This is a genomic window from Desulfuromonas acetoxidans DSM 684 (assembly GCF_000167355.1).
Taxonomy (GTDB): Bacteria; Desulfobacterota; Desulfuromonadia; order Desulfuromonadales; family Desulfuromonadaceae; genus Desulfuromonas; species Desulfuromonas acetoxidans.
In genome coordinates, this window is the sequence record NZ_AAEW02000004.1 from 115,344 (window position 1) to 173,014 (window position 57,671).

Here is a 57,671-nt window from a genome sequence, read left to right on the forward strand (position 1 = left end):
CACCGGTGCCGAATGTCGGCGTCGGCAGACGTTCCGGAAAAAACAGTTGGTCAATGCCGCTGCCAATCCCATAGATAAAAAAGCCCAGACCGAAGATGCCATAGACAATCGACGGAATCCCGGCGAGATTGTTCACGGCAATCCGCACCATGCGCACCATCAATCCTTCGCCGGCGTATTCGCTCAGATAGATGGCGGCAATCACGCCTAAAGGGAACGAAAACAGACTCATGACAAAAATCAACAGCACCGTGCCGTAGATGGCCGGAAACAATCCACCCTCGGTGTTGGACTCGCGCGGCTCACCAACAAACAATTCAATGAGCTTGTCAAAATAGATCCCCGCCCGCTGCAGCGTCGTTAAATCATTGGGCTGAAAGTTGCGGACAATTTCCGCCAGGGCGATGTGCACCGGGCGACCGTTAATATCGGTAAAGTTGGCGTAATAATCCCGCAACTTCTGTTTCTGCTTGCCCTGTTCGGTCATCCAATGGCCAAAGGATCCTTTAAGTTCAGAAACCTGCGCGGCGATGTCCACCCGTTTAGGGTCTTGTTTTTCTACCCCCTCATAGGCATAGAGCAGGTCGCGATTATTAAGCTTCTGGATCTCATAATTGATATCATTGATATGGCCATCAATCTCATCAAGCGTGTCCTGTAACGGCACGATCGCTTCTCGACCGGCTTCCAACTGTTGCCACAAGGCCATTGAGGTATCGACACCGGGAGCGACAACCTCCGTGAGAATACCGTAAAAATTCCCGTACTCCTGTCGCTCAATGGTTGCGACGTGCTTGGGCTGATGGCGTTTGACAACGCCATCTTCGCGAATCCAGCGAAAATCCATGCCGTACAGGTCGCGGTTGCCCACTTTGAGCTGAATGCGTCGCGAATCCTCTCCGGGAAGCGGCTCCTCTTTGAGAACCTCACCAAGAACCGACTGCCCGTTGGACAGATCGAATGCGGTTAACCGCGCCGGCCAAAACGTCCCCAGCCCATTGGCAATCACCACCAGCACCAGGATAAACGCCATCAGCAACGTTGATGTCAGAGCGGCGGCCGTCAGCCAAACCTGGGGCTCACCGCGTGTAATAAACTGCTTCATGTGTGTCCTCAATTTTCTCCGTCAACCACGACGATAGCAACCTTAGAAACGTCCGTACTTACGCCGCAACCGGTGGCGAACCACCTCGGCAACCGTGTTGAGAATAAAGGTCAAAATAAACAACAATACGGCGGACAGGAACAACACCCGATACAGCGTGTCACCATGGGGCGCTTCGGGAATTTCAACCGCGATATTGGCCGATAAAGGTCGCATGCCGTTGAAGATACTCAAGTCCATAATCGGCGTATTGCCGGTCGCCATCAACACGATCATCGTTTCACCAACCGCACGCCCCAGACCGATCATCACCGCGGCAAAGATGCCGGGGCTGGCCGAAGGCAAAACCACGCGCCATACCGTCTGCCAGCGACTGGCACCCAGCGCTAACGAAGCCGCTTTAAGACTTTGCGGAACATTGGACAGAGCATCTTCCGTAATGGTGAAAATGATGGGGATCACGGCAAAACCAAGGGCAAACGAGATCACGATACTGTTGCGCGAGTCGTAACGCATGCCGACTTCGCTGAACAGCCACAGCTTGAAGTTGCCGTCAAACAGCAGTTGCTCGAACCAAGGGCCGAGCTGAAGAGCAATGGCAACGGCCAACACCAGTAACGGCGCCATCACGATAAATTCATGGCCGCTCTCGACATATTTGGCCCACGGCCGGTCGCGCATCGGCTGCCACAGGATCAGCAACAGCAAAAAGACCAGCGGCACGATCAGCAGACTCAGCACAAAGCCGGGAAAGTGGGTTTCCAGTAGTGGAGCAAACCACAGCGCGGCAAGAAAACCGATGATGACCGAGGGTACCGCAGCCATGATCTCCACCGACGGCTTAATCAACTCGCGCAAACGTTTGCTGCCGAACTGACTCGTGTACACGGCACCAAGCAGTGCCAGAGGCACAGCAAAGATCATCGCGTAGAACGTGCCCTTCAAGGTGCCATAGATCAATGGCGTCAGGCTCATTTTAGCTTCAAAGTCGTCACTGGCGGACGACGATTGCCACACCCATTCCGGCTTGGAATAACTCTCATACCACACCCTGCTGAACAGAGAACTGAAGCTGATCTCCGGGTGGGGATTGTCAATCGACCACAATGCCACCTGGCCGTTGGGCTGTAGGGCAACCAGACCATCGCCCCGCTGCGAAATATCACACATCAGCACCGGATCATTGTCGACCAGCGTCAGCAGATGACGTTCGCTGGTTGAATAATCGAGATGCACCACGCCACCGCGGCCAAGACTGACCAGTGTGCGATTACGCAGCGACGGCACCAATGCGGCAACCGGCGTATCATGACGTGACAGGGTATGGATCAACTGCAGGCGCTTATGACCATCGCCCTCTTCGGTTGGTGTCGGAAACCACACCGTCACCAGCCCGCCATCGTCACCAACCGCCAAAGAAATTTGCCCCAGCATCAAAGCCAGCGAGGTGATCGCGCGGCGATCGCGGAACGCCTGCAATTTATCCAGCAGAAGCGGTTCACCGGGAGTGCTGAGATCCCAGCGCAACAACGCGCCATGCGAGGTTCCGGCATAGAGCATACTGCCGTCGGCATTCAGAGTAACAGCACTGATCGGATCAGGATGCACACCCTCCAGAACGCTGACTTCACGACTGGACTGGACATTACCGAACAGATCCTCCTCTTCAACCTGCTGAATGATTTCCAGATCGGAACTGCCAAACTGGCGCACCAACGTGGCACCATGGTCCGACTGACGAGCAACCAGACGCTGAGCTATCTGCTGTCCCGCTTCAAACCGCCCCAGTTGGTGCAAAGCTATGTGCATGACCCGTTTGCCATGTGCATCATAGTCAATGCTGAACGCCACCTGATCCATGGACAGATGGCCATCATTCCAACTGAGCGCATAGGTACGCGTATCAATCCGTTCAACAGCCGTCACCCGCAATCCATCTTCAACGGACTCCGCTTGCAGACGTTTTAATATCAATCCGTTCTCAACATTGACGAAAGTGAACTGTCCCAGCTCATCCACCACATAGACAATTTCACGATATTCATCAACGCCGAGAGCAAAAATCTCTTTGTCCACTAACTCATCGGGCAATGCAAACCGTTTGCTCAACTCGGCCTGGGGCGCATAAAACAGCGGCAACGCCTCTTTACCGATCAGCAATAAAATCAGGATGACGCTGGCAATCACCAGCACACCCCCGGCACGAATCCCCAGAGCCGCAAGCGAGTCGTTTCGCTTGATCTTTCGCAGAACTTTTTTATCCATAGAACTCATTCACCCGACGTACGAGGCGTCTCACCCTGAAATTTCATCAGACAGATGCACCGCCCGACAAGATGCCGGGCGGTGCCATGATCCAGCGATCAACTGTCATCCGGCATGGCCGGCAGTCAATCGTTAGTTTTTAACCTTGACCAATTCCTTGGCAGCAACCGGAGCCGGCAGCGGCAGGTAGCCGTCTTTAACAACGATCTGCTGACCTTCTTTGGACAAAACGAAGGTGATGAACTCGGAGATCAGCTTGGGCAGAGGCTCATTGGGCTTCTTAACCACGTTGAGGTAAAGCATACGACCGAGCGGGTAGGTACCGTTGAGAACATTCTCGTAAGTCGGCTCGTAAGCGGTGTCACCGTCTTTTTTTGCCAGAGCGATCGCCTTAACACCGGAGGTCTTGTAGCCAATGCCGGAGTAACCGATACCACCGAGGTCTTCAGTGACGGACAGAACAACAGAAGCGGAACCCGGCTGCTCTTTAACGGTGTCTTTATAGTCGCCTTTGAACAGGGCGTGCTTCTTGAAGTAGCCGTAGGTACCGGACGCAGAGTTACGACCGTAGATGCTGATAGGCAGGTTGGCGAACTTACCGCCCTGGCCCAAATCACCCCAGACGATGGCGTCACGAGGAGCACCGCCCTTGCGGTTTTTGGAGAAGATGGCATCGATCTGTTGCAGAGACAGTGCGTTAACCGGGTTGTCCTTGTTGACGAAAACACCCAGAGAGTCAAGAGCAACACCAATGGTGGTCGGCTTGAAGCCATAGCGCTTTTCAAACTTCTCAATTTCGCTGCTCTTCATTTTGCGCGACATGGGACCGATCTGCGCGGCACCCTCGATCAGTGCCGGAGGAGCGGTACTGGAACCCTTGCCTTCGATCTGAATGTTGACATTGGGATACTTGGCGCGAAACGCCTCAGCCCAGAATGTCATCAGGTTGTTGAGCGTATCGGAACCGACACTGCTCAGGTTGCCGCCGACACCTTGTACCGTGACGTAGTCCGACAGGTTCACATCGACCTTGGGTGCAGAGGCTTGACTTGGAGCCGCTGTCATCAGCATTGCTGCGACAACGGTGGCTGTTGCGGCGACCCGCTTAACAACACTTCGTACTGCCATTGTTTTCATCCTGTTTCTCCTTGAAGTTGCGTCATCTTTAATCTCAAACCAACTGAGATTTTCAGTGGTTTGCACCGATTTCAATCGCGGTTTAAAACTTCGCTAAAGGTGACGCTACAATGTTAGGACAGGGTTAGGCTTATGTAAGAAGGGTGCTAAGTTCTGTTGAGGGCGGGGTTAGAAAAAACAGGGGGAAATCAACAGCTTTTCCGGAAATGAGCGATTATGAGGCGGCACTAGAGTCCTTTGCAGCACATCCCGGCTGTTCGGGATCAAAACAGCTGCCCCATTCGTACATCTGATCAAGAATCGGCACCACGCTGCAACCGAGTTCGGTCAGCGAATATTCCACCCGCGGCGGCACCTCGGGATACACCTGGCGAAACACCAGCCCGTCGCGCTCAAGATCGCGCAGCTGCTGGGTCAACATCTTCTGGGTAATGCGCGGCAAAAGCCGCTGCAACTGGCTGAAACGGAGAGTTTTATGCTTGAGATGCCAGAGGATTAAACTTTTCCACTTGCCACCGATGACATCGAGAGTTACCTCCACCGGGCAGCGGTATACATTTTTTTCTTCGGTCCTATCTTCACTAACCATCTATAATCTCGCAATAGTATCTTTTAGGTGACTACCAAACTTCAGAGTAGGTACTTGCCAACAGTATCTTTCCTTTCTACACTTCTTGCACAAAAAAGAAAACCCCAGAATTTTTGGCACAGGCCGCCGCCCAAAAGAGCGCCGCCCCTGCCCCCTATTTAAGGAGAAAATGATGACAACCTTTCGCGCTTTACAGGTAACCATGCCACAACCCAAACAATTTGTCCGCCAGGTGGTGGAGCGTTCGATCGATGATCTGCCCGCTGGTGAACTCCTGGTTCAGGTCGCGTATTCGTCACTGAATTTTAAGGATGCCCTGTCGGCCACGGGCAACCCTGGCGTGACCCGCAATTTTCCTCATACGCCGGGCATTGATGCCGCCGGAACTGTCGTTGAATGCAGTGATGGTCGCTTTGCCGCCGGCGATGAAGTGATTGTCACCAGCTATGATCTGGGCATGGAAACCGACGGTGGCTTTGCCGAAATGATTCGCGTTCCCAGTAGCTGGGCGGTGAAATTACCGTCGGGCATGAGCCTGAAACAGAGCATGATGTTCGGCACAGCCGGACTGACGGCCGGGCTGAGCGTGCAAGAACTTGTTGAAGCCGGTGTCACCCCGGATCAGGGGGAGATTCTCGTCACCGGCGCGACCGGTGGTGTCGGCAGCCTCGCCGTGGCCATCCTCGCCAAAGCCGGATTCCAGGTCACTGCCGCCACCGGCAAAGAGTCGGAACACGCCTACCTCAAAGAGTTGGGCGCCACATCTGTTATCAGCCGCGATGAGGTCACCGAAAACAGTACCCGGCCCATGCTCAAACCGCGTTGGGCCGGAGTGGTCGATTGTGTCGGCGGAGAGATGCTGGCCGCTGCCATCAAGGCCACCCGTTACGATGGCGTCGTCACCTGCTGCGGCCTGGTTGGCTCCCCCGACCTGCCGATCAACGTGTTCCCCTTTATTCTGCGCGGTGTACGCCTCATCGGCATCGATTCCGCCGAATGCCCCATGCCGCGTCGCCAGACCGTGTGGAACAAGCTGGCTAGCGAGTGGAGTCTGCCTCAACTTGAGACCATGAATGATGAGATCGGCTTGGAGGGATTGGAAGAGGCGATTTCAGCCATGTTGGCCGGATCATTGAAGCGCCGTCAGATTATCAAACCCTGATCAGCACCAACCAAACGTGTTACCGGGGCGGCTAAAAACCGTTAGCCGCCCCAACGCGTTACGCCATATCATGGCAACTTTCTCATTGAACTGATCCTAATAAAATATTGCCGTCTGATTCGTTGAGAGTGTATCATCCCTTGCAACCCCAACGACGGACGCCCATGAGCATACCAACCATCCCGACATCGGCGAATCCAGCAGGTCTGCCCGTCAGCCTGCAGGGTCGACTCGAACGCACCCACCTGATCACCCGCGTTCGCTGGCAACTGATCAGCGCCATCGTCGTGTTCTGCCTAGTGGCCGAAATCATGCTGGTCTGGTCGCAATCGACGTTCGACCTGTCAATCCTTCAATACGCCCTGCTGCTCGGCACCCTCTCGACCCTCAATCTTTACAATCTGATCTACCACTACTACTACCTTAAAATCGCTCGCTTTGCCTTTATCGACCACCTGCACATCCTGCTGGATATTTTTGTTGTCACCGTATTGATCCACTTCACCGGCGGCGGCAACAGTTGGTTGTGGCCTCTATACCTGGTGACAACGATTGAGGCGGCCTTTTTGCTCGAAAACCGCCGTGACGTTCTCGGCATCGGTGCGCTGAACGGCCTGTTTTACGCCTGGGCACTGATCGCCGGCCATTACAACCTGCTGCCGTACATCTACCAGCCGCTTGATGGAACCCCGGCACTGTCAGAAACTTTTCTGTTGCTGCTCTGGTTGTGGGTCACCCTGCTCAATACAGCCATCGCCTTTATCTGCACTTTTCTCACCCATGCCCTGCGTCGCAAAACTGCCGAAGCATCAACACTGGCACGCCGTCTGGGGAACTTTCTCAACCATGCCAACGACCTGATTATTCAATTTCGACCCGATGGCACCATTGATTACGCCAACCAAGCGTCACGCTCCATTCTTAACATCGATCCGGACAGCAACGAAATCAACATCAGCAGCCTGATCGACCCGACGGATCGCCCCCGCTGGCAACGCCAGGTTCTCTTGCTGGAAAACGGTACGTCCTTTCCAGCCACAGAGCTGCTTATGCGCACGAATAGCGACCAGCAAGCGATCATTCTCGACAGTAACGTTACTCTGCTAGAAGAAAACGATGGCCAGTGGACCTTGTGGGGTATCTTTCGCGACATCACCGCCCGCCGCCAGGCCGAAGCGCGCCTTGACCAGTTGACCAACTTTGACCAGCTCACCGGACTGGCCCACCGTTCGAATTTTATGGAGCGCGCTGAACAAGTGACCCTGATGGCCAAGCGAGAACGGAAAAACACCGCCTTTCTGATCATCAATATTGACCGCTTCAAACTGATCAACGATGCCCTGGGCAGCGCCATTGGCGACGAGGTGCTCAAAGCCGTCAGTCAACGCCTGCTCAACCAGGTCCGTGAAGTCGACGTGGTCGGCCGACTCAATGGCGATGAGTTCGTCATCATGCTGGTTAACGTCGAAAGTGCCGACATCGTTCACAACCTGGCGGTTAAAATCACCCAGGCACTCACGCCGATGATCGCCATCAACAGCCACGAGCTATTTTTGACCACCAGCACCGGTATCGCACTCTATCCTCAGGATGGCGACACCCCGGAAGAACTGTTGAAACAAGCCGAAATCGCACTGCTGTCGGTCAAGTCCACCGGCCGTAACGGCATCCAGTTTTTTACCGACCAGATCGACCTGAATCAAAACAGTCGTCTGCGTCTGCTCAACGGGCTTCACCTGGCGCTTCAGCAGCAACAATTTGTGCTGCATTATCAGCCCAAGGTTAATATCCACACCGGCCAGATCACGTCGGTGGAAGCCCTGATCCGCTGGAACCACCCGGAGATGGGCTGGGTTATGCCGACAGAATTTATCCCGCTGGCTGAAGAATCGGGGCTGATCGGTATCATCGGCCGCTGGGTCCTTGAGGAGGCCTGCCGCCAATGCCTGATCTGGCAACAGCAGGGTCTACCGCCTATTCGCATGGCTGTCAACTTCTCCGGCCATCAGCTCCAGCAGGAAAGTCTGCTGAAAAGCATCACTGACGTGCTTAAAAAAACCGGACTTGCCGCCCAATGGCTGGAAGTTGAGATTACCGAGACGGTGATCATGCAGAACCCCGAAGTCACCATCAACATCCTTCAGGCCATCCAGAAACTCGGCGTGCATATCGCCATTGACGATTTCGGCACCGGCTATTCATCTCTGGCCTACCTGAAACGGTTTCCGGTCAACACCCTGAAAATCGACCGGGCCTTTGTACGCGATATCGAACAGAGCGACACCGATGCCGCGATTGTCGGAGCGATCCTTAAAATGGGAGCCACCCTGAAACTCAACATTGTTGCCGAAGGGGTTGAAACCCATGGTCAGCGCAAGTTTCTAGAACAGCATAACTGTCATGAAATTCAGGGATTTCTCTATAGCCCGGCGGTGCCGCCGGAACGAATTGTGGAAATGGTACGCCAAGGTGAAAACGGGACAGGATAACAATTCGGGACTGCTAAACGGGATGGCTTGGCTGCTGAATAACACACGACTGCAGGGCGGGCATCGTCCCGCCCGTTTGATCGGTGCCACACCAGAGATAGAGCGCGACTGAAGATTGTTATCAACGTTTTACGCCAAAGATGATGCGTTGCACGATTCGTCGACCTAAAGGGCGACGAGCCGAACCTGTGACGCATAACGGAAACAGACGCATTGTCGGTTGATCTGAGGGCCAGGAGGTTTTCAGCCGGTTTTTGCATCCTTTTGAGCGGCCAGTCAAAAGTATGTCGCCTGCCGGGACGAAACCCGGCGACCTTGACTTTGATCTTCAATGGTTCGTCACTCGGAACTGACCGCTCTGGCAAACTTCATCCGTTCGCAATGGTGGTACCCACATGACGTGGGCTTCCGCGCCCACACCTCGGGCCACATTTTGCGTCGACAAAAGTGGCGCAAAATCGACTCCCAAGGGGTTGTCATCAATCAGCCTTCACGGAGTTGTTGCAGATCTTTTTCACGTCAGCGGCGTTATCGGTCGTCGCCATAGAACGACTATAGCTCCTCCCTCTGCCTTGCTGACGCAAAAAATCTCACGCAACACCTCTCGTTCCTCTGATCAATAACAACCCCATTGCGCCCTTACGGGTTCCCTCTCTGCGTTCACTAACACCGCGATGTCGGCAAAACTCGCCCAGTCGGCATCAGTCCTCAAACAGGTTGCCGACAACCATCGCGCTGACCGTTCTCTTCGTTCGGCGCTGCTGAACGGGAGGGCTTGGGTGCTAAATGACACTCTGCCGCAAGGGTGGGCACCGTCCCACCCGCTTGAGCGGGGCAACACCAGAGATAGAGCGCGACTTAAGATTGTTATCACGGTTTTACGCCAAAGCTGACGAAGAGCACGATTCGCCGACCTAAAGGGCGGCGAGCCGAAGCTGTGAAACATCACGGAAACAAACTCAGTGTCGGTGGATTCAGGTTCAGGAGAAGTTCAGCTGGTTTTTGCGTACTTTTGAGCGGCTAGTCAAAAGTATGTCGGCCGCCGGGACGAAACCCGGCGACCTTGACTTTGATCTTCAGTGGTTCGCAATTCAGAACGAATCGCGCGGATGTTCATTGCATTCGGTGCTGCTGAACGGAAGAGCGTGGCTGCTATCCCCGAAGGACAGCGTTCAACAAATCAACGCAGGCGAATCTCCCGCTCATCAAGCTCAATCAGCTGCTCTTTGTACAACATGCCAACCGCCCGCTTGAACGCCTTCTTACTCAATCCCAACATCTGCTCAATTTCTTCGGGAGCGCTCTTGTCGGTCAGCGGCAAACGACCTTCTGCCTGCAAGGCCTGGAACACCACCTGACGCGCCTCATCCATACCGGCTTTACCTACCTTGCGCAGGGTAATGTCGATCAAATTATCATCACGCACCCGCATGACATAGGCCTTGCCCAGTTCTCCACGTTTGAGATCAGGAGGCAGCTCATCCTTGTAGATCAAACCGGCGTAGCGGTTATTGACAATGACTTTGGCGCCCAGCTCGGTCAACTGCCAGATCAGCACGTCCACCTCTTCACCTGGGTTGAAAGGAATCTCGTCCACTTCAAGAAAGCGCTCGATGCGGGTACTGCCGATCAGCCGCCCACTGTTATCGATGCCGACATGGACAATATAATCGCGGCCAGCCTTCAACCGCTCCGGTTGCTCGGCAAACGGCACCAGCAACTCCTTGTCGAGGCCCCAATCAACGAATGCTCCGAACTTATTGGCCTGGCTGACACGCATCAGAGCAAACTGATTGGCCTCGGCCAAAGGCTTCTTAAAGGTTGCCACCAATTGATCCTGACGGCCGTTATAAACAAACACCGTCATCTCATCGCCCACCTGGGTGGCGATGGGGCACTCTTTTTTCGGCAGCAACACGGGCTGCTCTTCCAGGAGCAATGTTGCTCCACGATCATCACGCGACATCACCACCAGTGTATGCCAACAACCTATTTGAATCATGACAGCCTTTCCGAAGACTACGCAATATAAGAACAGACGTATTCCACAGAACCGTCCATCACTTCGATTTCAAAATATGACTTGGCCGGCACATCAAACCACGTTCCGGCTTCAAAACCGATCCAGCCATCCTGATCGGCAACTTTCACTTTGCACTGACCGGCAATAATTTCCATTTTTTCCGCAGCATTGGTTTCAAAACGGTAGAGGCCTGGAAACACCACACCAAGGGTCTTTTTTTCGCCATTGACCAACGTCAGACTGTGGCTGACCACTTGACCGTCAAAGTAGAGATTTGCTTTACAAGCCACTGTGGCTGCTGAAAATTCTTGCGGGGATTGGTACGTCATCTCATTCTCCAAACAATCAGATTATTTTTCCATGGGTAAGCGCGCCTGACGCCAGGCGGCCATGTGTCCCTTGACAAAGGCAACGGGTCGCACGCCGATCAGCAAAAATAAGCCTCGCGCCAACACCGCCCGCGGACCGTGCTCGCAATAGATTACGATACCATCCAACTCCTTTGGCAGCTTTGAGCGACTGAACGGCACCGACCAGAGCGGAATATGGATGGCTCCGGGAACATGCCCGGACTGGTATTCAAACGAACTGCGCACATCCACAACCACGGGACGGTTCTTTTTCTTCAATTGCTGATTGAGCGATTTCGGCGCCACATTCTCGCCACAGGCGGCTATCGCCAACAGTAAAATTGCCGCCCCACCAAACAGGGGCCGGCGCCAGTTCATCGACAATTCCATACTCTCTCCTTGTCTGTAAAACATGCCGCGCAGCATAGCACGGCACACGACAAAACAATAGAGGGCAACAGCATTGCAAAATGGCCGTTCGTGCGGCAAGCTGGGGATAGGGTTATTTTATAAACAGGAGGGAAAAATGGAACTGTTTGAACAACTGGCCGCAGCTATTCGGCATGAAAACGAACAGGGCGAACTGCCCGACTATCTGGTTGCCCCCTTGCAACAGGTGGCTAACCAGGCGGAACGCTATCAAGAGCAAACGGACCTCGTGCGCCGCCTTATTGAGCAATTAAACGACCTTGATCCTTACAGCGACTGCGGTTGTTTTGGAGAAGGCTATACCGTCTCCGACCTGATCACAACGCTGGACAAACTCGGCATTACGGTTGAAGGGGGTTCGCCGTCCAGTTGTTCAGTGTCTTAACACGAATTTCTCACTGACGCTGATCACAACCAGTAAGGCGTCTCGCTCTCTTCCACGGACTGCTCAGTCTGCCAGACATCCTGGATAACACTGACCATGGAACGGATGCGATCCTGGCCGGAATTTTTACTCAGCCACGCCAACCCCAACGGCAGGGTCAACCAACCCGGTTCCCAGATTTTCACCCGACCGCGCTGCACCAGCGGCATGGCCTCATCTTCACGCATCATGGCCACGCCCTGACCATCGGCCACCAGTTCGCGCACGATCTGCTCATCCACCGTGGTCACCACCTGGCGCGGCAATAGCTGTCGCTCAATACGCTCCATCAGCATGGTGTAAAATGGACAATCGTTACCGACCCAGATCCACGGCAATGCTGCCACCTGCGTCCAATCCAGACTGTCGACATCCTCGGTCAGACGCGTCGGAATCACCACGCACACCCGCACTTCGGCCAGCACTTGATGAACAATATCGCGCTCCCGCATGCGGCCGTAATGAAAACCGACATCGATCTGTCCTTCGCGCAACATGCGCGCCGTGTTTACGGTTTGACTGGTCTGGAACACCGGCCGCACCTCGCCGTGCAACTGGCTAAGTCGCCGGGAAATCGAGGCAATGCGTAAAAAGGATGGACTGGCATTCAATCCCAGCGTCACCACTTCACCGCCGCCCTGATGCAAAGCATGGGCCTGTTCGCGTAACTGACGCACCGAACTAAGCACCTGGTTGGCCTCATCGAGCAACTGCTCCCCCTGCAAGGTCAGGCGCATACCACGCGCCCCCCGCTTGAACAGGACAACGCCGAGATCTTCCTCCAGACCTTTGAGCTGGCTGGACAATGCCGACTGGCTGAGGTTGAGGGTTTCTGCTGCGCGGGTCAGATTCTTGGTCTGGGCAATCACGGCAAACGACTGTAACTGATAAAGTTCCATCCTGCTATCCACCTCAAGCGTTCGATTTTATCGAACGCTTCCTGCTAAACAATCAATTTGTTGAAATAGAAATAAATCTGTAGAAATAACCAGTTACGGAAAAACCACACATTTCTAAACATATGGAAAGTTCGATTAACCTAATCACAAAGGAGTATTTGCCATGCTAGGACTCGAAGGGACACTTGTTCCCTTGGGCATGATCCTCACCCTGCTCAGCACGGTACTGTGCATTATTTACGGCCTGCTCAACTGGAACAAAGGCTATATAACCGACGAAGAGCTCTCCCAGGAACAACAGTGGAACGAGGAAGAAAAACACGTCGAGGAACAACTTTAACTCACTGCAATAACAGGAACATCCTACATGAGCATCCCATTACTGACCACCGTTGTCGTCGTTTATCTGACCATTATTGCCATTTTATCGCTTCAGGCGTGGAAGAAAACCAATAACACCGCCGACTATCTGGTCGCCGGTCGTCAGATCCACCCCTTTGTCATGGCGTTATCCTACGGTGCAACCTTCGTCAGCACCTCGGCCATCATCGGCTTTGGCGGCGCAGCAGCCGTTTTCGGCATGAGCCTGCAGTGGCTGACCTTTCTTACCGTGTTTGTCGGCGTCTTTATCGCCTTTGTTTTTTTCGGTCGTCGCACCCGGGTGATGGGGTTGAATCTCAACGCCCACACCTTCCCGGAATTTCTTGGCCGCCGTTTTGAGTCAACCCGCCTGCAGGGTGCGACCGGCCTGTTGATTTTCATGGCCATGCCGCTTTACGCCAGCGTGGTTCTCATGGGCGGCGCCAAGTTCATCGCCCAGATTCTGGCCATCAATTACAACGTGGCTCTGTTCTTCCTGACCATCTTCGTCGCCGTCTATGTCATCATGGGCGGGCTCAAGGCGGTCATGTACTCCGATGCTTTTCAGGGCAGCATGATGTTTATCGGCATGGTGTCACTGCTTGTCGCCACCTATCACAAACTCGGTGGCTTCATCACCGCCCACCAGCGCCTGACCAACATGCAGGAGATCGCCATCAAGATCTTCGGCGCCAAGGGCCACACCGGCTGGACCAGCTTTCCCGAATTCGGCAGCGAATACTGGTTGATTGTCGTCACCACCATTGTTCTCGGCGTCGGCATCGGCGTCCTTGCCCAGCCTCAGTTGATCGTGCGGTTCATGACGGTGAAAAGCAATCGTGAACTCAACCGCGCCGTGCTGATTGGCGGCATCTTTGTCCTCATTGTCGTTGGCGTCTCTTTTGCCATCGGCGCACTGGCCAACGTGTTTTTCTTCTACGAAAACCCGGACACCGCCGGGCAGATTGCCCTGATCGCCGCGGGCAAGAATGTTGCCGAGATCATCCCGTTGTACATCAGTGCATCCATGCCGCAATGGTTCACCGCTGTGTTCATGATCACCCTGCTCTCTGCAGCCATGAGCACCCTGAGTTCCCAGTTTCACGCCATGGGCACAGCCCTTGGCCGAGATATTTACGAAAAAGCTCTGGGTCGCAGCGGTAATAGTGTCATCCTGACCAAGGTGGGCATTTTATTCGCCATCCTTATCAGCTACTTTCTCGCCTGGGCTCTGCCGACATTTTTTGAGGGGGGAACGGCCATCATTGCGCGGGGAACAGCGATCTTCTTCGGCATCTGCGCGGCGGCGTTTCTGCCGATGTATTTCGGGGCGCTTTATTTCCGCAACATGAGCCGCCTGAGCGCCTGGGCATGTTTTTTCACCGGCACAACCATCAGCCTGTTCTGGCTGTTTTTTGTCCACGCTAAAGAGTCCAAACCCCTGATGGTGTGCAACGCCCTGTTCGGCGTTGACTCTCTGGGAGCCGGGACCTTGTGGGCCGTTGTTGACCCACTGGTGATTGCCTTACCCGCTTCTGCCCTGGTGACAATCCTGTTCAACCTCAAACGAAACAAGAGCTATTCAAAACAGCATATTGAGCGCTGTTTCCACAACATGAAATAAGCAAAGCCCCATCCGGGGCTTCGCATCGATCTGACGACGGTCCAACCACAGAGGGCTCATCTCTCTGTGGTTGGTGCACTCTTCCCACTATTGAACAGATTATTTGCGTCCCACCAGCAGGATACCAACCAGCACGCCCATGGCATCGGACGGATGACTGCTGTCACGGGTGATCTTTTCAATCGGCCAGCCAATTTTGTCGCACAACGCAAACACATTGACGCCCAGAGCCGACAACGACAACCGCGACCATTGGGGAAAGCGGCACACGCCACCCGGCTCCAACGCCTGACAACTGTCACTGTTGGCGCAAAACAACCGCTTGCATGAGCCTGCGGCGAGTCCGGCCGCTTTAAAACCACGCATGCGCGCCCACTTTTCCAGTTGTGCTGCCACGACGTGGATCTGTCGCGCCACTTCATGGTATTCCTGACTTTGTAAATCCACCACCGGCAGGTCGCGCTTGAACACCACGGCCCACTCATAACCGGCCAGCAATTTCGGCACATCATCAATGGCACCACGATGCGGTGGACACAGGGCGGATTCGCCATAGGCACCGCATTCCAGACAATAATCCGTCAGTGTCGGATCAATGGGTAATTCCATCACACCAACACAACGGGCATCATCCATTCCCAACGCACGGGCCTTATCGGTGAATTGTCGTAGCTGACTCTCTTCCATGACGGTCTCCTGTTTTCTTCTTACCCGGTCCGATATCCTGCAACGGGTCAATCTTACTCCAAACATCCTGTATTCGCGATCAAAAACCACCCCATCCTTCTCATGGAGCCGGCAATAATTCACGGAACACCTGCAGGGCCGTACTCGGTTTTTCATGGCGCCGCCAGACAAAACGGGTCGTCATTCTACGAACCGGCTCCGGCAGCTCATGCAGGGCACAGTTCTGCATCAGGTGGGGACGCTCAACCACGGACCGGGGCAGAATGCTGATCCCCATCCCGGCCGCCACGCAGGCAAGAATCCCTTCGATGGAGCCCAGTTCAACGCTGTGGTACCCCAAACGGCCGTTCTGCCGCAACCAGTTTTCCAGCCGCGCCCGGTAAGAACATCCGGGACGAAACACCAGGATCTTCAGACTCTCCATAGTGAGGGGATCAATATCCAACGGCGCCACCAGCACCAGCTCCTCTTCAAAGACTTCGCACGATTCGATGGCCTGCGGGTCAACTTCACCGGCGATAAATGCGCCGTCCACCTGATAATCAAGCAGCTTTTTCAACGATTCCGCCGAAGGCGCCGAGACCAGATTGAGGGCAACCTGAGGATAACGGCGATGATAATCGGCCAGCAAGCTCGGTAGACGCACTGCTGCCGTCGTTTCCATGGAGCTGATGGCCAATGGCCCTTGCGGCACGGCGTTCTCGCTCAGGGCATCGTGTGCTTCGCCGGTCAATTGAATGATCCGCTGCGCATAATCGCACAATATCAGCCCCGAAGCGGTGAGACACACCCCTTTGCTTTTGCGATGAAACAGAGGACGACCGAATCGCTCTTCGAGTTGTTTAATCCGTGTCGTCACATTGGACTGCACGTAGTTCAACTCTTCGGCAGCACGGGAGATACTCCCCTGTCGAGCCACGGCCAAAAAGATTTTCAGTTCGTTGATCTCCATGTGATATCACTTTTTATAATGGTTTTTATCTTTATCTTTCATTTGATATGATATTTTTAACGCCGTAGAATGTCAAATATGCAGACACAGCACAACAACCAGACGGCTTTAACGGTGTTGATCGGCGGCATGCTCGGCATGGTGGTGGCCATGGGTATTGCCCGCTTTGCCTACACCCCGATTCTGCCCTTGATGCAACGTGACCTCGGCATCAGCAACAGTCTGGCCGGCGGTCTGGCAGCCATCAATTACGCGGGCTATCTCGTTGGCGCAGTGCTGTGCATGCTGGCACCAAAGCTATTGCACAATCGGGTCCTTACGGCCACAGCTCTTTTCATCAGCATTGCCACCACCCTGACCATGGGCCTGACCACGTCGGAAATCGCCTGGAGTGCCATGCGGTTTGCCAGCGGACTAACCAGCGCCATCCTGTTTATCGTTATTACTGCGGAAGTTGCCGAAACCCTGATCCGTTGTGGGCACAGCCAATGGCTCGGTGCGCTTTACAGCGGTATCGGCGCAGGCATAGCCCTGAGCGGACTGCTGGTGCCGTGGCTTGACCGGATTAACGGCTGGTCCGGCACCTGGCTCGGCATGGGCGGACTTGCCCTGGGCATGGCCCTGCTGGGTCTGGCAGTGGGTCGCAGACATATTGAGGTCCGTCCATCGACACAACCCGTCGCAGCCCCCCAAAAACATAAACACTCGCTGTGGCGATTAGCCGTTGCCTATTTTCTTGAAGGGTTTGGCTACATTGTTACGGCCACCTTTATCGTCGCCATTATCACCGACACACCGGGCCTGGCTGGATTTGCTCCGTATAGCTGGGTTGCCGTGGGAGTGGCTGCGATCCCATCGACCCTGATCTGGCCGCTCCTGGCGCGGCGCATCGGCTACCAAAAAGCCCTGCTGTCAGCCTACGCTTTGCAAGCCGTGGGCATTGTGTTCAGCATCAACGCCACTACGATTGGCGAGGTGTTATTCGCAGCGGTCAGCTTCGGTGCCACCTTTCTCGGCATCGTCGCCTTGACTCTGGCCGAAGGCAATCGCCGCAGGCCGACGGATACACGGCGCGCCGCCGCCATTCTGACCACGGCGTTCAGCCTCGGCCAGATGTTCGGTCCAGCCGTTGCCGGAGTGATTGCCGACACCCATGCCGGCTTTTTTCTGCCGCTGGGTATTGCTGCAGGCTGTATTGTCTGTGGTGGCGTCATCATTATTTTTGACCACTTCTCGCCAGCACCTATTCTTAATTGAGTCAAGGAGAACACACATGCCTTACGTCCATTTTCGTATCACCAACGAAGGAGCCACCAAAGAACAGAAAGCCGCGCTGATCAAAGGAGCCACCCAACTACTGGTTGATGTGCTCGGCAAAAATCCGGCCACCACGGTTGTCACCATTGAAGAAGTGGATACCGACAACTGGGGTATCGGCGGCGAAACGGTCACAGTGCTGCGCCAGGGGAAATAGCCTCCGTTGCAACACGGCGAGCGCGATAAGACCAAGATAAAGAGCGCTTTTAGCCACGGACAAAACAAACACAGGCCGACAAAGCACAAATCAAAAGGTGCTCTGGCTTTCTCCGTGTCTCAGTATCTCCGTGGTTAACTTCAGGCTGTTGAATGTCAAGAGATCACGGACACGCAACAAATCGTTCGAAATAGTTGCCGCTGGCGGGTGGCTTCCTTATACTGTCCTCATTTGCCACCCCGACCGGAGGATCGCCCATGGAGCAACTCCATACCTGGCTGCAACAGGAGTATTTTGATATTTCTCTGCAACGCTACGCTCTGGCTATGGGCATTGTGTTGCTGTGCCTGATTTTCAAGCGTTTGTTCAGTCGCCTTTTAACCCGCGTCATTTCACCACTGGTGGATCGCACCGAGAACACCTTTGATGATCTGCTGCTGCAGAGTTTGCGACGTCCTCTGGAATTTCTCGTTTTCATCGCCGGGCTGTTTATCGCCCTGCAGGTGTTGCAACTGCCCAGCGAACCAACCGATTTAAAGCAGTTCGGCCACGCTTTGATCAAGACGCTATTCACGTTCAATATCGGCTGGATTCTGTTCAATGCCGTCGACATTCTCGAATGCACCATTGCCAAGTGGGCGCATCATACCGGCTCACCGCTCGACGACCACCTGCTGCCATTTATCCGCAAATCGGCGCGGCTGTTTATTTTCGTGCTGGCAGGCGTGTTGATTATCCAGAACCTCGGTTATTCCATCTCCGGGTTGCTTGCGTCACTCGGCCTCGGTGGTCTCGCCGTCGCTCTGGCGGCCAAAGACACCCTGTCGAACATTTTCGGCTCAATCATGATTTTGCTCGACCGCCCGTTCCGGGTTGGCGACTGGATTCAGACCGATAACCTTGAAGGCGTGGTGGAAGAGATCGGCTTCCGTTCCACCAAAATCCGCACCTTTGCCAAGACCCTGATCACGGTACCCAACAACATCATCGCCAACACCTCGCTCAACAACTACAGCCGCATGCCCAAGCGCCGGATCAAGATGAGTGTCGGCGTCACCTACGACAGCACACCGCAACAGATGCGCGACGCCGTGGCCGCTATCCGCACCATGCTGAAAAACCACCCGGCCATCCAGCAGGACTTCATGCTGGTCAACTTTACCGATTTTGGTGCGTCGTCTCTGGATATCCTGATCTACTGCTTCACCACGACCACGGTGTGGGGCGATTACCTTGAAGCCCGCGAAGATGTGTGTCTGAAAATTATGGAGATCCTTGACGGTCTCCACATGGAGATCGCCTTTCCCAGCCGCAGCATTTACATCCACGACAACAGCGACAGCCTGATCGATCCCGATCGGTTGGCGTCCACCGAGGAGAGCGCCTGACATGAAACACGAACAGCTCAAAGGGCAACTGATCAAGACGCTGGTTGATTTCTTCGACACCGATTACCGCCGCATCACCCACGCCATTGAAGTGCTTAAACAGGCCGAACTGCTGGTCGGCCACTATGACCATGTCGACGAAGAACTGCTGCTGGCCAGTGCCGTGCTCCACGATGTCGGCATCAAACCCTCCGAGGCTCAACTCGGCTACAACGACGGCAAAACCCAAGAGCAATACGGTCCGGCCGTGGCCACGGAGCTGCTAGAGAAAATCGGCTTTGATCCAGACAAAACGAAAAAAGTCGCCGAGATCGTCGGCAACCACCATTCCAAATCACGCTACGACTATGTTGAGCTGGAAATCCTCAAGCTCGCCGACCAGATCGTCAACAAGATCGACAACATCAACTAGACCGTTAGGATTACGACACCGTGTGGACCGCCCTTATTGAACACGCTCAGCAAAAGCACCGCTTCCTCGACCAGCTCTGTACCCTGTGCAGCGGTGAATTCGTCGGCAAAGGTGGCACCATCCACTGCAAACGCGGCTGTTCGGGTTGCTGCTCGCTTAATGTGCGCTGTACCCTCACCGAAGCCGTGGCCCTGGCTCCACACCTGAATGACAACCAGATTGAAGCGATCCACCTTCACGCCGAAAAGCTCAAACAGATTGACCGCGACAACAATGATCTGAAAAATTTCCTCAAAGCCAGCCGCGAGCAAGTCGGCCCCTGCCCACTGCTCGATGCGGACGGTGCCTGCTCCGTCTATGCATACCGCCCCCTGGCCTGCCGCGCGCTACTCTCCACCATGGATCCCCACTATTGCACACTGGATTTCTCCACACTCAGCAGCGAAGAAAAACAAGCCTTCATGGCCCAGCTTGATCAGGAGTCCGTCAACTTCCCCACCCACTATCTCGCCATGCCGCAACAGATCGCCCAGGCGGCGGAGATGGAATGTCTGGAAAAGATGAAAGAGGTGTTTGGTGTGGCCGTGACTGGGAATCTGCCTTATTTGTTGGAGTTGGAAGTGACGTTAAAGGTGAGTGAAAAGCTGGCTGAAAACCGACGAATTCAAGAATTGACCGGCAACACTAAGAGCGAATCTTTTCTGATTGAGGCTATCACTTGCTAAAGTCAGAGCATCAACCCTTCTAACCTTTTCCATCCTGACACCTCATACTAATCATTTCTTTTCTGCCAACCGCCCTTTTCATTCAAAAAATTAAAACAAATCGCCACACAATCATTAAAGACCGTTGCCGAAATTAATACAGACTGCTACATTTGGATACGTTTTTTAACCTGTTTAAACAATCATTGGATGGGGGGAGGGGCCCGATGAAAAAAATTCTTTTTATTCTCGTGTGTTTTACATTTCTAATTCTCAATGGTGGATGCAGTAGCGACAATGACCACCATGCATCAACCAACCATGTTCCGGTAGCCGATGCTGGCCCAGATCAAAATGTCACTCTCGGCACCGTCGTTCAACTCGATGGCAGCAACAGCACCGATCAAGATGGTGACACCCTCACCTATTCCTGGATATTCTCATCCCTGCCTGCCGGCAGCAGTGCAACCCTTTCAGACGATACCGCAGCTCGACCTACGTTTACTGCGGATGTTGAAGGGAACTACGAACTGAACCTGATTGTTAGTGACGACGTTTCGGACAGCCTTGATGAGACGGTTTTGATTACTGCATCCGCAGCGAACTCCGCACCTGTAGCTGATGCGGGAACCGATCAGAATGTCCTGGTTGATGACACGGTCAATCTGGACGGAAGCGGCAGCAGTGATACTGATGGTGATCCGTTGACCTACACTTGGCGTTTCATCAGCGTTCCAGGCGGCAGCACGGCAACACTTTCCGACACATCTGCACAATCGCCTTCGTTTACTGCAGATACTGAGGGCAGTTACCAGGTTGGCTTAGTGGTCAATGATGGCAGCGTCGACAGTGCCGAATCAAGCACAACAATCACCGCAACTCTTGGCAATGCGACACCTGTGGCCGATGCCGGGGAAGATCAAAATGTCTCCGTCGGCGATACTGTCAACCTTGATGGCAGTAGCAGCAGTGATGCAGACGGTGATCCATTAACTTATTCCTGGTCGATCACCAGTGCCCCGGCAACCAGCACTGCAACATTGTCAGATGTGACGTCAGCAACACCGACATTCACTGTCGATGTGTACGGCGATTATGTTTTCAGCTTAACCGTCAATGACGGTGAAGATGACAGCGCAATAGACACGATCACGATCTCCACACAATTTGCTCAACCGGCAAACCATGTTGCGGTAAACTTCACTATTGACGATTCAGCAAGTGCCACTTATGACAACACCAGTGGACTAGCCTGGAAAGGATCATTCAGCTACAACGCTGACACCCGTATCCTGACATATAACGGAGCCTGGCCCGGTCCTTACGTACTTGTTTATGATGATGGCCCTTGGACCACCGGCGGTCATGAACCTTCCACGGCCACAGCGAACGACCATATCTGGGGTGTCACGGTATGGATTTCCAACAGTACAGGCGTCACCCTTGAATACGGCGCGATTTCTGGATCGGTAGACGGTTCTGACGGCGTCTGGATCTGGACTGGCTCGAATGGCAACATTACGATTCCGGCGGGAACGACAACACCAATAAACGCACCTGGGCTGGTTCTTCCATAACTGACCAATCCAAATGACCCGGAACTGCACCAGCAGTTCCGGGTCATAAAAATGAATTATTCTGTCTTTTGTCTTTTATATCTCCCTTATCCCTGCCACCATTCTTCCAGCGATTTAAAACGCCACATCTTTTTTACATAGAAATAGGAAGTAACAGAAAACGGATCTGACAACCATTCGCACCATTCCCTTTGTCACAACATCATGTACCCTATATATGAGTCAGTACTGAATAACGTTATTGTCGGCATAGTCAATTTTGTTGTCCCTCCCGAGAAACAAATCCCTTTGTTAAAACGACGCCTTGCCGAATCAGCTTGGCGACCGAAGCGTTCCTTCCAGAAAAAGGAGTTCATCAATGTCGTTACCAACAACGATTTATGGCCTTCTTATCGACCTCGACGGCGTCCTTTATGTTGGTGAAACACCGGTGCCCGGCGCTCAGCAGGTGTTGAAGCGATTGGATGATGAGAACATTCCTCGGCGCTACCTGACCAATACGACAACGCGCACTGCCGCGTCCGTTGTTCAAAAACTAAGGCGCTTGGGATTTAGCGTCCATGAAGAGGAAGTTTTCAGCCCGATTTCGGCCACAGTGCAGTTCCTCAACGGATTGGGCCGTCCAACAATCAACCCAGTGGTTCGTGACAGTGTCCTACCGGCATTTGCCGACTTTCCCAGAAACAATGAGCGGCCGGATTACGTGATTATCGGCGACATTGGCGCTGCGTGGAGTTACCCTCTCATCAACACCATCTTTTCACAGCTCCATGCCGGAGCCGAGCTGATCGCCATGCACAAAAACAAGTTTTTCCAGGGTGAAGAAGGGCTTCAGGTCGACATCGGTGCGTTTGTAGCCGGGTTGGAATACGTTAGTGGTAAACAGGCAAAGGTGATTGGTAAACCAAGTCGCGACTTTTTTGAACTGGCCCTGCAATCTCTGCAGTTATCCGCATCGAATGTTGCCATGATTGGTGACGACATCGAAACCGATATCGGCGGAGGAAAAGCCATCGGACTGCATGGCATTTTGGTAAAAACCGGCAAATATCGTCAAGGTTGCGAGGAAGGGGCCGCCTTTTCCCCCGACGCCGTCATGGACTCGTTTAGCGACCTGTTCGAGTGCGTTGCACCACGAGATAAGATCTAACCGCCCACTGAAAGCATACAGAGATGAGAATGATCATCACTGGCAACAGCGGTAGCGGAAGAATGGCTGGTCGCAAACTTTATGGAACGTTTTACCAGCAAAAAAATCCATCTCAAATCAGGAGCAGATCCCGTCAAAATGGTTGAGAAATTCCTTCATGGTTAGATCAAAGCCATGGCCACCGTTTTAACGTGCGCTTAACTGGGCCTGGCACGATCCTTATACGATCTGTCCCCAGCTCCCTTCATCACTGCAACCCTTTCAACAGCTATCCACGGCTGGCGAGAGTTCCCTTGCCACACATCTTTTTGAAAATGAAATTCTCAACCGGCGCGTGACACCCATCACAGACAGCCTTGCTGACCTCACTTAGTGTTTGCCTGAATAAATATCAGCGCGCTTAAGCACTGGGAGGCTATTGAAAAAGTCCCATCCGCGGCCTTTTCAATGACGCACGCCAAAAATGCGATTTCCGTCTTGCTTACAAAATTAAGCACTTGAAAATCCTTTCTTGATTTTGGCCGACCATCTTGGCTCCGCAGGGTGTTTTTCAATACCCTGCTAAACCTTGTTTTTTTGCGTGAATTCTTTGGGTTGCCGCATTCGGCGTGCAGTCCTTTTGTATTTCTGCACTGAGGGGAAAAAGAAATGGAAAAGAAAATTGCCCTGCTATTGGTGGCCTGTCTGGCCTGGCCATTGTCGACTCTGGCGGCACCGGCTTCGGATGACGCCCTGACAGGGGACATTGTCGTGACCGCGACCCTGTCCGAAAAGACAGTTGAGGACGCTCCCGGCACGATTGAGGTGGTGAGTGCCGAGGAGATTGCTGAGCTGGGCGCGGTGACCGTGAGCGAAGCGCTGCAGTGGAGCACCGGGCTGGTGGTTTCAAATGAAACCGGTCGCGCTCAGGTGCCGGGAATTCGCGGCACCGGCAGCAAACATACGCTGGTGTTGATCGATGGTCGCCGCTGGAGTGCCGGGTACAAAGATTTTATCGATATCAACCAACTGCCGGTGACACTCATTGAACGGATTGAGATCGTCCGCGGGCCGGGATCGGCTCTGTACGGCAGCGACGCTCTGGGCGGCGTGATCAATATCATCACCCGCAATCCTACGGAGTCTGCGTTGCTCGAAGTGGACGCCCGCTACGGAAACGACACCTACGGGCAATCCGATCGCTATCGTGGCGCAGCGGTTGTCGGCGGCGGGATTGGCAAAATCCGCACGATTTTTTCGGCGCAGGTTGAAAACAAAAACCCTTTTGAAATCGATGGCGAACTGCCCGAGGACGGCGACGATATCCAACTGGCGTCAGGTGCCGGACGCGTCGCCTATGACCTGGCTCCCGGTCATGAACTGATCGCTGGGTTTGAGTGCATCCACATGGACCAGGAAGGGGATCGTTTTTACCGTAAAGCCGCGCGCGTGAGGGAAAGCGAAGAGGAACGCCTGAATACCTTCCTTACCTACCAGGGGGATTTCGACAATGGAAGTCGTTTGCGGGTGGAGGCCTACCGCTCCGACCATGACAACGACATTGTCATGAAAAACCCGGATGCGCCAGTCAGCGACGAAGAAGATGCGGAACATTGCCTGCAGCAGGTTGAAGCCCACTATTCTCTGGCGGTAGCGTCCCATTATCTGACCATGGGAGCGGAATATCGCCAAGAAGAGCGCGAGGATGCGTCCGGCAGTGATGAAGATTTACACAACACCAGTGTGTTTTTGCAGGATGAACTGCAGATCGCCCGACCGCTGTATCTGGTAGTGGGAGCACGCTTTGACGAACACTCCGAGTTTGGCTCTCAAATCAGCCCGCGCCTGTCTCTGGTCTACCACCTCAATCCGAGTTGGCAGATCAAGGCATCGTACAGTCAAGGTTTTCGCGCGCCCTCGCTGTCGGAGTTATTTGTCACGTCCTATCGCCAACAGGGCAAGCAGGTCTATCAACCCAATGCTGATCTCGATGCGGAAAGCTCCGAGAGCTATGAGCTGGGCCTGCAGGGAAGCTATGGACGCTTCAGGGGCGGCGTCACTGCGTTTTACAACGAAATTGACGATCTGATCGAAGCGGTGTTCAGTCATTCAACCGGCAGCGGCCCAAGCAAAGTCGCCTATTACACCCACCAGAATATCACCGAAGCGCGCATGCAGGGAATCGAAGTCGAAGGCCATCTTCAACTGCCTTACGCGCTGAGCCTCAGTGCTCATGTGACCTATCTCGATACGGAGAACAAAGAGACCAAGGACGATCTCGAAGGACAGCCCGACTACCAGGGTATGGCGAAGCTGGCCTGGCATCCGCAAGACAGCGGTTTCACCGCCAACATTCGTATGCGCTATATCGGCGATAAGGAATTTGCCGATGATGACAGCGATGCTGTGACTCTGTGGTACCTCTACGCCGGACAGAAGCTTACGGAGCAATTGGAGCTGTATGTGGGCGTTGATAATCTCTTTAATCGCTTGAGCGATTCAGACAGCCTCAACCTGATTGATCCGGCTTTTTATTACGGTGGATTACGCTGGACGTTTTAGGATCTGACCTGAACTCGGGACCGTCCCCGGACACCGTGGAGACGGTCCCGAGTCTGTCACCATTCCTGCTTTACCACACATCTACGCCGCTCCTCCATCAACGGGCGGCTTCTGCCGTCGGCCTCGGGAGAAAGACACCGCATCGGTGGGACAGGATTCCAGGCAGTTGCCACAGGAAAAGCAATCGGGAATGACCCGTTTATCCTGATCAAGAATAGCCTTCATAACCGTGCTCGGGCAGGCTTTTTCACAAGACCGGCAGTCGATGCACTTGTCATAGTCTACCTTGATCTTGAACACACTGAGCTTTTCAAACAGCCAGCCGGTCAGGCCAAACGGACAGAACAGATGACACCACGGCCGGTAGACAAACAGGCTGCCCAGCAGAATCCCGCCAACAAAACCCCATCCCCACAACGACAATTTCAGCGGTTTGAAGATCTTGAACGGATCAATCTCATGGCTGATATCGTAGGCCCAAACAAAAGCCACCCAGGTCAGGGCAACCAGGAACAGAATGCGAACGGTGTTGCTGACGACAAAGGGGATCTTAAATTGCGGCAGCCGCCCTGGCCCCGAATCGTTGCCGTTGCGATTGAGACGAAAGATAAAATCCTGCAAGGTGCCGAGCTGGCAGCCCCACGAGCAGATGAACTTGTTGGCCAGCACCACGGTTAAGGTAAAAACACCAAACGCCACCAGCCGTGGCTTGAACACCACGCCTTTGGTGCCATAAAGAACAATGGCATCTTTGACGGTCCCCATGGGGCTGGGATCGGCTCCGAGCACCACACCAAAAAGAATAAAACTGCAGGCGTAAAGGATGACGCGGGTTTTGCGGGTGATCTTCTTTCGCCGCAACAAGACAAAGCTCATCAGCAAAAAAATAAACCACAGGGCAAATTTCAGTGGGATTTTAAACCAGTTTTTGCTCGCGTGCTCTTCGCTCAGTGCCCGCTTTTGATTGACCTGTGTGATGATCTGGTCCAACGACAACCCGAAGTCACGAATAGGTTGTTCAAGCTGCTCTTTGGAGGCCAGGGAGAAAATGTCCTTCAATAATGGCCGTGGTAAATGATTGATCTCGGCAAATTGGCCAACGGTCATTTGGGCCGTGATCGTCAGGGGAACATCTTGGCTCATCCCTTCCTCTTTTTCCCCCCAGAGCTGTACGGACAGAATTGAGAAGACCGCGACAAGCGCGAGCGTTACGACACCGGCAATCAAGGTTTTCATAAATTCGCCCAACTCCAAGAGGGTTTTCTGAAACAAAGGACTCAAGAGGCATGGCAAGTCCGTTCAAAGAGGAACTCATCTTACCTCGTTCAGTGGAGAAGTTCCAGCTTACACCATGGAGTTTGAAGTCGTTGGTCTTCGACGTTCATCATACCGTTTGGGGCTTTGCCCTCAAAATCCGGTAACTGGGATATTTCGCTTCAAAAATTAGCAATTTGCTCAACAACGTCCTTCAGGTCAGATGCCGCCGAGATTGAAATACAACGCGGCCTCTCTGCAGCGTCTAACGGTTCAGCCGCATCAATCTGAACATTCAGCACATCTTCACCGGCTTCGGAAACGGCTGTGCCCTGCTTGGTGCGTTGGCGGATACGACGGCGCAGCTCAGCCTCGGGCACTCTGAAATCAAGCACTGTCCACAAAGCCCGGTGACGCTTTGCCAGTTGACAAAATCGTTCGCGATCCTGCTGTTTGAGAAAGGTGGCATCGACAATGGTTGTCAGCCCCGCGCTCAGCAGCGTGTCAGCCAACTCAAACAAGTGGGTGTAGGTCTTGCGGCTGGCGTCTGCAGAATAGATACCGCCACGAATCGGCGAGCGGCTCTGTTCATCCATGGCCAGACCAAACAACCGTTTGCGCTCATGATCTGAATGCAGGCAAAGCGCGCCAAGTTGCGGAGCCAGCTCATTGACAAAGGTGCTTTTACCCGAGCCTGACAGGCCGTGGGTGATGATCAGTTGTGCTTGCCGTGGTTGGGTATAGCCTTCGGCAAGGTTGAGATAACTACGCACCAGCGCCATGTCAGCCGCACGTTCCACGTCGGTCAACCCCGACTGGGCCAGACGCAGGCACGCCACTTTGGCGCGCACCAACGCTCGGTAGACTTTATAAAAAGTAAGCACGACTCCCCCGGCATAATCACCGGTATTTTCCAGATAGCGATTCAAACAGCGCCAACCGAGATCCTGACGTCCGCGGTCATCCAGGTCCATGACAAGGAAAGCAACCTCGTTCATCACATCGATCCAGCGCAGATCAGCATTAAATTCTATGCAGTCAAAAAACACCGGTGCATCGTGGTACCAGGCCATGTTGGCAAGATGGGCATCACCGTGGCACTCGCGGATAAACCCTTGCGCCTTGCGCTGCGTCAACATACTTTGCAGTCGCTCATAAGCCGTGCGACTCCACACCTCCAAGCGAGTGACCTGTTCTTCCAGCTCGCCATCAGGAAGATGGCTGCGGATTTGATAGAAATTCTGCGCTACCGGCGCATACACCACCGCAGCAGTGCCGAAGTGACTGGAGGGATCCGCAACCAAGGCCCGGTCATGAAACGCGGCCATAGCTTCTGCAAAACAATCCATTTTTTCGGCGCTGAGCTGCCCGGCACGCAGCATCTCGTCGAGCTGCTGCGGTTGATCGAAACGACGCATTTTTACAGCGTACTCACGTGTTGGCCGCCCATTAAGGCAAAGGCCGTTGTCATCTCCGCCAATGGCCACCACATCGAGGTAAATCTCTGGCGCCAGCCGCCGGTTAAGGCGCACCTCTTCCTCGCAGCAGAACTTGCGTTTTGCCAACGTTGAAAAATCAAGAAAACCGAAATCTAGCGGTTTCTTGACTTTATAGGCAAAATCGCCGGCCAGAAACACCCATGAAATATGGGTTTCGATCAACGTCACATCGGAAACCGGATGATCGTAAAATGCTCCATTGAGCATGGCGTCGATCAAACAGCGATAAAAATCATCTTCCGGCGTGTGCATGACGGTCTCCTTTGAAGTAAAAAATTCATTTGCGCAACGGTCTCTTCAGTGTACTGCATCACCCAGCAAACGAAACCTTTCCAGCGCTGCCGACAACACACTATTGACAAAACAGTGTTTGTTTCACATGCTAGACCAATATTTGTCATGCTATCAAAACAAGGAGAGTCCTAATGGAACAGCATCCAACATTGTTACACAAAGACAACGCACTGCTGCTGGTTATTGATGTTCAAGAACGGCTGGTGACAGCGATGAGTCATCGCGATTCTGTCGAACAGGCCATTACCCGACTGCAAACCGGGATGAAAATCCTTGATGTTCCGGTCCTGGCGACAGAACAGTACCCCAGAGGCCTGGGGCCAACGGTTGAAGCCATCCGCAGCACAACACAAGAAATGACCTGTGTTGAAAAGACAACCTTCAGCTGTTGCGGCGAAGGTTGTTTTAAGCCGGAGCTGGCCAAACAAGGACGTCGGCAGATTATTGTCACTGGCATGGAGACCCATGTCTGCGTGTTACAAACGGTTCTTGATCTGATGGCATCAGGCTATCAGGTGCATGTACCGATCACAGCGACCTGCTCACGCTCTGACGTCAACCGCGACAACGCGTTGAGCCGGATGCAACAAGCCGGTGCGATTCTGACCAATGTGGAATCGGTGCTGTTTGAACTGGTGCGCGATGCCAGCGCTCCGGAATTCAAGGCGATCTCCAAACTCGTCGTCTGAGAACACATGATGTCGGCAGGGTCATTTATCGACCCTGTCGGCCCACTTCTTCATGTTGCCCTAGTCGACCAGGGCAACGCTTTCTCTCTGGTCGTAAGCCAATACTTTTTCCAATAATCGATAGCGCTCGCTTTCATCTAACGTGTTGTTGCGCAGATAGCCTTGCAACGCCTGGATAAAACGGACCGGCCAACGCTTCTGAATAATCTCCTGAACAAAGTCGGGAATCCAACCACCCAGATCACCGGAGAAGGTAAACTCCACCCGAGTCCGGTTGGTCGCTAAGGGGATCACGGCAAAGGTCAACTCATGAATATTGGCCTGCACATGGCGATCATCACGAAAATGGCGGTCCGGTGCATCAACAGCGGAAAAGACAATAGTCTCTCCTTGACGGGCAATCGTACCGAGAAGAAGAAACTCCCGGTCCTTGAACGGCCACGGCGTTGTGTAATATTCGCTGTACTGAAAGCAGTTGGCCGCCAACGTGGCATGCACGGTTGTTCCCTTGAGCTTTGGCGCCCATAACGGTTTTTGTTCGGCTTCGAGCAACGCCAGAACAATCTGCTCACTGGCGATATTGAGTTCAGCAACAGCTTTAAATGGCAGCAACCCTTCCGCCGCATCCTGCTGATGATACAGGGCCACCCCGGCATCGGTACTTTCGTAAATCCACAACGGCTGCGGTTCGCCTGCGGCCAGGCAGACAGTCGGCATCAACACCAGCAGCACAAATGCTCCGAACAGAAATTTTGACGACTCCTTGACCATCTCTCCCCCTCCACACCTTCAACGGTTGCCTCGGCGAACACCACCGTACACGCAAACAGCGCGAAGATTCAACTGCATGTTGCCGCCTTACAGCTTGACTTTTACCGACAAACTACTTAGCTTACTTAATATCTGCAACATAAACATATAGTGGAGACCTGTGTATGCTGGATATTGTTGACCTGCCCGATGCCGAAACCCTCGCCACCCTGGCCAAACGTTACCCGCAACTTGAACCGCCGCTACTCCAGGCATGGTTGGATCTGATGCGCACCTCTACGGATTGCCAACACAACCTTGATCGTTTTCTTGCAGAATACAACCTGTCACAACGTAAATTTTTTGTCTTGATTCTGCTGTTACGCAATCCTGACGGCCTGTTGATCTCGCAACTCGCCAAAGGCACCGGAGTCAGCTGCGCGACCATGACGGGGGTTATCGATGGGCTGGTTAAATCCCGCTTTGTTACTCGTGAACCCCATGCTCAAGACCGACGCGCCCTTGTGGTGATCATAACTGCGGCAGGTCTTGAACTTCTGGACAACGTCCTGCCACAGCACTATCAGCGGGTCAACCGGATCATGTCTTGTCTTGATGCCACGGAACGGGAACAACTTCAATCCCTGCTGGAAAAAATAAGCCGCCGCCTAACAGGCGACTCAGTTTGATGACAAAGTCCATCCAGGGACTTTGTCATGGCCGTTTCGCAAAAACGCGGTTTTGCTTCACTTACAAAAACAAGGAGTTAAACCTCTCCTTGTTTTTGGCTCGCCCGTCCTTGGGCTCGGGGAGCCTGTTTGTCAACAGCCTGCGCCGCCTAACAGGCGGCTAGAAAGCCCATGGACGAGTGACCAAAATCAAAGACTGTTTTTCAGATCATTGATTTTGTCCGTAAGACGGAAATCGCATTTTCGGTTCACGCTGTTGAAAAATCCCCGAACGAAACGTTTTTCAACATCCTGCTAAAAAAAGGACGCTATGATGAAAGCCATTGTTTTTGAGCACCCCGGTCACGCCGAAGAGGTTCTAGAATTGCGTGACATGGATTCGCCGACTCCAGAAGCGCACCAGCTTCTGATTCGGGTCAGCAAGAGACCGATCCATCCCGCGGACCTTATGTTTATTGCCGGACGCTACCGGGTCACCCCGCAGTTTCCTCAGGTCGCCGGATTTGACGGCGTCGGCACGATTGCCGCAATCGGTTCCGATGTAACAGGATTCAACATCGCAGATCGGGTGGCGTTTCGCAGTCCGGGCTCATGGGCAGAGTATGCTGTTGCCCCAGCCACCAAGGTCTACCCGGTTCCCGACACCATTACGGATGAAATCGCTTGCCAGTTTCCACTGAACCCACTGACCGCCTGGGGATTGCTCGATTCCTGCGCCCTGCGTCCCGGCGACCGACTTCTGATAACCGCCGGCAACTCCGGGGTAGCTCGGCTGTTGACGGCAATTGCCTTGAGTCAGGGATTCGAACCTTTTTTACTTATCCGGGAAAATAACGGCAGCCATGTGGTCAAAAACTCCGACCAACGCATCCTTGCCACAGGAGCATCGGTACAACAGGCATTGCAGGTGCTTTCAAGCGATCTGAAGTTTCAAGGCATTGTTGACGCTGTCGGTGGCCCTTCAACCCTGGCCCTGATCGAAGTGATCGCCCCCGGTGGTCATTTGATCACTTATGGCCTTCTCGACGATGCCCCTATCACGTTAAAAAGTTCCATCGTATTGTTTAAAAATTTACGCTGGTACGGCTTTGGTGTTGATGACTGGCTCAATCGCATGTCTTCGGAACAACTCGATCAAGCCAAACAGGCACTCTGGTCATTGCTGGGCAACACTCCTGAATTGCTCCCTGTGATCGGCAGCTTTCGTCTCGACCAGTGGCCTACCGCCATAGAAGCCTGGGAACAAAATACACAGCCGGGTAAAATTCTACTGTGCAGTTAAAAAAACGACACTCAACCGGCTCTTTCGACCATTACGCCGCAGCATACAATGTTCGTTTTTACTCGAAGCGTGAGGCGTAATTTTTTTTGCACTGGAACACGGCTTGGCGATTAAGTCGTTGTCGATTCAATGAGGCATTTGCTTTTTTAGACAAAATATTCTAAACATTAGAGAGCACGTGCTCACGGCATCACCAGGCTGCCAATCAAGGAGAAACCTATGCGCGCACTGCTCCAAATTTACTTGAACCTCAGCATCCGCATTAAAGTGACACTATTGGCGACCTGCTACAGTCTGGGGCTGATCGGCATCGGCACCATCGGTTACTATCTGCCGGATGCCAAGCTCCTCATCATCTGTACCGCGGTTTATACCGCGGCAGGTGCGTTCTTTTCCTACCTGATCATGACAAGCATTGTTGGTCCGTTAAAAAAAGTATCTGCGGCAGCCGAAGCAATTGCCCACGGAGATTTAAGTCAGACAACCACCTCCCAAAATCGCGACGAGGCCGGGGCGCTGATGAACACCATTCATGCCATGGCCGGTGAAATCCAAACCATTATCGGTGACGTGCAGCTGGCTGCCAGCCATGTGGCCAGCGGCAGTCACCAGATGGCGGTCAGTTCGGAACAACTGGCCTCGGGTGCATCTGAGCAGGCCGATCTGGCCAGCAACATCACGCTGTCGATGAATGAGATCACCAGCCATATCCAACAAACCGCCCAGCGCGCCGAGGTAACCAAAAACAATGCCATGCAAGCCAGCGTCGACGTGGCAACAGCCAACGCAGCAGTTGACCAGACTTCACTGGCCATGCGCAGCATCGTCGATCATATTTCAATGATTGACGAGATCTCTCGCCAGACCAATCTGCTGGCACTCAATGCCGCCATTGAAGCGGCACGGGCTGCTGAACACGGCAGAGGCTTTGCTATTGTTGCCGGTGAAGTGCGCAAGCTGGCGGACCGAAGTCAACAGATGGCCGCAGAGATCACAGCCATCGCCAAGAGCAGTCTCAAAGTCAGCCAGGAGGCGCAACATCTCTTAAGTAAAATCACCCCGGAGATCCAGGAAACCTCTGAACAAATTGTTGAAATCTCCAACGCCTGCACACAGCAACAGCACCAGGCCGCCAACGTCAATCAAGCGAGCAGTAAGCTCAACTCACTGACACAGGTTAACGCCGCGGCAGCAACACAAATCGGATCAACGGCTGAAGAATTTACTGCAACCTCGGCCGATTTAGAGCGCAGTGCCGCCTTCTTTTGTGCAACAAGTGTCAAAACAGCAGCTTTGACGGCCGACAGTACCCCCCCAGACGCCCCTGGCGTTCCTCAGCCACATTTGAGTTAACCGTTTTGTCCCCTGTGCATTTCCCACACTCTTAATCCCTTCATCAGTGTACTGCAAGCGAAGAACCTGAACGGAATCATGCCCCTTTGGGCCGGCAACACGACGCTGGCGACTTGACGAACCCCCAAAGCCCTTTAAAGTTTGATTATTAGCAGGATGTTGAAAAAGTCCCATCCGGGGATTTTTCAACGACGCAAGCCGAAAATGCGATTTCCGTCTTGCTCACAAAATCAAGGGCTTGAAAACCTGTCCTTGATTTTGATCGCCCGTCCATGGGCTCCACAGTCTGTTTTTCAACAGCCTGTTAGGTCTCGCTCTGAGAGTCAAAGCTCGAGGATCTGCGCTTTTTTCAATGTCTTACAACAGGAGGGTGTCATGAAACGTTTGTTTTTCCTATTAACGCTGGCAACAGCCTTACTGCTTTATGCTGGGGCTGCCTTTGCTGCAGAACAGGTTACTGCACAGGATGCCGCTCAAACACAGATGCAGCAGCAACAGAAGATTTACGGCAGTCAACTGATGACTCAGCAGGAGCGCATGGAGTTCCGTGCCAGAATGAGAAATGCCAAAACCGCTGAGCAGCGTCAGAAAATTCGTCAAGAGCATCACGCCACGATGCAGGAGCGCGCAAAACAACGCGGCGTCAGTCTGCCCGAGGAACCTCCTGCACAGGGAATGATGCGCGGTTCGGCCATGGGCAGAGGAGCGGGTATGGGCATGGGGATGGGCAAGGGACAAGGCTCAGGAAAATAGTTCTTTGCCGTCGCCTTTTTGCCTTTGGTTTTGGTTCTCGTTGCAGGCCGGTTGTGGAGCGCTTCCTCAACCGGCCTCATCAAACAACACCCATCCCTCTTTCGCATTTTCTTCGCTCAATGAGACAGCTGTTATTTTTACTGGTCCTGGTATAAAAATCAATGTAATGTGGTTAGAAAGAACATGGAAGCTACTGTTCTTATGAGGTTATTTTCACCCTAACAAACAATCATTACGTCAGCAGAGTGTATCGTGTGAGGTTATCTCGTGTCCTATCGTCCATCTAAAAAATCCACTTTTTTGTCAACGGCATCGGGCATTGCTCTGACGTATGCACTGATTTCATTGTTGTGGATCTACCTCTCAGACAGTTTGTTGCTGGCGCTGGGCATTGACCTGCTGTCATTATCCAAACTACAGACATGGAAAGGCAGCGTCTTTGTGTTTTGCACGGCAATGGTGTTATTTTTTCTGTTACGTAATGCCATCAAGCGTGCACTCTACGGCGAAGCCCTGTTTCGCAAAGTTGTTGAGACCATCCCCACAGGAATCTGGGTTGTTGATCGTGAAGGAAATGTGGTGGATTGTAACTTCGCTGCCCATGGTCTGCTGCAGGAATTCGGCATTCAGGCCTATAACGACATTCAGGGGTATGCTGAGATTCAGGGATGGTGGAGCGACAACGGCCAACCTGTACACCCTGACGAATGGGGGATCTCACGTTCCCTGAGCAGGGGCGAGACCTGCCTGCGGGAAAAAATTGACATTGCCTGCACTGATGGCGTGCGACGCACGGTTCTCTATACTTCCCTGCCGCTTAAGTCGGAAAACGGCGCGATTACCGGGGCCATGGCTCTGGTACAGGACATCACTGAAAAAAGAAAAACCGATGAAGTGTTGCGTCGTTTCCGCTTTTCTATTGAGCAAGCCTCTGAAGCGATTTTCTGGATCAACGATGAGGGCCGTTTTCTGTTTGTCAACGATCAGGCCTGCCACTCTCTGGGCTACTCGGCCTCGGAGCTGGAGTCACTGCACCTGTGGGATATCGATCCTGACTTTCCTGCTGAGCGCTGGGCTGAGCAATGGGAAAGAATGAAGTCAGACCCGAAACAGGTATTCGAAACCCGCCACCAGCGCAAAGACGGGCGCATTTTCCCTGTCGAAGTATCGGCAAGCCAATGCCTGTTCAACAATGAGGAAAACCATGTCGCCTTTGTTCGCGATATCACTATTCGCAAAAAGTATGAAAAAGAGCTTGAACACCAATCCAACCATGATGCCCTGACCGGCCTGGCAAATCGTGTCCTGCTGGATGACCGCATTCAGCAGGCGATTGTTCATGCTGAGCGTGCTCAACGCAATACAGCCGTCTTCCTGCTTGATCTCGATCGTTTCAAAGTCATTAATGACAGCCTTGGCCACAGCCAGGGCGACGCTGTTCTGTTGGCGGTCGCAGAGCGTTTGTCGGCCTGCATCAGCCCCGGAGACACCTTGTCGCGACTGGGAGGAGATGAGTTCGCTATTGTCATGACGCATGTTAATCACCCCGCAGACGCGCGCATCATGGCCCAGAAAATTTTAAATGCTTTTGAGCAACCGTTTCCACTCGGCAATCGTGAGCTGAGGATCACCACCAGTATTGGCGCCAGCCTTTATCCACGCGATGGTGAACAATCGGAAGACCTCCTGCGTCACGCGGACGCCGCCATGTATCAGGCCAAAAAACAGGGGGGCAACGGATTTCAGTTTTGCTCCGAAGAGATGGACACCCGCGCCCATAAAGCATTGGAACTGGAGGGTGACCTGCGTCAGGCACTGCAATTGGGCTCATTTGTTCTCCACTACCAGCCTAAAGTCAAAATTGCATCCGGAAAAATAGACGGCTGCGAAGCCCTGGTACGTTGGAACCACCCGGATAAGGGGATGATCTCACCCGACGATTTTATCCCTTTGGCGGAAGAGACGGGTCTGATCATCGCCTTGGGCGAATGGGTCCTTCGTGAAGCCTGCCGTCAATTTAAAGCCTGGCAAGCGCAAGGATTGCCACCAATCAAAATTGCCGTTAACCTGTCTGCGCGGCAATTTCTTCAAAGTGACTTTGTGGAGAGCATCCAGACGATTCTCCATGAATTCGATATCGACCCGCACTGGCTTGATCTGGAACTGACAGAAAGCATGGTCATGGAGGACCCGGACAGGATTGCCAAACTCCTGGCCGAGCTCAAACAAATCGGCTTTGCCCTGAGCCTCGACGATTTCGGCACCGGCTATTCGAGCCTCAACTATCTGCGCCGTTTTCCGATTGATTGCCTTAAAATTGATCGCTCTTTTATCCTCGATGTGGCGTCGGATGCCACGGCCGCCTCAGTGGCCAACAGCGTTATCGGCATTGCTCACAGCCTCGGGATTCATGCCATTGCCGAAGGCGTTGAGACCCGCGAGCAGTACGCGTTTCTGGCCATGTGCGAGTGCGATTCGATCCAGGGCTATCTGTTCAGCAAACCTTTGCCGGCCAACGACCTTGCCGCCCTCCTCGCCAATCCGACCCCGTTCAAACCGACCACATAATCTTTCGTGCAGGCAAAGTGGCGACCGAGGCACGCGTCCCCGACCGCCACTTAAAAAATATTGTGTGTGCGATAGGCGGATCAGAGACCATTCTGCCAGACGGCCAGACGTTTGCGCTGAACCACGGCAAAGCGCGTGATAATCCGTTCTGAACTGTAATTGCGGCTGATCCCGAGAAGATCATAAATACCGCCATAGCGCACATCCCCACCGGCCAGAGCACGACGACGCCCAGCCTCCATCACCATGTAACCATCAAAGTGGGTCCAGATTTTTTGCTGGCCCCAACCTCTGTCCTGACCGATACGCAGATGCAGATCCGCCGGAATGCACACCAGCTTGAACTGGCGCGGGTCAAGACCCAGTTCCTGTTCGACAAACGTGTTGCCATGGGCAAGCAGAGCCGCTTCAATGGTTTGGCGATCAAGCAAGCTGCGCTGATTCAATCCCAAAAACTTCAGCAAACCACCATCCGGAAACACGCCACCAGCTTCCGGCTCGGGAAAATCTTCGACAAGGAGATCTTCCGCCACCATGTGCGGCAGAAAACGCACCCCCGAGGAGTTGATAAAGGGATGAACGGCAAACATCTGAATCCGCGCCTTGAGCGCTTCCGGAGTGTTGTCGTCAAAAGGAATATCAGGAACCTGCAACACATGGGGTTCACGATCTTCAACATCGGTAAACGTTGGATGCCAGGCAAAGCGGGACAACGGCGCATACTCCTGACTGTTTTCAGCAACCTGATAATGGCTCAAACCAAATTGAGCCGCACGTTCGATCACTGCAGGTGAAAACTGATAGAGAAAATCATCGGGATGCTGGTGTTTATCGGCAAGAAGTTGCTCGGAGGTAGGTTGACCATCATCGTTTTTGCCCTCAAGGATTTTTTCCGCCAGTTGTTCAAGGCGGGCCATATTGCCGGACTCCAGAGCTTCCTCGGCTTCCTCTTCCAGCACCACTTCCGGAACAAACTGCTCCTCATCATCGATGCTCGCGTCACTGATCGACAGCGTGTTAAATACCTCAAGACGTTGCTGGTAAAACCCACGCCAGTCGTTGTCTTTTTCGCTGAGTTTCTGCAGCGAAACAACAGTTTTCCGGTGCAACTCTTTCAACCGGCCCATGGTTAAACCGACCAGTGTGTGCATTCCGGGAGAAAACGGATCAATGGCCACGTCAACCGGTTCATAGATCTTTTCTGCAAACACCACCGATTCAGCGCGCCGCTGCAACTCGCTGCGCATCTTTTTATCCTGCTCAGTCAGCTCTTTGACCGTCTGCCAGTCTTTCTGCAAAATGGCATTACGGATCTGGTTGGGCAAAGCGCCTTTTTGAATCTTCATCTTTTTGTACGCATGATAAGCATCTTGCGACAGTTCCTGTTGCAGATAGAATGACGCACGTTGCCGGTAAAGATCGTGATAATAGGTGTCAGCGCTTGCCAGATCAATCAGTCGAGTCAGAATGTCATGTCTGTCTTGTATCGTCATAAAGCGTTCCCCCTTAAAGAATCACGTCGTCAGGTGCCACCCGACGACATTCAGAATCCTGTTTTGAATTGTCTGAGTCGACACGCTTCGGCTCAGACAGCAACAGAGCATTACTTCTCCTTCAGCATACCCCTTACAATCAAATCATCAAAGCGAATGAGGTCTATTCCACCCTACTGCCCCCCTTTATCATGCCACCACAACATTAGAGTACTCTCTAACACAGCCAATTTTTCCGACAAAACAGAAAACTCATAAATGCTTGCTGTATGGGCAAAAAAACCTTATATGGAACTAGTTGAGCATTCTCTCTCACATGGTACGATTAGAAAAGGCCAAAAAAAGGAGAGCCTCCATGATTGCAAAATACCTGTGCGTTGTTTTTATTTTTATCCTGTCCATGGTGTCTCCCGTTTGCGCTAAGACTGAGCAAGTCTCCGTGCAACTGCAATGGCTCAACCAGTTCCAATTCGCCGGAATTTATGTTGCCAAAGATTTGGGCTTCTACCGCGATGCGGGTCTCGATGTCACGATCAAATCCTACACGCCCGGACTTGATATTGTTGAAGAGGTTGTGCAGCACCGCGCTGAATTTGCCACGGGAAAATCATCGTTGATCCTGGACCGGCTACAGGGGCATCCAATCATTATTCTCGGCGCTATCTTTCAGGAGTCGCCGGAAATTCTCATTGCCACTCAACCCGACATAAAGACCCCGGCTGACCTCGCCGGAAAAAACATCATGATCACTCACGACCAGGCCAATGCCACCAGCCTGCTGTCCATGCTGATATCGCAAGGGGTAAATCTTGGAAAATTGCACCTTCAACCCCATTCGTCCCGACTGGAAGATCTGATTCGCGGCAAAACTGATGCCATGGCCTGCTATCTTTCCAACGAGCCCTATCAGCTTGATCAGGCGAGAATCCCCTATCGGGTGTTCAATCCGACGGATTACGGTTTCTCCTCTTATGGCGACCTACTCTTTACCAGCGAAGAACAGATCACCCTCCATCCACAACAAACCCGAGCGTTCTATTTGGCAACGATCAAAGGCTGGCAGTGGGCTTTTGACCACATTGAAGAAGCCGCCCAGCTCATCTATGCTCGCTACAACACGCAGGACAAAACCCTCGACAGCCTCATTTTTGAAGGCATGGTTCTCAAGCAACTGGCCATGGGGCCGGATCAAAAGATTGGCCCGATTGATCGTGACAAGATCAACCGTATCCTGGAGCTGTACCGCCTCACAGGGCAGGCAAATGGGGACACCAACGGTTTAGAGCAGGCCATTGACCCTCTCGGCTTCAACAAATCTGAACTGAAAATCGGCATCCTTGCCCACCGCGGTAACCGTAAAGCCCTGGAGCGTTGGACCCCGCTTCTCACCTATTTAAACGATTCGCTGGAGGATCTGCACGCCTCCCTTGTACCGATCGCATTCGAGGACATTGCCCACAGTGTCCGCAGTCAGGCGATTGACTTTCTCATCGTAAACCCGGTGCTGTATGTCGAACTTGAAAACAAATACGGCTTATCGCGCATCGCCTCCCTACTCAATCGCCAGTCCAACGAAGGTTCTTCAACGGACCAATACGGCAGCGTTATCTTTACCCGGGCCCGAACCCCTTTAAATCTGGCGCCAGACATGTTCGACAGCAAAACACTGGCTGCCGTTGCTCCCAACTCTCTGGGCGGCTGGTTGATGGCTGTGGAAACGTTTCAGGAAAACAATGTCTCTGTTGAAGGGATTGACCTGGAATTTTTATCTCGGCACGATGCGGTTGTCTCGGCTGTGATCAACGGCTCTGCTGACGTTGGTATCGTCCGTACCGGAATCCTCGAAAGAATGGCACACGAAGGTCTGATCGACCTGGATGCACTGTTTATCATCCACGAAAAAAGCTATATCGGCTTTCCATTTCGCGTCAGTACAAAACTGTACCCGGAATGGTCGATCGCCAAATTGCGCCATGTTCCCATTGAAACCGCTAATCAATTGGCATCGGCACTGCTGGGTCTGTCACACGCATCGCATAAAACCAAGGAAGCGATCCACGAAGCGTGGACCGTTCCCAGCGATTACTCCTCGGTGCATTCACTGTTAAAGAAGCTCCGACTCCCCCCCTACGATGAGACAAATCTCGACGTCAGGCAGTTCATTGAGCACTATGCTCTGTGGTTTTACGCCATTGTGGCCTGTTTGTCGGTTCTGGTGCTCCATGGCATCTACAGCAACCGTCACAACAAACATCTTGAGCGCGAAGTGCGCCGTCGCACACGGGCGTTACGCAAGGCCAACAGCAATCTGTCCCGACTGGCCCGCACTGATCCCTTAACTGGATTGCATAACCGCCGCTATTTTATGGAGTTTGCCCAGCAATACATCTCACTGGCCCACAGAAACGAAACAGAGATGCAGTTTCTGTCTTTGGACCTTGATCATTTCAAACAGGTTAATGATCGCTACGGCCATCAGGTCGGTGATGACATCCTCAAGTTGTTTGCAACCACGCTGGTACCGCTGTTACGTTCCACAGATTTGCTGGCCCGAACCGGCGGTGAAGAATTTATCATCTGCCTGCAAAACACGACACAAGAGGGCGCAAACGTGTTTGCCAGAAAAATCATTGAGACCATCCGTGATCTTCGCTACCGGACAGCCGAAGACGAAACCGTGACATTTACCGTCAGTATTGGTATCGCATCGTTGTTCAGGGGCGAAAACCTTGAGGATGTGCTGTGCCGGTCCGACCATGCGCTGTATCGCGCCAAAAAAAACGGTCGCGATCGTTTTACCCTTGCAGACCCACCTGAAGTACTTCCCGACTGAGCCGGTGCCCCACGGTAGAAAGTCACAACCGGCTCTACCCCGTTTGGTAAATTATTCTTGACATTCCTGCAGCAACCAAATATAACCGCATAGGTCATATTTGGTTTGTAAACAGAATTTCGGTTGCACTCTGGCGGGTTTTTTCTTTAGTATGGGGAGTTTATAATAGCCCGAACACGATTTTTCTTCGGCTAAAAAGGCCGGGAGTAAGATCTGTTGATTTACATTTGATGACTTACCAAGGAGATACGCGCCATGCCCATGTCCGACGCTTTCAAACAGCGCCTGTTCAAAGCTTTGCCCGAAATTGCCGAACACTACGGCACCCCGTTCCATATTTATGATGAAGCGGGTATCCGCGAAACAGGTGAACACCTCAAGCAGGTGTTTTCCGGCATCGACGGTTTTCGTGAATATTTTGCCGTCAAAGCTCTGCCCAACAAGCAGATTCTCAAGCTGATGAAGGAGATGAACTTCGGCTACGACTGCAGCTCGATTCCCGAACTGATCATGAGCCGCGAGTTGGGTGCCGACACCGAAGACATCATGTTCACCTCCAACAACACCAGCCCGGAGGAGTTTGCCTTTGCTGAGCAGGACGGTGGCTGTATCCTCAACCTGGACGACATCTCCCTCATTGACAAGGTACCCAACTTCCCCGAACTGATCTGCTTCCGCTACAATCCAGGGCCGCGCCGCACCGGCAATATCATCATCGGCAACCCGGTGGAAGCCAAATACGGCATCACCCATGAGCAGGTGGTCGACGCTTACCGCAAAGCCAAAGAGCGCGGCGCCACCCGCTTCGGTCTGCATACCATGGTCGCCTCCAACGAACTGGACTATACCTACATGGTGGAAACAGCACGCATGGTGCTGTCGCTGGCCGAGCTGGTTAAAGCGGAACTGGACATCGAGTTTGAATTCGTCAATATTGGCGGCGGTTTCGGCATCCCTTACAATCCGGACCAGGCACCACTTGACATTGACACCATGGCCAAAGAAGTCACCGAACTGTTCGATGCGTTCAAGACCAAGAACGGCTTTGTGCCGCGCATGTACATGGAAAGCGGTCGTTTCATGACCGGTCCCCACGGCTGCCTGGTCACCCGCGCCATCAACCATAAGGACACCTATCGCAACTACATCGGTGTCGATTCCTGCATGTCGGCGCTGATGCGTCCGGCCCTGTATGAGGCCTACCACCACATTGATGTGGTCGGCAAAGACAATGCCCCCAAAGAGATGACCTACGATGTGGTTGGCTCTCTGTGTGAAAACAACGATAAATTTGCCGTGCAGCGCGAGCTGCCCAAGATTGATGAGGGCGATCTGCTGGTGATTCACGACTCGGGCGCTCATGGTCATGCCATGGGCTTCCAGTACAACGGCCGTCTGCGGCCCCAGGAACTGCTGCTACGCTGCGATGGCAGTGTTGAGCTGATCCGTCGCGCAGAAACCGTGGATGATTATTTTGCCACCCAGAACTACACACCGGACAGCTTCACCCCCGGTGCTTAATTGTTCGCAAGCGGATGCCGGTACACGGCATCCGCTTCTTCTTTCCTGGCAGGAGACCCATCCCATGACAACCTATGAAGTCCATTATCAGAAAGGTGAGGAGTTCGGCGAAGCCCTGGTGGACGCCGAATACCCGCAACAGGCGCAGCAGAAATTTCTTGAGCAGCAACAGGATCCGGACATGATCGTGCTGTGCGTGATACGACACGATATCGAATAGACGACGGGCCCTCCCGTCGGAGGAGATCTTATGGTAATCAACCCGGTTTACCGCACCATCAACAAAACCTTTGACAAGGTGGAACATGCCTTTGAAGGTGCCAGCGGCCAACGCCGTATCGGCACTCTGATGGTGCTGGTGTTTGTTTTCGGCATCACTGGCATTCAACTCAACCGCTTCGGCCTGCTGCCCCCTCAGATTGCCGCCATCACTCCGACCAACCATCTTGAGGCCATTGAGCTGGTCTTCACCCTGCTTCTGGTGTTTGAGGTGTTGAGCCTACTGTTCAGTCTGGTCTATTCCGTATCCATTTCGGTGGGCAAGCAGGTGGAGATCCTCTCCCTGGTGCTGTTACGGGATATTTTCAAGGAGATCTCCAACCTTCACGAACCGATCATCTGGGAAGAGGTGTCCGGCCTGGTGCTCGACATCTCTGCCCTGGCGTTTGGCGCCCTGATCATTTTTGTCATCCTCAACTACTATTACCGCCAAATTCACCAGGAACCGCTGTCTCCCGACGACAAGGAGACCGCGTCATTTATCATCGTCAAAAAGCTGATCGCTCTGCTGATGATGGTGGGCTTTCTGATCATTGTTGGCTACAACTGGTGGTTCAGCCTGTTTTACGGCGAAGAGAATCAAACCTTTGAATCGTTCTACACACTGCTGGTGTTCAGCGATATTCTGATCATGCTGTTCTCCATGCGCTACGGTTCCAGCTACCGAGTGGCGTTTCGCAACAGCGGTTTTGCCGTGTCCACCTTGCTGATCCGTGTTGCCTTGATCACGCCACCGTTGTACAGTGCCATGCTCGGCGTGGGGTGTGCCCTGCTGGTGCTGGGCATCCGCGTTGCCTACAACTACTACATGCCGTCAAGCTACCAGAAAAAACGGGAGGAGAATCGCCGCAAAAAAGCGAGCAACGAACCGATGGTGTGCTTTACCAAGTAACAAAGGAGTTATTTGATGACCCAGCCCGACAGCAACGGCCAATTTGGCGCCTACGGTGGTCAGTACCTGCCGCCGGAACTCAAGCAGGTGATGGATGACATTGCCGCTGCGTATGAAGAGATTCGCAACGATCCGGCTTTTCAACAGGAACTGGCGGACCTGCAGCGCCATTATGTCGGTCGCCCCAGTCCATTGTATTTCTGCCGCCGCCTCACCGAACAACTCGGCGGTGCAGAGATCTACCTGAAACGGGAAGACCTCAACCACACCGGGGCCCACAAAATCAACCATTGTCTCGGTGAAGCGTTGCTGGCCAAGAAGATGGGCAAGACCAAGATTCTCGCTGAGACCGGTGCCGGGCAACACGGCGTGGCCTTGTCCGCGGCCTGTGCTCTGGTCGGTATTGACTGTGAAATCCACATGGGCAGCATTGACATTGCCAAGCAGGCCCCCAACGTCACCCGCATGAAGGTGATGGGCGCACGCCTCGTCTCCGTTGAGCGCGGCACAAAAACATTGAAGGATGCCGTGGACAGCGCTTTTGAAGAATACCTGCGCGATCCGCAGAACTTTTTCTATGCCATCGGCTCAGTGGTCGGACCCCATCCGTTCCCGCAGATGGTACGAGACTTCCAGCAAGTGGTGGGCGAAGAAGCACGCGAACAGTTTCTGACGCAATATGAGTGCCTGCCCGACACCCTGATCGCCTGTGTCGGTGGCGGTAGCAACGCCATGGGCCTCTTCACTGCTTTTCTTGATGATACATCTGTCGAGATTATCGGCGTCGAACCGTCAGGACATGGCCTCGACACCCCGAACCATGCCGCCAGCCTGACCAAAGGCCAGCCGGGTGTCCTCCACGGCATGCGCTGCTATCTGCTTCAGGACGACGAGGGGGAACCGTTGCCGGTTTACTCCATCGCCTCGGGTCTCGACTATCCGGGGGTCGGTCCGCAACACAGCCACCTCAAGGATATCGGCCGGGTCCAGTACGAAACGGCCAGTGATGACGACTGTCTCAATGCCTTTGTCACCCTGTCGCGCTGTGAGGGCATTATTCCGGCGCTGGAGAGTGCCCACGCTCTGGCTTATGCCATGCGCATTGCTCCGCAGCGCCCCGGCAAAAAGCTGCTGATCAACCTGAGCGGTCGTGGCGACAAGGATATCGACTTCGTCGCGGAACGGTTGCAGCTTTAACATGATCTCCATCGCCGGCTGGTGGCGTCATCTGCGCCTGCGCCTGACAGGAAAAGAGCTGATCCTCACTGGCAAGTGCCGTCAATGCGGGGCGTGTTGCCGTCGTCTGCAACTCGAACAATCGCGCCGCTGGCTCCGCTCACACCGAGCATTCAAACGGTTAGTCAAGGATCATCCCGAGTTTAACCGCTTTGAGATCTGCGGTCGCGACCGTCAAGGGCTGCTGGTATTCAACTGCACCAAACTCGGCGCGGACAACCGCTGTCACGATTATGACCAGCGACCGCAACTGTGCCGTGATTTCCCCCATAAAGGGATCTTCTTCTGTGGAGGTGCACTGCCACCGGGATGTGGCTACAAGATAACAGAAGGCGTTCCCTTTGAGACGCATCTGCGCAAAGCGCGTAACAAAAGCGGCTCCCATTCCTGACGGATGGGAGCCGCTTTTCATTCAATTTGAGCCTAAGGAGCACCACCAATCGATGCGTCGGCAACCAAGGCCGGATGAAACAAGGCCGAACAAACCTACCTTTAAAATTTAAGGTTATTTCAAACAAAAGTCTTGAACACGCGCAGTGAACACGATCATATAATGTACGCCATTCGCTAATATCCGCTGATTTCCTTGTCGTTTGGACTGATGTGCAGGGACATTGTGGCCACCGATCCTCGATCAGATCGTTTGCTCATGGCCGCTGTTGTTTGCACGGCAGGCGCACCACGCAATGTTGCTCTGGTGTTTTCCTTCAGTTTAAATCGGGCCACCATCTGACGTAACTGCTCAGCTTGACTGGACAACTCTTCACTGGCCGCTGCCCCCTGTTCGGCACTGGCGGTATTCTGCTGGGTCACCTGGTCGATCTGTCCCAACCCCTGATTTACTTGAGCAATGCCTTGGGCCTGCTCAGTACTGGCGACACTGATCTCGCCAATCAGATCGGACACCTTGATGACGCCTTGCACAATGGCATCCAGCTTAGCTGAAGTCACATCGGCAATCTCAACACCGTTGGTTGCTTTCTTCACCGAGCTTTCGATCAGTTCAGAGGTTTCATTTGCCGCTTTGGCACTGCGTGCCGCCAGGTTGCGCACCTCTTCGGCGACCACGGCAAATCCTTTACCATGCTGTCCGGCACGGGCCGCCTCGACGGCGGCATTCAACGCCAGCAGATTGGTCTGAAAGGCAATTTCGTCAATAACCTTAATGATCCGCGAGATACTTTGCCCCGAATCATTAATATCCGCCATGGCCGCAACCATCTGTGCCATCTGTTCACTACCCTGCTGTGCGGCTTGATGCGCGTCGATCGACAGCGTGTTGGCTTGCCCGGCATTTTCGGCATTGTGCTTTGTTTGTGATGCCATTTCGTTCATGGATGCCGAAATCTCTTCGACTGAACTGGCCGACTCCGTTGCCCCCTGTGACAACGCCTGACTCGAATCCGACACCTCACCAGCACCGGTGGCGATCTGCTCACATGCCTGCTGAATCTGTTCAAGGAGACGTTGTAGGTCTTCGGCTACTTTTTTGACCGAACCTCGCAAGGCATCGTGGCTGTCTCGCGGAACCACCTCGAAACGCAAATCGCCCTGAGCCAGGAGATTAAGACTGGCAACCACATCCTGCTGCAAACTGTCGGCAAAGGCATCCATGGCCCGCGCCATATCGCCGAGTTCATCACGGCTGTTCACATTGAGCCGCCGCTCCAGGTGCCCGGCTTCCAGTTCCGCCAACATTGAAACACTCTGTCCCAGAGGCCGGATAATACTTCGCGCAAACAAAAAACCTGCCGGAGCAAGAATTATCAGAATCACTGCCGCAACACAAAACAACAAAACGTTGGCTGAATCAAGACGTCCATGTAAGGCAACGGTTGCCTCTGCCGATTCTTCTTTAACGGCGGCTATCAATTGGCCAAGATCTGTGGAAACACTGCCCAGTCCCGCATCGATCTGATCGTCAAGCCGAGCAAACACCGTGTCATCGGCGCCCGCAGCGATCGCTTGAACCAGCTGCTCAGCGACTAAGGGTGTCAATGCCGAAATATCCCGTTGAATCTGCTTCACCAGCGGCTGTTCATCCGGATGATCCGCGATCGCCAGCAACTCATTGAGATGCCCCTGTAAAAATGTGCTGGAGGTGTTGATCTCTCCAAGCACATCAGATGCAACCCGCCGATCCGCTTTATCAACGATTGCATCCATCGCGGCAAGGTTAAGAATCAACAATTGCTCGTTAAAATCATTGAGCAGCTCAAGCTGCTCCGTACGCACTTCAAGCTGATCAGCTGAAACTGCAGAAAAAACGTTCGTTCTATAGCTCATGGTCGCCATAAACAGCAGCCCAAAGAAAACCAAGATTCCCATAGCAGTCATTTTGTTTTTTACCGTCCAGCGCATCATATCCTCCTGAACTCATGTGGTAATTGCGGCTCTAATGTTGCTGTTATTTTTTATTACTGTAGTTAGGAATGGATGAGTGCGCAACCAGGATCGAATTAATTTTCTTTCTGTAAATCAGCCACATAAGACAATTTTTTCACCAGGCAGCTCATTCTTGATCTTTTTACTCAGAAAAGCATTTTTTCCATACACAGAGGCCGTATCGCTTGGTATGCTCAAGAAAAGTCATAAAAACAGGAGTTCATTTATGAAAACCGACCTACTGCAACTGATCGGCAACACGCCGCTGATTCGACTCCCTTTTCTGGAGGCACCTCAAGGTGCAGAACTGTGGGGAAAACTGGAAAGCGCCAATCCGGGCGGCAGTGTCAAGGACCGCATTGCCCTTGGCATGATCGAACAGGCCGAGCAGGACGGTCTGCTCAAGCCAGGTGCCCACCTGGTTGAACCAACCAGTGGCAATACAGGAATTGGTCTGGCTCTGGTGTGTGCCAGCAAAGGTTATCAATTGACGCTGACCATGCCTGACAGCATGAGCCTGGAACGACGTCGTCTGCTCAAAGCTTATGGCGCAGATCTGGTGCTGACACCGGGCGCCAAGGGGATGCGTGGCGCCATTGACCAGGCAGAAGCCTTGAGCGATGAAAACGGCTGGTTCATGGTGCAACAGTTTACCAACCCGGCAAATCCGGCAACTCATGAACGGACCACCGGGCCGGAGATCTATCGGGACCTCGACGGTGCACTTGACGCGTTTGTCACCGGCGTCGGCACCGGTGGCACCCTCACCGGCGTTGGCCGTTATCTGAAAGCCCAAAATACCGACATCGCTCTCATTGCCGTCGAACCTGAGGACTCTGCGGTCTTGTCCGGGAAGGCTCCCGGCCCTCACGGCATTCAGGGCATTGGTGCCGGGTTTATCCCCGAGGTCCTTGACCAACACCTTATCGACCGCGTCATAACAGTGGCAACGGACCAGGCCCGCGAATGTGCCCGCCAGTTGGCACAGCATGGGGTACTGGTCGGTATTTCCAGCGGAGCTAATGTGTTTGCCGCCCAACAGGTCGCGGCACAACTCAAGTCTGGGCAACGCGTGGTCACAACATTGTGCGATACGGGTGAGCGCTATCTGTCGATGGATATTTTTGACGCATGAGATACCGCAGACTATCTGTTCAGCTAACGATTGCGTTGCTGCTGATTCTGGTCGGTGGTGTCCTCTCGCAGGCTGCCGCCGAACACTACGGCAAGGTTAGCTGGATCGGCGATGGCGATACTATCACCGTTGATGGCGTGGGCGTTGTCCGACTGATCGGCATCGACTGCCCGGAAAAAGAGGAGTCGGATCGGGATTGGAAATTTTTGCGCCTCGGCAGTTGCGACTGGCAGGCATTGCGCCATGTGGCTCAGTCGGCACGCCAGCGCACTAAAGAGTTATGCCTGCATCAGGTGGTACAATTACAGACCGGCGAAGAAAGGTTTGACCGCTATGGTCGCTTGCTGGCCTATGTGTGGCTACCGGATGGCCGTATGCTCAATCAGTTGTTGCTTGAAGAGGGGCAGGCTATTGTCTACCGCCGCTTTGATTTTTCTGAAAAAGAAAACTTTCTCACCCTGGAAAAGAAAGCCCGCACTCAACAGCGCGGGCTATGGCGCGTCACCAAGCACCGGTCGTAACTCGTTGCTCGTCGTCGACACGCACCTGATCTTCCGCTGTTAACCCGCGAATTTCTATGCGCAGCACCCCCTGTTCGCAACGGGCGCTGAGATGCTCGGAACGCACGCCCGGCGGCAGATATAAACTGCGTGAAAAACGACCATCCGGACACTCCTGCCGCTGCAGACGCAGGTGTTCTGAGGCGGGCTGACGCTGCCCTTCGACAATCAGACAGTCGTCGTTGAGACGAATGCCAATCTGCTCTTGGGAAACCCCGGGCAGATCCATCAAGATCACCAGATGATCACCGTCAACACCGACATCCACCGCCGGTTCCCACATCCCAGTCGTGTTGACCGGGTCAATTATGCCGCGATCGACCTGATTAAGCGTCTCCTCCATCTTACCCTGTTGCTGTTGCAGGGTCGTCAACAGGCTGTTTTCGTTCATAGCACCATCCTCAACCGTTTTTATTTGCAGTTCCATAGGTATCAATTAAATAGCGCGCGATGCTGCGCCGCGATGGCAAACGCGGCAGCCGATCCATCGGGAACCACCCTCCGTCTTCCAGTTCGGAGAGCTGAATCTTCACCTCGCCACCGACATAGTCGGCGACAAAGCCGGCCATGATCTGGCTGGGAAAGGGCCACCCCTGACTGCCGACATAACGGATATTGTCCACCTCAACCCCGGTTTCCTCTCGCACCTCACGGCGCACGGCATCTTCCAGACATTCGCCGCTGTCAACAAACCCGGCTACCAGGCTGTAACGCCCTGGCACCCAATTGGCCTTACGCACCAGCAGTAACTCGTTATCACGACGAATCAGGACAATGACACAGGGGTGAATATGCGGAAAGTGATGCCGCTGACAAGCGCTGCACTGCCGTCCCCACCCATCACCATTCCAGTCGCAAGCACCGCCGCAGTTGGCGCAATAGGCACTGTTTTTCTGCCAGCGCATCAACTGCTGAGCCAAAACCCCCAGTGAGAGGAGTGCCAGAGGCAGATCCGGGTCATCGGCTTGCAGGTCGTAAGCCACCAAACCCGCCACCGGCTCCTGACCGGCGGGAAGGCGGACAACGCGACACGGTTTGCCGTGCCACTGGCCGATATAAAGAGGCGATGGCTCCAGATCAACAGGGAGCTGCTGCGGCAATTGCGTGTCGGCAGTCAATAATAACGTCGAGCCAACCAGCAAAACAAACACGCCTGCGCCACCCGGATCCTGAAGTGGTCCGTGAAGTTCAAAACCACCGGCCAGGCTGTTCCAGTTAAAAGGCAAATCCACTGGGGATAGAAAAGGTTGTGAAAACATGAGAGTCCTTCTTTATATCGGTTTTTTTTCTAACGGATCTGACGTTGATCCAGCGACGGTCCAGCCGGGCTGACTTTTTTCGCGGCGCAGCAAATCTCCAACAGCAACCGTACCGGGAATCGTCATCCACACCCGGGCATTGGGCTGGATCACCGCCACGGGCTCACCCTGCTCATCCTGACACGGTGGCACGGTAAACGTCACCTGGCGCATCTGTGGCCCGATCAACTCAATCGTGTCACCAATACTGAAACGGTTGCGCCCTTCGAGTAAAACGCGATCACCGGCAACCTCACGGACTACGCCGATAAAATCATGGGTGCGCCGATAGCGGGAATCTTCCGTATGGACCGCAGCGTCATCCGCAGGCAGATAATCAGTCGTGTAGGGGCGATGACTGACCTTATCCAACTCTTCGATCCACAACGGGTCACACTGGTAATTGGCCGGATCGGCCAGATAGCGATCAATGGCTGCCCGGTAAATCCGTGTCACCGCTGCTACATAATAGAGGGTTTTCATACGGCCCTCGATTTTCAGACTGTCGACCCCGGCCTCGATCAGATCCGGTACATGATCAAGCAGACATAGATCACGGCTGTTCATAATATAGGTTCCGCGACCATCTTCCTCGATGGGGAAATACTGACCGGGACGGGTTTCCTCCACCAAGGCATAATTCCAGCGGCACGGCTGGGCACAAGCACCTTCATTGGCACTACGCCCGGTCAGCGCCGTTGACAGCAGACAGCGACCCGAATAAGCAACACACATGGCCCCGTGAACAAACACTTCCAATCCAATATCGCTGCCTCGTCGAATCTGGCGAATTTCATCAATATTGAGTTCCCGAGCCAGATTGACCCGCTCCACCCCCTGGCGCTGCCAAAACCGGCAACTTTCGGCATTGGTGGTATTGGCCTGGGTAGACAGATGGATCTCACGTTGAGGATCGATGTGTTTAACCCGCATCAGCACACCGGGGTCAGAGACAATGTAGCCGTCAGTCGCCAACGGTCGCAGCGCTTCAAGATAGCCATCGACGCCTGCCAGATCTTCCGGTCGCAGATAGGCATTGAGGGTCAGATAAATGCGCTTGCCCTGCTGGTGGGTCAGGTCAATGGCCTTGCGCAATTGATCAAGATCAAAATTGCCGGCTGCCGCCCGCAGGCCGAATTGGCGCCCCCCCACATACACGGCATCCGCCCCGAAGCGCAGGGCTATTTTCAATTTATCCATATCGCCAGCCGGGACCAGCAATTCAACCTTATTCATTGCATTTTCCATGTGATTTATTCGGGTCGACAAAATTTTTTCTGCCGGGACAGACAAAACTCGCCTCCCGGACAGACCATGTCCTTTATTCGGATCGTCAGCATACGTGATTTTCAGAATAAAATCACCCGCATGCCAAAGGGTTTCCTCCTTGACAAGAGGACAAAAAGCCTATAAATATTAGAATATTTTGCATTATTTTGCTTTTCTATTTCTCTCGATGTGAAGGACCGTTGACATGCGTCGTTCTCTTGCCACAATTGCCCTATGCTCCCTTTGGCTGAGTTATGGATGTGCTCCGGCGTCTTCTCCTCAGAGCAGTTCCTTCACCCGCCCTCTGGAGCGTCAGGTCCAGGCCCAGCAACAACAAATCGACAGCCTTACTGGGCTGGTCACTCGCCTGGAAAGCCAAATCGATGCCAACCAGACTCTGCTCAATACCATCCAACAGGATATTGAGCAACTGAAATCCCGATCGCAACCGGCAGGAACTGAGGCTGAAACCGCTTCGACCCCGGCAGGCACAACCACGGCACAACCTTCGGCCACGGAAATTTATCGCCAAGCCTTTGCCGATTATACCCAGGAACGTTACGCAGATGCGGAACACGGCTTCAGCGAATTTTTACGCCTCTATCCGGAAAACCCGTTTGCAGCAACAGCGTGCTTTCGACTGGCACAGTCACAGCAGGCTCAGGGAAAAACCCAGCAGGCGTTGAGCCATTTTGCGGAGGTGGTCAGTCATTACTCGGATGACCACAAAGCTTCTGAGGCATTATATAGTATGGCGGTGCTTCTAAAAAAAACCAACCAACCTCAGCACGCCCAGGCTGCGCTCAACCGTCTGATCGAAAATTACCCGGACAGTGCTGCAGCCAAGAAAGCTAATGCCGGACTGGCCAGCTTGGAAGAATAGTGTATCTTTTAAGTCAGTAGGTTGACACACCCCTGCCGACCGGACATAACAAATAATTGTGCCCCGACGACAACCGTTCGATGCGATGTCACAAGAGGAGATCACCATGAGGATGAACAAACTGATAATTCTGGCCTGCCTGCTTTTGCTTCCGGCAGTTGCCATTGCTCAGGACAATCCCCGTATTTATACCATTCAGAAAGGGGACACCCTGTGGGGAATTTCTAAACGGTTCATCACTGACCCCTGGTACTGGCCGAACTTGTGGGCCAACAACCCGTTCATCCGCAATCCCCACCTGATCTATCCCGGGCAGAAACTGGCCATTTACGACGGACGGATTGAATTGCTGCCCGAATATCCTCAAGATGAACCCGTTGTTGAAGAGCCGACCGCTGAACCGTTGCCGGAGCCGGTGGAAGAGATCACCTTTACCACCGCCGGTGACTTGAACAGCTTCATCAGCAATGACCGCCTGGAAAATGTCGGTCGATTGGTGGACACCGTGGATAACCGCATCATGATGACCCAAGGGGACACCGTCTTTCTGCAAATGAGTGACGAGCAAGCGGCCATCGGCAACAAATACCAAATTTTTAAACTGGCCGATCCGGTGATCCACCCCCAGACCGGTGCCAACCTCGGCTTTCAAATTATTTACCGCGGTGCGCTGCAGCTGACTGCAGCCCATGAGCAGGTCTACTCGGGAACGATTTCCAAAGCGGTCAACGAAATTGAGCGCGGCGACATTCTGTTGCCCGTAACTGAACACTCATCTACCATTGTTCTCAAACGTGCGGAAACCCCTCTGGAGGGCTGTATTATTGCCGCCAACCCAGAAAAAATGGCCTTGGGTCAACGCGATATTTTCTACATCGACCTCGGCACTACTGACGGCCTTGAGGTCGGCAACATGATGACCATTGTCCGCCCCCGCCAGGCCACAGAGCTGGCCCTGCAGGATCGCAACATTGTTCTCCCCGACACCCTGCTTGGTCGCGCCCTGGTGGTGAAGACCGATGCTGAATCATCTGCAGCAGTGATTCTCAAGTCCGCTGAACCGATCTATCGCGGTGACTTGGTTTACACTGAGATGGAATAGAGACCTCAGAGCAAAAAAACTGAGAAAAGGATTGGCGTTATTGCCAATCCTTTTCTTTTGTCCTCAACATTAGAAAAGACCCACACGATGACTCCGCAAGAGATTTTTTGGTTACGTCTCCACCTGACTGCCGGACTGGGCCGACAACGCCTGATTCAACTGATCCATCATTACGGCAGCGCCGAAGCGGCTCTAGCCGTATCTCCGCAGCATTGGGCAGAGCATGCCCAAGTCAAAAGCAAGTCCCTCGGCACACCACCCGAGGCACAGGATCCAACCTTTCAAAAAGCGGTTACCCGCTTGGATCAATTGAATGTGCGGCTGACCAGCCTATGGGATGACGACTATCCTCAGGCATTACGTCATATCAGTGATCCACCTGCCCTGCTCTACCTGCGTGGGCAGTGGCCGGAAAAACGCACTCTGGCACTGGTCGGCTCGCGACGCTGCAGCCCAGCCGGTCAACGCTGGACGGAAAAACTTGCCCACACCCTTTCGCAACACAACCTGACTATTGTCAGCGGTCTGGCCCGCGGCATTGACAGTGCCGCCCACCGTGGCGCTTTAAAAGGGCCAGGCTCCACCATTGCCGTGCTCGGCTGCGGCATCGACCTGATTTACCCCAAAGAAAACCGCCATCTGTTTGAGCAGATCGGTGAAAAAGGTATCATTGTCTCCGAATACCCACCCGGCACCGCGCCAAAGCCCGGCAACTTTCCCGGTCGTAATCGCATCATCAGCGGCCTCAGCGAGGGAGTGGTGATTATCGAAGCCGCCTTGCAAAGTGGTTCGCTGATAACTGCGGACTTTGCCCTCGAGCAGGGGCGCGACGTGTTTGCCGTACCCGGCCCACCTTACGATTCCCAGGTTGCCGGGTGCCTGAAACTGATCCATGACGGCGCAACACTCGTCTGCCAACCACAGGATATCCTTGACCACTTTGGTCTTACAGAGCACAACATCGCCGTGGAGGAAAATGAACCTACCGTACCCCCATTGAGTAACAGCCAGGATATGGTGTTAAGAAAACTGGGTAAAACCCCGCGACATCTCGACAAATTGGCCACGGAAAGTGGCTTGACACCTATGGAGGTTTCGGCTATCGTGCTGCACTTGGAGCTTCTGGGCCTCGCTCAATCGCTGCCCGGAGGGCACTATATTCGGGCATTTCCATCCTGAAACCACGACCTCGACAGGTGTTTTTTTGAACGAACGTGTGCTGATCATTGTGGGTATTATTGCCCAGTATTTTATGAACGAACACGATTTTTCCAGCGAGCGTGAAATTGTCGAGGAACTGCTGTCAGCAGGGTTCAAAGAGGAAGAGATCAACGCCGCTTTTTCGTGGATGGAAAAAGTCACCCTGCAGCAACCGCCCGAAACGGACCAGATGCTCCTGTCACCACCACTGATCCGCGTGTACGCCCCACAGGAAAGGCAATGCCTGACCCGTGAAGCACGAGGGTTCCTGGTCAAGTTACGCACCGCGGGAATCCTGACATCGGAGCTCGAAGAGGAGATCATCCTCAAAGCCTGCCAGAATGACGGGGAAGTAAGCACCCTGGACGATGTAAAATCGATCACCATTCTGGCCATGTTTGCCAGCCTTCAATATGATGGGTCCAGAGAGATCGACTGTATCCTTGAAGATGACTGGAACAGGCTTTATCACTGAAACAACAACGGGCTGCGGGTGAACCACCGGCAGCTTTTTTATTTGTACCGGCGCCAATGAAGGCCAGCCGGAAAATTACAGACCGCTTCAAGGACATTTCATGGCACGTTCACTGGTTATCGTCGAATCACCCGCAAAATCAAAAACCATCGAGAAATTCCTCGGCAAGGATTACAAAGTACTGGCGTCCTACGGCCACATCCGCGCTCTGCCCAGCAAACAGGGATCCGTCGATGTCGAGGGCGGCTTCGTGCCCAAATACCATATCCTGCCCGAGAGTCAGAAACACATCGAACTGCTGACCAAAGAAGTGGCCAAATGTGAAGAACTGCTCCTCGCCACTGACCTCGACCGTGAGGGAGAAGCCATCGCCTGGCATCTGCTTGAGGCGTTGGGGATTGACGAAAACAGCGACAAACCCAAAGTGAAGCGAGTAACGTTCCACGAAATCACCAAGCCAGCCATTCTTAAGGCCGTGGCCGAGCCACATCACATCTCTCGTGATCTGGTCAATGCCCAACAGGCGCGGGTGATCCTCGACTATCTGGTCGGCTTTACTTTGTCACCGTTTTTATGGAAAAAAATCCGCTACGGCCTGTCCGCCGGTCGCGTCCAGTCGGTGGCTCTGCGCCTGGTCTGCGAGCGGGAAAAAGAGATTCAGGCGTTTGAATCGCGTGAATACTGGAGTATCGAAGCACAGCTTGCCAACAATAGTGGAGCATCCTTCGAAGCAAAACTCAATGCCATCGACGGCAAAAGACTCGACAAATTTCATATTGAAAATCAGCAAGCGGCTGAACAACTTGTCAAAGAGATCAGTGCTCTGCCGCTGCAGGTCGCCAAAGTCACCAGCAAGGAAAAAAAACGCTCTCCGGCCGCTCCTTTCACCACCAGTACCCTGCAGCAGGAAGCCAGCCGCAAGCTGGGCTTTTCGGCGCGCAAGACCATGACCGTCGCCCAGAAACTGTATGAAGGGATTGATATCGGGCAGGGTGCCGTTGGTCTGATCACCTACATGCGTACCGACTCCGTGGCCCTGTCGGAACAGGCCACAAGCGAAGCGCGTGACGTGATCACCTCGATCTATGGCGAGCAATATGCCCTGACCAAGCCACGTGTGTACAAAAGCCGCGCTAAAAATGCCCAGGAAGCCCATGAGGCTATCCGTCCAACATCGATCGCCAACCATCCGGAAAAAATCAAGGCAGCCCTCAACTCGGATCAGTACAAGCTCTACCGTCTGATCTGGATGCGCACCGTCGCTTCGCAGATGGCTCAGGCCATTCTCGACGCCACCACTGTAGACATCACCACCCAAGGCGGTGCCGTACAGCATAACTTCCGCGCCAATGGCCAGGTGATCCGCTTCCCCGGCTTTATGAAGCTGTATATCGAAGGCACCGATGAAGGCAATGAGCCGGAAGAGCAGGACGGTATGCTGCCCCCCCTGCAGGAGCAGGAGAGTGTCGCGAGCAAAGAGATCACGCCCAACCAGCACTTCACCCAGCCACCGCCACGCTACACCGAGGCGAGTCTGGTCAAAATTCTCGAAGAATACGGCATTGGCCGTCCGTCCACCTACGCGTCGATCATGAACACCTTGGTCACACGCAAATACGTCCGCCTGGAAAAACGCGCCTTCCACGCGGAAGATGTCGGCATGGTGGTCAATGATCTGCTGTCCAACCATTTCACCAAATACGTTGATTACGATTTTACCGCTAATTTCGAGGAAGAACTCGATGCGGTATCCCGTGGTGAAAAGCAGTGGAAACCACTGCTGAAAGAGTACTGGGAACCGTTTGTTACCTTGCTCAAACAAAAAGAGCAGGAAATTTCCAAAGCCGACCTAACCACCGAGAAGACCGATAAGATCTGCCCGGAGTGCGGCAAAGAACTGGTGATCAAACTGGGACGCTCCGGCAAATTTCTCGCCTGTAGCGGCTTCCCGGACTGCCGCCATACCGAACCTCTGGAAGGTGGCGATCAGGAGGAACCGGAAGTTTCCGAGGAGAAATGCGATAAATGCGGTGCGCCGATGCTGATCAAAATGGGCCGTTACGGCAAATTCCTCGCCTGCAGCGCCTACCCTGACTGCAAGAACATTCAGCCGCTGGTCAAACCCAAGGCACTGGGCATCACTTGCCCGCAATGCAAAGAGGGTGAGCTGATGGAGAAGAAGAGCCGCTACGGCAAAATCTTCTACTCCTGCAACCGTTATCCAAAATGCAAATATGC

50 protein-coding genes (2 of these 50 cut by a window edge) are annotated in these 57,671 nt (G+C 53.5%); 32 read left to right on the top strand and 18 right to left on the bottom strand.

What is annotated here, in order from left to right; all coding sequences use genetic code 11:
- The 4 genes from pstA to DACE_RS04255 all read right to left on the bottom strand — a co-directional run.
- A protein-coding gene (gene pstA / locus DACE_RS04240) for a phosphate ABC transporter permease PstA (RefSeq protein WP_005998569.1) crosses the window boundary here: on the bottom strand, positions 1–1,105 show its 5' portion. The gene continues 488 nt to the left of window position 1, outside the view; 1,105 of the gene's 1,593 nt are visible here — the first part of the coding sequence; it begins with the start codon at positions 1,103–1,105; its stop codon lies beyond the left edge, outside the window.
- 42 nt (positions 1,106–1,147) lie between these two features.
- Positions 1,148–3,370: an ABC transporter permease subunit gene (locus DACE_RS04245; protein ID WP_005998571.1), complete on the bottom strand. Its 2,223-nt coding sequence runs from the start codon at positions 3,368–3,370 to the stop codon at positions 1,148–1,150.
- A 132-nt stretch (positions 3,371–3,502) separates the two neighbouring features.
- Complete coding sequence (locus DACE_RS04250; protein WP_005998574.1) at positions 3,503–4,507, bottom strand: PstS family phosphate ABC transporter substrate-binding protein; 1,005 nt, start codon at positions 4,505–4,507, stop codon at positions 3,503–3,505.
- 214 nt (positions 4,508–4,721) lie between these two features.
- Positions 4,722–5,096 carry a winged helix-turn-helix transcriptional regulator gene (locus DACE_RS04255; RefSeq protein ID WP_005998576.1) on the bottom strand — a complete coding sequence of 125 codons (375 nt, stop codon included), beginning with the start codon at positions 5,094–5,096 and terminating at the stop codon, positions 4,722–4,724.
- 172 nt (positions 5,097–5,268) lie between these two features.
- Between DACE_RS04255 and DACE_RS04260 the strand changes: the two genes are divergently transcribed.
- The gene (locus DACE_RS04260) at positions 5,269–6,258 is read left to right on the top strand and encodes a YhdH/YhfP family quinone oxidoreductase (RefSeq protein WP_005998578.1); all 990 of its coding nucleotides are present in this window, start codon (positions 5,269–5,271) and stop codon (positions 6,256–6,258) included.
- Positions 6,259–6,422: 164 nt separating this feature from the next.
- The gene (locus DACE_RS04265) at positions 6,423–8,747 is read left to right on the top strand and encodes a putative bifunctional diguanylate cyclase/phosphodiesterase (RefSeq protein ID WP_005998581.1); all 2,325 of its coding nucleotides are present in this window, start codon (positions 6,423–6,425) and stop codon (positions 8,745–8,747) included.
- A 1,180-nt stretch (positions 8,748–9,927) separates the two neighbouring features.
- Here DACE_RS04265 and DACE_RS04270 read toward each other — a convergent pair.
- From DACE_RS04270 to DACE_RS04280, 3 genes are read right to left on the bottom strand one after another with little or no spacing between them, the layout of a single operon-like run.
- On the bottom strand, positions 9,928–10,749 hold the full coding sequence (locus DACE_RS04270; RefSeq protein WP_005998584.1) for a CvfB family protein: 822 nt from the start codon (positions 10,747–10,749) through the stop codon (positions 9,928–9,930).
- Between the two features lie 17 nt (positions 10,750–10,766).
- Positions 10,767–11,099 (bottom strand): pyrimidine/purine nucleoside phosphorylase, encoded by a 333-nt coding sequence (gene ppnP, locus DACE_RS04275; protein WP_005998586.1) that lies wholly within the window; start codon positions 11,097–11,099, stop codon positions 10,767–10,769.
- A gap of 21 nt (positions 11,100–11,120) precedes the next feature.
- A complete protein-coding gene (locus DACE_RS04280; RefSeq protein WP_005998588.1) occupies positions 11,121–11,510 on the bottom strand; it encodes a rhodanese-like domain-containing protein in 390 nt (129 codons plus the stop codon).
- Between the two features lie 136 nt (positions 11,511–11,646).
- Here DACE_RS04280 and DACE_RS04285 point away from each other — a divergent pair, with 136 nt between their 5' ends.
- Positions 11,647–11,934: a GSU3529 family protein gene (locus DACE_RS04285; RefSeq protein ID WP_005998590.1), complete on the top strand. Its 288-nt coding sequence runs from the start codon at positions 11,647–11,649 to the stop codon at positions 11,932–11,934.
- A 23-nt stretch (positions 11,935–11,957) separates the two neighbouring features.
- On the opposite strand, the gene DACE_RS04290 is transcribed toward DACE_RS04285, so the two are convergent.
- Positions 11,958–12,872, bottom strand: coding sequence for a LysR family transcriptional regulator (locus DACE_RS04290; RefSeq protein ID WP_005998592.1), 915 nt, complete (start codon positions 12,870–12,872; stop codon positions 11,958–11,960).
- A gap of 163 nt (positions 12,873–13,035) precedes the next feature.
- On the opposite strand from DACE_RS04290, the gene DACE_RS18420 reads away from it, so the two are divergent.
- Together DACE_RS18420 and DACE_RS04295 are read left to right on the top strand one after the other, a co-directional pair.
- Positions 13,036–13,212, top strand: coding sequence for a symporter small accessory protein (locus DACE_RS18420; RefSeq protein WP_005998593.1), 177 nt, complete (start codon positions 13,036–13,038; stop codon positions 13,210–13,212).
- 27 nt (positions 13,213–13,239) lie between these two features.
- On the top strand, positions 13,240–14,856 hold the full coding sequence (locus DACE_RS04295; protein WP_005998596.1) for a sodium:solute symporter family protein: 1,617 nt from the start codon (positions 13,240–13,242) through the stop codon (positions 14,854–14,856).
- A gap of 99 nt (positions 14,857–14,955) precedes the next feature.
- Here DACE_RS04295 and DACE_RS04300 read toward each other — a convergent pair whose 3' ends face one another.
- Both DACE_RS04300 and DACE_RS04305 read right to left on the bottom strand, forming a co-directional pair.
- A complete protein-coding gene (locus DACE_RS04300) occupies positions 14,956–15,543 on the bottom strand; it encodes a DUF2284 domain-containing protein (protein WP_005998598.1) in 588 nt (195 codons plus the stop codon).
- Between the two features lie 100 nt (positions 15,544–15,643).
- Positions 15,644–16,495, bottom strand: a complete 852-nt coding sequence (locus DACE_RS04305) for a LysR family transcriptional regulator (protein WP_005998600.1) — start codon at positions 16,493–16,495, stop codon at positions 15,644–15,646.
- Between the two features lie 78 nt (positions 16,496–16,573).
- On the opposite strand from DACE_RS04305, the gene DACE_RS04310 reads away from it, so the two are divergent.
- From DACE_RS04310 to DACE_RS04345, 8 genes are all read left to right on the top strand, one after another.
- Positions 16,574–17,752 carry a YbfB/YjiJ family MFS transporter gene (locus tag DACE_RS04310; protein ID WP_050769966.1) on the top strand — a complete coding sequence of 393 codons (1,179 nt, stop codon included), beginning with the start codon at positions 16,574–16,576 and terminating at the stop codon, positions 17,750–17,752.
- 16 nt (positions 17,753–17,768) lie between these two features.
- Complete coding sequence (locus tag DACE_RS04315; protein WP_005998603.1) at positions 17,769–17,969, top strand: tautomerase family protein; 201 nt, start codon at positions 17,769–17,771, stop codon at positions 17,967–17,969.
- A 257-nt stretch (positions 17,970–18,226) separates the two neighbouring features.
- Positions 18,227–19,357 (top strand): mechanosensitive ion channel family protein, encoded by a 1,131-nt coding sequence (locus DACE_RS04320; RefSeq protein ID WP_005998605.1) that lies wholly within the window; start codon positions 18,227–18,229, stop codon positions 19,355–19,357.
- A gap of 1 nt (position 19,358) precedes the next feature.
- Complete coding sequence (locus DACE_RS04325; RefSeq protein WP_005998607.1) at positions 19,359–19,769, top strand: HD domain-containing protein; 411 nt, start codon at positions 19,359–19,361, stop codon at positions 19,767–19,769.
- Positions 19,770–19,789: 20 nt separating this feature from the next.
- On the top strand, positions 19,790–20,494 hold the full coding sequence (locus DACE_RS04330; RefSeq protein WP_005998609.1) for a YkgJ family cysteine cluster protein: 705 nt from the start codon (positions 19,790–19,792) through the stop codon (positions 20,492–20,494).
- 206 nt (positions 20,495–20,700) lie between these two features.
- Complete coding sequence (locus DACE_RS04335; RefSeq protein ID WP_005998611.1) at positions 20,701–22,050, top strand: PKD domain-containing protein; 1,350 nt, start codon at positions 20,701–20,703, stop codon at positions 22,048–22,050.
- Between the two features lie 358 nt (positions 22,051–22,408).
- Positions 22,409–23,200 carry a TIGR01458 family HAD-type hydrolase gene (locus tag DACE_RS04340; RefSeq protein ID WP_005998614.1) on the top strand — a complete coding sequence of 264 codons (792 nt, stop codon included), beginning with the start codon at positions 22,409–22,411 and terminating at the stop codon, positions 23,198–23,200.
- 648 nt (positions 23,201–23,848) lie between these two features.
- Positions 23,849–25,741 carry a TonB-dependent receptor plug domain-containing protein gene (locus DACE_RS04345; RefSeq protein ID WP_005998617.1) on the top strand — a complete coding sequence of 631 codons (1,893 nt, stop codon included), beginning with the start codon at positions 23,849–23,851 and terminating at the stop codon, positions 25,739–25,741.
- A gap of 81 nt (positions 25,742–25,822) precedes the next feature.
- On the opposite strand, the gene DACE_RS04350 is transcribed toward DACE_RS04345, so the two are convergent.
- On the bottom strand, positions 25,823–26,977 hold the full coding sequence (locus tag DACE_RS04350) for a 4Fe-4S binding protein (RefSeq protein ID WP_005998619.1): 1,155 nt from the start codon (positions 26,975–26,977) through the stop codon (positions 25,823–25,825).
- A gap of 200 nt (positions 26,978–27,177) precedes the next feature.
- Entirely contained in the window at positions 27,178–28,746 is a 1,569-nt protein-coding gene (locus DACE_RS04355; protein ID WP_005998621.1) for a bifunctional aminoglycoside phosphotransferase/ATP-binding protein, read from the bottom strand.
- Between the two features lie 173 nt (positions 28,747–28,919).
- On the opposite strand from DACE_RS04355, the gene DACE_RS04360 reads away from it, so the two are divergent.
- Entirely contained in the window at positions 28,920–29,477 is a 558-nt protein-coding gene (locus tag DACE_RS04360) for a hydrolase (RefSeq protein ID WP_005998623.1), read from the top strand.
- Between the two features lie 60 nt (positions 29,478–29,537).
- On the opposite strand, the gene DACE_RS04365 is transcribed toward DACE_RS04360, so the two are convergent.
- Positions 29,538–30,248, bottom strand: coding sequence for an SRPBCC family protein (locus tag DACE_RS04365; protein ID WP_005998625.1), 711 nt, complete (start codon positions 30,246–30,248; stop codon positions 29,538–29,540).
- Positions 30,249–30,412: 164 nt separating this feature from the next.
- On the opposite strand from DACE_RS04365, the gene DACE_RS04370 reads away from it, so the two are divergent.
- The 5 genes from DACE_RS04370 (at position 30,413) to DACE_RS04390 (ending at position 36,872) form a co-directional block, all read left to right on the top strand.
- A complete protein-coding gene (locus tag DACE_RS04370) occupies positions 30,413–30,916 on the top strand; it encodes a MarR family winged helix-turn-helix transcriptional regulator (RefSeq protein ID WP_005998627.1) in 504 nt (167 codons plus the stop codon).
- A 310-nt stretch (positions 30,917–31,226) separates the two neighbouring features.
- Positions 31,227–32,198, top strand: a complete 972-nt coding sequence (locus DACE_RS04375) for a zinc-dependent alcohol dehydrogenase family protein (RefSeq protein WP_005998628.1) — start codon at positions 31,227–31,229, stop codon at positions 32,196–32,198.
- A gap of 219 nt (positions 32,199–32,417) precedes the next feature.
- Positions 32,418–33,551, top strand: a complete 1,134-nt coding sequence (locus DACE_RS04380; protein WP_005998630.1) for a methyl-accepting chemotaxis protein — start codon at positions 32,418–32,420, stop codon at positions 33,549–33,551.
- Positions 33,552–33,926: 375 nt separating this feature from the next.
- On the top strand, positions 33,927–34,304 hold the full coding sequence (locus DACE_RS04385; protein WP_005998633.1) for a hypothetical protein: 378 nt from the start codon (positions 33,927–33,929) through the stop codon (positions 34,302–34,304).
- A gap of 267 nt (positions 34,305–34,571) precedes the next feature.
- Complete coding sequence (locus DACE_RS04390) at positions 34,572–36,872, top strand: putative bifunctional diguanylate cyclase/phosphodiesterase (protein ID WP_005998634.1); 2,301 nt, start codon at positions 34,572–34,574, stop codon at positions 36,870–36,872.
- An 80-nt stretch (positions 36,873–36,952) separates the two neighbouring features.
- Here DACE_RS04390 and DACE_RS04395 read toward each other — a convergent pair whose 3' ends face one another.
- Positions 36,953–38,365, bottom strand: coding sequence for a hypothetical protein (locus DACE_RS04395; protein WP_005998636.1), 1,413 nt, complete (start codon positions 38,363–38,365; stop codon positions 36,953–36,955).
- A gap of 355 nt (positions 38,366–38,720) precedes the next feature.
- On the opposite strand from DACE_RS04395, the gene DACE_RS04400 reads away from it, so the two are divergent.
- The 6 genes from DACE_RS04400 to DACE_RS04420 all read left to right on the top strand — a co-directional run bounded on the left by DACE_RS04400 (position 38,721) and on the right by DACE_RS04420 (position 45,517).
- Positions 38,721–41,198 carry a diguanylate cyclase gene (locus DACE_RS04400; RefSeq protein WP_005998638.1) on the top strand — a complete coding sequence of 826 codons (2,478 nt, stop codon included), beginning with the start codon at positions 38,721–38,723 and terminating at the stop codon, positions 41,196–41,198.
- A gap of 255 nt (positions 41,199–41,453) precedes the next feature.
- On the top strand, positions 41,454–42,719 hold the full coding sequence (locus DACE_RS04405; RefSeq protein ID WP_005998640.1) for a diaminopimelate decarboxylase: 1,266 nt from the start codon (positions 41,454–41,456) through the stop codon (positions 42,717–42,719).
- Positions 42,720–42,783: 64 nt separating this feature from the next.
- The gene (locus DACE_RS18060) at positions 42,784–42,939 is read left to right on the top strand and encodes a hypothetical protein (RefSeq protein ID WP_155808987.1); all 156 of its coding nucleotides are present in this window, start codon (positions 42,784–42,786) and stop codon (positions 42,937–42,939) included.
- Between the two features lie 30 nt (positions 42,940–42,969).
- Positions 42,970–43,890: a hypothetical protein gene (locus DACE_RS04410; protein WP_005998642.1), complete on the top strand. Its 921-nt coding sequence runs from the start codon at positions 42,970–42,972 to the stop codon at positions 43,888–43,890.
- A gap of 15 nt (positions 43,891–43,905) precedes the next feature.
- Positions 43,906–45,087, top strand: coding sequence for a tryptophan synthase subunit beta (gene trpB, locus DACE_RS04415; RefSeq protein WP_005998644.1), 1,182 nt, complete (start codon positions 43,906–43,908; stop codon positions 45,085–45,087).
- Between the two features lies 1 nt (position 45,088).
- A complete protein-coding gene (locus DACE_RS04420; protein ID WP_005998646.1) occupies positions 45,089–45,517 on the top strand; it encodes a YkgJ family cysteine cluster protein in 429 nt (142 codons plus the stop codon).
- Between the two features lie 176 nt (positions 45,518–45,693).
- Here DACE_RS04420 and DACE_RS04425 read toward each other — a convergent pair whose 3' ends face one another.
- Positions 45,694–47,490: a methyl-accepting chemotaxis protein gene (locus tag DACE_RS04425; RefSeq protein ID WP_081449940.1), complete on the bottom strand. Its 1,797-nt coding sequence runs from the start codon at positions 47,488–47,490 to the stop codon at positions 45,694–45,696.
- A gap of 247 nt (positions 47,491–47,737) precedes the next feature.
- Between DACE_RS04425 and cysK the strand changes: the two genes are divergently transcribed.
- Complete coding sequence (gene cysK / locus DACE_RS04430) at positions 47,738–48,646, top strand: cysteine synthase A (protein ID WP_005998651.1); 909 nt, start codon at positions 47,738–47,740, stop codon at positions 48,644–48,646.
- Positions 48,643–49,167 carry a thermonuclease family protein gene (locus tag DACE_RS04435; RefSeq protein WP_005998652.1) on the top strand — a complete coding sequence of 175 codons (525 nt, stop codon included), beginning with the start codon at positions 48,643–48,645 and terminating at the stop codon, positions 49,165–49,167. Before cysK ends, DACE_RS04435 begins: the two co-directional genes overlap by 4 nt.
- Here the strand turns inward: DACE_RS04435 and DACE_RS04440 are convergent.
- From DACE_RS04440 to DACE_RS04450, 3 genes are read right to left on the bottom strand one after another with little or no spacing between them, the layout of a single operon-like run.
- On the bottom strand, positions 49,148–49,597 hold the full coding sequence (locus DACE_RS04440) for an Hsp20/alpha crystallin family protein (RefSeq protein ID WP_005998654.1): 450 nt from the start codon (positions 49,595–49,597) through the stop codon (positions 49,148–49,150). The two genes, DACE_RS04435 and DACE_RS04440, sit on opposite strands and share 20 nt — an antisense overlap.
- Positions 49,598–49,607: 10 nt before the next feature.
- Positions 49,608–50,465 carry an NAD(+) diphosphatase gene (gene nudC / locus DACE_RS04445; protein WP_005998657.1) on the bottom strand — a complete coding sequence of 286 codons (858 nt, stop codon included), beginning with the start codon at positions 50,463–50,465 and terminating at the stop codon, positions 49,608–49,610.
- 12 nt (positions 50,466–50,477) lie between these two features.
- The gene (locus tag DACE_RS04450; RefSeq protein WP_050769967.1) at positions 50,478–51,740 is read right to left on the bottom strand and encodes a peptidase U32 family protein; all 1,263 of its coding nucleotides are present in this window, start codon (positions 51,738–51,740) and stop codon (positions 50,478–50,480) included.
- A gap of 238 nt (positions 51,741–51,978) precedes the next feature.
- Here DACE_RS04450 and DACE_RS04455 point away from each other — a divergent pair, with 238 nt between their 5' ends.
- The 5 genes from DACE_RS04455 to topA form a co-directional block, all read left to right on the top strand.
- Positions 51,979–52,656 carry a tetratricopeptide repeat protein gene (locus DACE_RS04455; protein WP_005998659.1) on the top strand — a complete coding sequence of 226 codons (678 nt, stop codon included), beginning with the start codon at positions 51,979–51,981 and terminating at the stop codon, positions 52,654–52,656.
- Positions 52,657–52,768: 112 nt separating this feature from the next.
- Entirely contained in the window at positions 52,769–53,758 is a 990-nt protein-coding gene (locus DACE_RS04460) for a LysM peptidoglycan-binding domain-containing protein (protein WP_040366192.1), read from the top strand.
- Positions 53,759–53,845: 87 nt separating this feature from the next.
- Complete coding sequence (dprA, locus tag DACE_RS04465) at positions 53,846–54,937, top strand: DNA-processing protein DprA (protein ID WP_005998664.1); 1,092 nt, start codon at positions 53,846–53,848, stop codon at positions 54,935–54,937.
- A gap of 25 nt (positions 54,938–54,962) precedes the next feature.
- Positions 54,963–55,433 carry a DUF494 family protein gene (locus tag DACE_RS04470; RefSeq protein WP_005998666.1) on the top strand — a complete coding sequence of 157 codons (471 nt, stop codon included), beginning with the start codon at positions 54,963–54,965 and terminating at the stop codon, positions 55,431–55,433.
- A 100-nt stretch (positions 55,434–55,533) separates the two neighbouring features.
- Positions 55,534–57,671, top strand: the 5' portion of a protein-coding gene (topA, locus tag DACE_RS04475; protein WP_005998667.1) for a type I DNA topoisomerase. The gene runs 295 nt beyond the window's last position; the window shows 2,138 of its 2,433 coding nt (coding positions 1–2,138); it begins with the start codon at positions 55,534–55,536; its stop codon lies off the right edge, out of view.

Bases quoted from the DNA above. Each gene is read 5' to 3' on its own strand.
- DACE_RS04245 (WP_005998571.1), bottom strand. From the start codon at position 3,370: ATGGATAAAAAAGTTCTGCGAAAGATCAAGCGAAACGACTCGCTTGCG.
- DACE_RS04250 (WP_005998574.1), bottom strand. From the start codon at position 4,507: ATGAAAACAATGGCAGTACGAAGTGTTGTTAAGCGGGTCGCCGCAACA.
- DACE_RS04255 (WP_005998576.1), bottom strand. From the start codon at position 5,096: ATGGTTAGTGAAGATAGGACCGAAGAAAAAAATGTATACCGCTGCCCG.
- DACE_RS04260 (WP_005998578.1), top strand. From the start codon at position 5,269: ATGACAACCTTTCGCGCTTTACAGGTAACCATGCCACAACCCAAACAA.
- DACE_RS04265 (WP_005998581.1), top strand. From the start codon at position 6,423: ATGAGCATACCAACCATCCCGACATCGGCGAATCCAGCAGGTCTGCCC.
- DACE_RS04270 (WP_005998584.1), bottom strand. From the start codon at position 10,749: ATGATTCAAATAGGTTGTTGGCATACACTGGTGGTGATGTCGCGTGAT.
- ppnP (WP_005998586.1), bottom strand. From the start codon at position 11,099: ATGACGTACCAATCCCCGCAAGAATTTTCAGCAGCCACAGTGGCTTGT.
- DACE_RS04280 (WP_005998588.1), bottom strand. From the start codon at position 11,510: ATGGAATTGTCGATGAACTGGCGCCGGCCCCTGTTTGGTGGGGCGGCA.
- DACE_RS04285 (WP_005998590.1), top strand. From the start codon at position 11,647: ATGGAACTGTTTGAACAACTGGCCGCAGCTATTCGGCATGAAAACGAA.
- DACE_RS04290 (WP_005998592.1), bottom strand. From the start codon at position 12,872: ATGGAACTTTATCAGTTACAGTCGTTTGCCGTGATTGCCCAGACCAAG.
- DACE_RS18420 (WP_005998593.1), top strand. From the start codon at position 13,036: ATGCTAGGACTCGAAGGGACACTTGTTCCCTTGGGCATGATCCTCACC.
- DACE_RS04295 (WP_005998596.1), top strand. From the start codon at position 13,240: ATGAGCATCCCATTACTGACCACCGTTGTCGTCGTTTATCTGACCATT.
- DACE_RS04300 (WP_005998598.1), bottom strand. From the start codon at position 15,543: ATGGAAGAGAGTCAGCTACGACAATTCACCGATAAGGCCCGTGCGTTG.
- DACE_RS04305 (WP_005998600.1), bottom strand. From the start codon at position 16,495: ATGGAGATCAACGAACTGAAAATCTTTTTGGCCGTGGCTCGACAGGGG.
- DACE_RS04310 (WP_050769966.1), top strand. From the start codon at position 16,574: ATGCAGACACAGCACAACAACCAGACGGCTTTAACGGTGTTGATCGGC.
- DACE_RS04315 (WP_005998603.1), top strand. From the start codon at position 17,769: ATGCCTTACGTCCATTTTCGTATCACCAACGAAGGAGCCACCAAAGAA.
- DACE_RS04320 (WP_005998605.1), top strand. From the start codon at position 18,227: ATGGAGCAACTCCATACCTGGCTGCAACAGGAGTATTTTGATATTTCT.
- DACE_RS04325 (WP_005998607.1), top strand. From the start codon at position 19,359: ATGAAACACGAACAGCTCAAAGGGCAACTGATCAAGACGCTGGTTGAT.
- DACE_RS04335 (WP_005998611.1), top strand. From the start codon at position 20,701: ATGAAAAAAATTCTTTTTATTCTCGTGTGTTTTACATTTCTAATTCTC.
- DACE_RS04340 (WP_005998614.1), top strand. From the start codon at position 22,409: ATGTCGTTACCAACAACGATTTATGGCCTTCTTATCGACCTCGACGGC.
- DACE_RS04345 (WP_005998617.1), top strand. From the start codon at position 23,849: ATGGAAAAGAAAATTGCCCTGCTATTGGTGGCCTGTCTGGCCTGGCCA.
- DACE_RS04350 (WP_005998619.1), bottom strand. From the start codon at position 26,977: ATGAAAACCTTGATTGCCGGTGTCGTAACGCTCGCGCTTGTCGCGGTC.
- DACE_RS04355 (WP_005998621.1), bottom strand. From the start codon at position 28,746: ATGCACACGCCGGAAGATGATTTTTATCGCTGTTTGATCGACGCCATG.
- DACE_RS04360 (WP_005998623.1), top strand. From the start codon at position 28,920: ATGGAACAGCATCCAACATTGTTACACAAAGACAACGCACTGCTGCTG.
- DACE_RS04365 (WP_005998625.1), bottom strand. From the start codon at position 30,248: ATGGTCAAGGAGTCGTCAAAATTTCTGTTCGGAGCATTTGTGCTGCTG.
- DACE_RS04370 (WP_005998627.1), top strand. From the start codon at position 30,413: ATGCTGGATATTGTTGACCTGCCCGATGCCGAAACCCTCGCCACCCTG.
- DACE_RS04375 (WP_005998628.1), top strand. From the start codon at position 31,227: ATGATGAAAGCCATTGTTTTTGAGCACCCCGGTCACGCCGAAGAGGTT.
- DACE_RS04380 (WP_005998630.1), top strand. From the start codon at position 32,418: ATGCGCGCACTGCTCCAAATTTACTTGAACCTCAGCATCCGCATTAAA.
- DACE_RS04385 (WP_005998633.1), top strand. From the start codon at position 33,927: ATGAAACGTTTGTTTTTCCTATTAACGCTGGCAACAGCCTTACTGCTT.
- DACE_RS04395 (WP_005998636.1), bottom strand. From the start codon at position 38,365: ATGACGATACAAGACAGACATGACATTCTGACTCGACTGATTGATCTG.
- DACE_RS04400 (WP_005998638.1), top strand. From the start codon at position 38,721: ATGATTGCAAAATACCTGTGCGTTGTTTTTATTTTTATCCTGTCCATG.
- DACE_RS04405 (WP_005998640.1), top strand. From the start codon at position 41,454: ATGCCCATGTCCGACGCTTTCAAACAGCGCCTGTTCAAAGCTTTGCCC.
- DACE_RS18060 (WP_155808987.1), top strand. From the start codon at position 42,784: ATGACAACCTATGAAGTCCATTATCAGAAAGGTGAGGAGTTCGGCGAA.
- DACE_RS04410 (WP_005998642.1), top strand. From the start codon at position 42,970: ATGGTAATCAACCCGGTTTACCGCACCATCAACAAAACCTTTGACAAG.
- trpB (WP_005998644.1), top strand. From the start codon at position 43,906: ATGACCCAGCCCGACAGCAACGGCCAATTTGGCGCCTACGGTGGTCAG.
- DACE_RS04420 (WP_005998646.1), top strand. From the start codon at position 45,089: ATGATCTCCATCGCCGGCTGGTGGCGTCATCTGCGCCTGCGCCTGACA.
- DACE_RS04425 (WP_081449940.1), bottom strand. From the start codon at position 47,490: ATGATGCGCTGGACGGTAAAAAACAAAATGACTGCTATGGGAATCTTG.
- cysK (WP_005998651.1), top strand. From the start codon at position 47,738: ATGAAAACCGACCTACTGCAACTGATCGGCAACACGCCGCTGATTCGA.
- DACE_RS04435 (WP_005998652.1), top strand. From the start codon at position 48,643: ATGAGATACCGCAGACTATCTGTTCAGCTAACGATTGCGTTGCTGCTG.
- DACE_RS04440 (WP_005998654.1), bottom strand. From the start codon at position 49,597: ATGAACGAAAACAGCCTGTTGACGACCCTGCAACAGCAACAGGGTAAG.
- nudC (WP_005998657.1), bottom strand. From the start codon at position 50,465: ATGTTTTCACAACCTTTTCTATCCCCAGTGGATTTGCCTTTTAACTGG.
- DACE_RS04450 (WP_050769967.1), bottom strand. From the start codon at position 51,740: ATGAATAAGGTTGAATTGCTGGTCCCGGCTGGCGATATGGATAAATTG.
- DACE_RS04455 (WP_005998659.1), top strand. From the start codon at position 51,979: ATGCGTCGTTCTCTTGCCACAATTGCCCTATGCTCCCTTTGGCTGAGT.
- DACE_RS04460 (WP_040366192.1), top strand. From the start codon at position 52,769: ATGAACAAACTGATAATTCTGGCCTGCCTGCTTTTGCTTCCGGCAGTT.
- dprA (WP_005998664.1), top strand. From the start codon at position 53,846: ATGACTCCGCAAGAGATTTTTTGGTTACGTCTCCACCTGACTGCCGGA.